Here is a 55515-nt window from a genome sequence, read left to right on the forward strand (position 1 = left end):
GCCTTGCGCGATGCGCGCGGCCTCCAGCTTCGAGATCATGCCGCCCGATCCCATGCCCGATGCCGAGCCACCATCGGCCATCGCCCGGATGCGGGCATCGACGACGCGAACCTCGGACACGAGAGTGGCGGCGGGATCGACACCGGGATTGGCGGTGTAGAGCCCGTCTATGTCGGAGAGCAGGATCACGCCCTGCGCGGCGGCCGCCTGCCCGACGCGCGCGGCGAGGCGATCATTGTCGCCGAAGCGGATTTCCTCGGTCGCGACCGAATCATTCTCGTTGATTACGGGGACGACGCCCAATGCGAGCAGCCGATCCAGCGTCGCCGAGGCGTTGAGATAGCGGCGGCGATCCTCGAGATCGTCGAGCGTCACGAGCATCTGCGCGGCGACGCAATCGGACAAATGCAGCAGTTGCGCCCAGGCCGAGGACAGGCCGATCTGCCCTGTCGCGGCGGCCGCCTGCGCATCTTCCAGGCTCGCGCGGCCGCCCTTCGCGAGGCCGAGCACGCGCGCGCCGAGCGCGATCGCACCCGAGGAGACGATTGCGACCTGCTGGCCCGCCGCGCGCCGTTCGGCGATGTCGGCGACGACGCTCGCCAGCCAATCGCGCCGGATATGACCAGCCTTGTCGACCAGCAAAGCCGAGCCGATCTTGACGACCAGCCGCGGGCAGCACGCGGGCGAGAAGACCTCCGATATCAGCGCGGATGAGCTCAGAGAGGCGACCACGGCTCCTCCGAATCCTCCGCGGGATCGGGCCCGGCCTCGTCGTCGATGATTTCCTTCGCGAGCCGTTCCAGCACGGCCTCGACCCCGTCACCGCCCGCACCCGACAGCAGCATCGGCTCGATGCCCGATGCCTTGGCGAGCTTCTTCGCGAGCTTGGTGACCTCCTTCGGCTCCAGCGCGTCGATCTTGTTGAGCGCGAGCACTTCAGGCTTGTCGATCAGGCCCGCGCCATAGGCATCGAGCTCGGTGCGGACCGTCTCCCATGCGCCGATCGGATCGTCGCCGGTGGCGTCGACCAGGTGCAGCAGCACGCGGCAGCGCTCGATATGCCCCAGGAAGCGATCGCCGATGCCGGCACCGTCGGCCGCGCCCTCGATCAGCCCCGGAATATCGGCGACGACGAACTCGCGCCCCTTCCAGCTGGCGACGCCGAGCTGCGGGCGGACGGTCGTGAACGGATAATCGCCGACCTTCGCGCCGGCATTGGTGACCGCGTTGATGAAGGTCGATTTGCCGGCATTGGGCAGGCCGACGAGGCCCGCATCGGCGAGCAGCTTGAGCCGCAGCCAGACCCACATCTCCTCGTTCGGCCAGCCCGGCCCATGCTGGCGGGGCGCGCGATTCGTCGAGGTCTTGTAGGTCGCATTGCCGCGCCCGCCATCGCCGCCGCGCAGGAAGACGCGCTTCTCGCCCGCGACCGTGAAATCGGCGAGCACGTCCTCCTTGTCCTCGGACAATATCTGCGTGCCGACGGGCACCTTGATGACGAGATCGTCGCCGCCCGCGCCCGTCCGGTTCGATCCCGCGCCGCCATTGCCACGCGGCGCGCGGAAATGCTGGGTGTAGCGAAAATCGATGAGCGTATTCAGGCCGGGGACGGCCTCGAAGATGATGTCGCCGCCCTTGCCGCCATTGCCGCCGTCGGGGCCGCCATATTCCATGAACTTCTCGCGCCGGAAGGAGACGGCGCCGGGGCCGCCCGCGCCGGAGCGGATGAAGATCTTGGCCTGATCGAGAAAATGCATGGCGAGCGCTTAGCGCCTAAGGGGCGGAACGTCCAAAACATCCTCCCCGGCACGGGGAGGGGAACCGTCCTGTCCCGAGCGACGCCGCAGGCGGCGTCGAAGGGCGAAGCACGGTGGAGGGGGCTCACCAGCCGCACACCCCCTCCGTCATCGCTCCGCGATGCCACCTCCCCGTCCCGGGGAGGATCTTCCCTCACGCCGCGAGCGGCGCCGCCTGTTCGTCGGCGACGGCCTCGCCGCGCGCGAAGCGCGGGCGGATGAGACCGCGCACGTCCATCTCGCCGCCGCGGCCCAAGCTGTGCATCCGGCCGATCTCGCCGGTCGGGCGGAAGCCGAGCTTGGCCAGGACGCGGCCCGAGGCGGGATTGTCGAGCGCGTGGGCGGCGATCAGGTGCGGCAGGCGCAGCGTCTCGTCGCAGGCAGCGATCAGCGCGCGGCCCGCCTCGGTGGCATAGCCGCGCCCCCAATGCGCGCGCGCGAGCCAATAGCCGAGCTCGGGCGTGTCGTTGACGCCGTCGCTCAGGCCGATTCCGCCGATCAGCTCGGGCGTCGCCCCTTCGCGGCGGAAGATCAGCATGTGCGGGCGATCGTGGCGCTGCGGCATCGCCAGGAAATGCTCGGCATCGCCCAGCGCATAGGGCCAGGGCGCGCGCGCAAGATTGCGGACGACGGCGTGATCGCCGATCGCGCGGCTGAGCGCGGGTGCATCCTCGATCCAGCCCGGCCGGAGCAGCAGGCGTTCTGTTATGGCGAACATGGGTTACTCTCCCTGTTTTCTGGTTATCACCCGTGCATTACGCACAGACGACAAACCCGGTTCAGGGAGACAAGAAAAAGGGAGCCGGTACGACCCGTCTCCCTATCGATCCGCCTTTGCGGATCTTCGGGTCGCCCTTGGGACGACCCGTTTTCACGTTCGTCCGATTATTCGGCGGCGAGCGCCGTAATCACGCTCACATATTTGCGGCCGAGCTTGCCCTCGTGGAACGCCACGCGGCCCTCGGAGAGCGCAAACAGGGTGTGATCCTTGCCCATGCCGACATTGACGCCGGGATAGACGCGCGTGCCGCGCTGACGGATGATGATGTTGCCGCCGATCACTTCCTGACCGCCGAACTTCTTCACGCCGAGACGACGGCCGGCCGAGTCGCGACCGTTGCGGGATGAACCGCCTGCTTTCTTATGTGCCATGAGTCGCTAGCTCCTTACGCTTCAGCAGCCGCTGGCGTTTCCGCCCGGGCCTGCTTTTCCGGCGCCTTGTGGTCGCCGATCGCGGTGATCTTCAGGATCGTGTGATACTGACGGTGGCCGTTGCGGCGGCGATAATTGTGACGGCGGCGCTTCTTGAAGACGATGATCTTCTCGCCGCGGCCCTGCGCCACGATTTCGGCCGAAACGATCAGGCCCTCGACCGACGTCAGGTCGGTGCCGTCGCCCGCGAGCAGCACATCGGAGAGCGACACGGCAGCGCCGGCCTCACCCTCGAGCTTCTCGACAACGATCTTGTCTCCAGCGGCAACGCGATATTGCTTGCCGCCCGTGCGCACGATTGCGAACATGGGCCTCATCTTTTCAAAATCTGGATCGCGCGCAGAAAGCCACGAGGGACACACCCCGCGCGAAGAGCGGCGCAGCTAGGAGATCGGCCTGATTCTGTCAACCCGAGTCCGGCGTCTTCCTTAAGGGGGGTGCGCTGATGATCGGGCGCGGCGCTCATGCTCCAGCGACCCACCCCCGGCCCCTCCCTTCCAGGGAGAGGAGGCGAACTCAGGGCGCAGTCACCGATCGCACGCGGCCATTCTCTTCCAGGAACTTCTGAAAGCAGCCGGACTGGCCGAAGCTGCCGATCGGGTTGCAGCTGTTGGGGATGCCCTGGCGGCTGACATTCTCCAGCACCTGCGCGGTGCCGGCCCAGCTGCCGTCGCGCGCGGCATTATATTCCTGCTTCCGCAGCTTGGGCGGGATCCGGTAGCGATCGCTCTCGGGCTGGCGCGCGCAGACGACGATCTCGTCGTCCGAACTGCGCGGGCACGGATCGTTGCCATAGACGACCAAGGTCGACAGCCGCGTGGCCGGCGCACCCTGCGTCACTTCGGCGCTGACGGGTGCGGTGGCGAGCGCGGACAGGAGCAGCAGGCCGGCGAGGCGAATCACCTAATTGTCGCCCTTCAGCACGGCGCGGACGCCGGTATCGCCCGTCGTCGTCGAGTCGGTCGGCGCGCGCGTCTCGGTCGCATCGGCCTTTCGCTGGTCGCGCGCCTCGTTCATCATCTTCGACCAGCAGCCGCCCCACCCGCCCGCCCCCGTGGCGGTGCAGCTGCCGGTGCCGCTCGCGCCGACCGACTGGAGGCTCTTGGCGCGATCGGCCCAGCGATCGGCGGGGCCAGGGTTGGTCGTGCGCAGATCCTCGGGGATACGATAGCGGTCGCTCTCGGGCTTGCGCGCGCAGACCACGATCTCCTCGCCGGCCTTCGTCGTCGGGCACGGATCCTTGCCATAGACGATCAGCACCTTCTCGTTCGCCTGCGCGGCGGCGGGCGCGGCGAAACCGAGCCCGGCGAAGGCGGCGGCCGTGGCAGCGGCGATCAGAAGCGGCTTGGACATGAGCGTGGGCTTTCCTGACGGGAGAGGATCGAAACGCGCGACAGCGCGGTCATATCCGCCGCGACACGGCGATGGCGGTGCGGCAGCCGAGCCGGATCACGGCCGAGAGCAAGGGATAGGCCGGCGCGCGCTCGGCCCCCGCGGCCAGAGCGGTCTCGCGATGCTCGACCTCCTCGGCCTGGAATTCGGCGATCATCTGCCCGAGCTTCGGATCGTTGGACCCCAGCGTGCGGCGCTGATCCTCATAATGGCGATCAATCTCGGTCTCGACCGCGGCGGTGCAGGCCATCGCCGCCTCGGGCGAGATCAGGGCGGTCACCGCGCCCAGCGCATGGCCGGCGACATGCCAGACGGGCGCGAGCAGGGTCGGGCGGACGCGCCGCTCGGTCATCAGCGCGTTGAAGCGATCGAGGTGATTCTTCTCCTGCGCGGCCATGCGCGCGATCGCGCGCGACGCCGGGTGGCGATCGCCGAGGATCGCGAGCTGGCCCGCATAGATGCGCGTCGCGCCATATTCGCCGGCCTGATCGACGCGGATCATCGCGTCGGTCTCGGTGCGGGAAGGCGGGATCAGCGGGCCGGGCGCGTCAGACATAAAGCCCATATGGCGATGCCGCCCGCCAACGAGAAGAGCGCGTTGAAACCGGCCATGCTGACGCCGAACAGCGTCCAGGCCGCCGTGTCGCAGCGGATCAGCGGGGCGGCGAGCAGGGCCTTCAGCGGATCGCCACCGCCGAGCGCGACGCTGGTGCAGCGCGTGAGCCCCGACCACCAATGATATTCGACCCCGGCATGGAAGATGCCGATCGCGCCCGAGGCGAGGATCGCTAGGCCGGCGAGCAGGACGAGCCCGCGCGAGAGCTGCCGACTGCCGCTTGCCAGATAGGCGAGCACCGCGGGGACGAGCGCGGCATAATGCGCCCAGCGCTGCCAGTGGCACATCTCGCACGGATAGAAGCCGCCGATCAGCTGGAAGCCCCAGGCGCCGGCGAGCAACAAGGCGGGCACCGCCAGTGCCAGCGCACGCGCCGGCGCCAGCATCCCTGCGGCGGGCGCGGCAGTCACCTCAGTCCGTTGGTGCTGAGCGTGTCGAAGCACTGTGCTTCACCTTTCGCGGCAAAAGAAAAAGGACGACCCTTCGACAAGCTCAGGGCGAACGGAAAAAAGAGCGCGCGCAAGCTATCGTTTGCGCGGCTTGGCGGCACCCGGCAGCGCCGGTGCCTCGGCCAGCGCCGTCTGGATCGCGGGCGTGCCCAAGCGGGCGATCGTCTTGACCGCATAATCGAGCTGGAAGTCGGTCACGTTCGCCTTCTTCAGCTGGTCCGCCGTCTCCTCGAAGCGCGGATCGGGCTTGCCGTCATCCTCCAGCAATTTGTCGTCGGCCTTCACCTCGTTGATCAGATGATGGCGCAGATCGGATTCGCGCATGCGCGGGCGGCCGCGCCGATCCGCATCGGTGATCTGCGGCACGATGATGTCGGGATCGATCCCGCCTTCCTGCACCGAACGGCCCGAAGGCGTATAATAACGCGCGATCGTCAGGCGTAGCGCGGTATCGTCGGTGAGCGGCATCACCGTCTGGACCGAGCCCTTGCCGAACGAGCGCTCGCCGAGGATCAAAGCGCGCTTGTGATCCTGGAGCGCACCGGCGACAATCTCGGCGGCCGAGGCCGTGCCCGGATCGACGAGCACGACGACGGGCAGGCCATGCGCATCGTCGCCCGGCCGCGCATAATAACGCTGGATATCGGTCTTCTCGCGGCCGCGCTGCGAGACGATCTCGCCATGATCGAGGAAGCTGTCCGAGACCTCGATCGCCTGATCGAGCAGGCCGCCGGGATTGGCGCGCAGATCGACGACATAGCCGAGCGGGCGATGGCCGAGCGCCTTGTCGATCGAGACGAACGCCGAGCGGACGCCGGGGCCGGTCGCCTTGGAGAAGCTGTTGATGTTGATGATGCCGACATCACCCTTCACCTCCCACTTCACCGCCTTGATCTCGATGATCTCGCGCTTCAGCGTGACGTCGAACGGCTTGTCGCGGCCGGGACGGACGATCGTCAGCCGCACGTCGGTGCCGGCCGGGCCCTTCATCTTGTCGACCGCATCGTCGAGCTGCTCGCCGTAAATCAGCTTGCCGTCGACATGGGTGATGTAGTCGCCGCTCTTGAGGCCGGCGCGGGCAGCGGGCGAATCCTCGGTCGGGGTCACCACCTTGATGACGCCGTCCTCGCCCTGAACGGTCAGGCCGACGCCGCCATAATTGCCCTCGGTCGTCGTGCGCATATTCTTGAAATCGCGCGCGTCGAGATAGGAGGAATGCGGGTCCAGGCTCGCCAGCATCCCGTCGATCGCGCCCTTGATCAGCGTCTTGTCGTCGACCTTGTCGACATATTCGGCCTTCACGCGCTCGAAGATCGACATGAACTGGTCGAGCTCCTTGTAGGTCTCGACATCGCTCGCGGCGGTGCCCGCGGTGAAGGCGGGGATCAGCGCCATCGCCGCGACGAGGCCGGCAGACTTCAGGAACAAGGATTTACGCATCACGATCCTTTTCGAACATGGCACCTTTCTAGCGGCTTTACCGAGTGCAGGAAACAAGGCTGCAGCGCGCGAGGGTCAACGCGCCAGCGCATCCGCCATCGCGACGATATCGACCGGCCGGCCATCATGGCGCAGCTCGATCAGCAGGCGGCGCCCCGATCGGCCGACGGCGGCGCCCTGCGCCAGATTGGCGCCCAATTCGGTCGTCGTCCGCGCGAGACCCGCCACCAGGCTCGTCCAGCCGCGGCCATGATCGAGGATGACGATGTCGCCATAATTGCGGAACGACCCGGCATAACGAATCCGGCCCGCGGCGGGCGCAACGACGAGCAGTCCCTGCGGCGTCGCCAGCGTCAGCCCCCGCGCCTTGACCCCATCGGCATCGCGCTCGCTTGTGCCCGCGAGCACGCGTCCGAAATCGGGTAGCCGGTACAGCGCCTTCGTCGGCCGCACAGCGCGCGGCGCAGCGGCATCGGCCGGTAATGAAGGCCCCGCCAGCCCGCCGAGCCACTGATTGAGGGCGCGATCGCGTCGCGAATCGCTGAGCGCCGAGCCCAGCGCCGCGCTTTCTTCGGCGAGACCGCGCAGTTTCTGCCCCTCGGTCTCCGCCGCGTCGGCGAGCAATATGCCCCGTTCGGCGAGATCGGCGAGCGCCGTGGCGAGCTCGCGTCGTCGCTCGGCGAGCAGGCGGCGCGAGGTTTGCACAGTCGCCAAGGCGTGCGTCGCCCGTTCGCGAAGCAAGGATCGTCGCGCGAGTTCCGCCGTGAGCACCGCATCCCGTGCGGCGATCTGCGCGCGGATGTGCCGGATCAGCAGTTGGAGGTGCGCGGCTTCGGCGACGGTCGCGCCGTTCGCCAGCGCCAGCGCGGGCGGCCGGCGCGCGATCCGCGCCAGCGCCGCCGTCATTCCCGCGAGCGGCGCGCGCGTTTCGGCGACCCGTAGCGCCTGGCGCTCCTCCGCTTTCGCAGCGCTATCGGCGGCGCGCTGCGCCCTGCCCAGCGCCGTCTCCGCCTCGCGGACCTGCCGTGTCAGCACGGCCGCGCGCCGATCGGCCGTGGCCGTGGCTGCGGCATTGCGATCCCGCTGGACGGCGAGCGCGGCGGCGCGCTGCGCGGAACGCGCCTGCGCTTCCTTCGCCCGGCTGAGCGCTACGCTCGCTTCCTCCTCGCCCGGCGGGACGGCCATCGCCGCCGTCGCCAGCAGGAGCGCGATGGGGAAGGCCTTCATCCTTCGCGGTGATAGGGATGGCCGGCGAGGATGCTCGTCGCCCGCCAGAGCTGCTCCGCCAGCATCGCGCGGGCCAGCATGTGCGGCCAGGTCAGCGCGCCGAAATTGAGCAGCAGATCGGCCCCGGCCCGCGCCGCATCGTCGAACCCGTCGGCGGCGCCGATGAGGAAGCGCGCCTCGCGCACGCCATCGTCGCGCCAGCGGCCGAGCTTTTCAGCGAACGCGACCGAGCCCAAAGCGGCGCCTTTTTCATCGAGCATGATCGTGACGGACGAGGAAGCCGGCGCGGGCACGCGCCCGCCGCTATCGGGGAGTTCGGTCACCTTCGTCGGCCAGGCGACGCGGCCGAGATAGCGTGCGACGAGATCCGCCTCGGGCCCGCGCCCGATCCGGCCGCGGGCGACGATATGGAGCAGCACGCCCGGTAACTAGATGGAGGCGTGGCGCGCGGTCAGGCGGCGCCGAAGCCCGTCTCGGCGCCGGGGACCGGCGCGTCGCCGAATGCCCACATCCGCTCGAGATTGTAGAAGCTGCGCACTTCGGGGCGGAACAGGTGGACGATGACGTCGCCCGCGTCGATCAGGACCCAATCGGCGGTCGGCATGCCCTCGACTCGCGGGCTGCGCCCGGTCAGCGCCTTGATCTTCTCGACGAGCTTCGCCGCCATCGAGCCGACCTGCCGGCTCGATCGGCCGGACGAGACGACCATATAATCGGCGATGCTGGACTTGCCGACGAGCGGGATCGACACGGTTTCGACGGCCTGATCATCATCCAGCGAAGCCAGGATCATGTTGTGAAGCAGATCGCTACTGTCTTCCGGTTCGGGCGGGGTCAGTGGTTGGGCGGCAGCGGGCAAGGAACCTCCTGGGGAAGAACGCGGCGCGTCAGACGATCGCGCGGCGTGGGGGATATGAGGGGCGAGAACCAGGCGGGCTTCATGGCGCGCGCCTGCGTCGCGGATCGTGGGTCGGGACGGAATCGCAACAGCACAAGCGCCGGCGTACTCCACTTCGTCCAATCTTTCTCCTGGCGTGCAGGGCGGACGAAGCGCCGCAGCCAGCCCATCGCAGGTGCGTTGAGGGCAGCCCTGTCATAGCCGGGACGGGCGACGACCGCAATCGGCATGGTGCGCGCGATCTTCCGCCAATCCTTCCACAGGTGGAACTGGGCGAGATTGTCCGCCCCCATGATCCAGACGAAGCGGCGGCGCGGATAGAGCCGCACGAGCCGGGTGAGCGTATCGACCGTGTAGCGGGTGTGGAGCCGCGCCTCGATCGCGGTGGGCACGATCCGCGCGCCCCGCGCCATATGCTCGGCCGAGGCGAGCCGCGCGGCGAGCGGCGCCATGTCGTCGACCGCGTCTTTCAGCGGATTTCCGGGCGAGACGAGCCACCAGACCTCATCGAGGTCGAGCGCCTGCAACGCGGCGAGCGAGATCGCGCGGTGGCCGGCATGCGCGGGATTGAACGATCCGCCCAGGATTCCCGTCGGCCGGCGGGGTGCGCTCAAGGCCGGATCTGTCCGGTCCCGCGCACGAGCCATTTGTAGGTCGTCAGCCCCTCCAGCGCGACGGGGCCGCGCGCGTGGAGCCGCCCGGTGGAGATGCCGATCTCGGCGCCAAGCCCGAATTCGCCGCCGTCGGCGAACTGGGTGGAGGCGTTCCACATCACGATCGCCGAATCGACCGCGGCGAGGAAATGCTCGGCTATGGCCTCGTCCTCGGTGACGATCGCGTCGGTATGGTGCGAGCCGTGCGCCGCGATATGCGCGGTCGCCCCGTCGACGCCGTCGACGAAGCCGACCGCGAGGATCGCCTCAAGATATTCGGTGTCCCAATCCTCGTCGCTCGCGGCGATCGCGCGCGGCTCGATCGTGCGTATCTCGGGCGTGCCGCGCAGCTCGCAGCCGGCGTCGGCGAGCGCCGCCAGGATCGGCGCGGGATCGGCGAAGGCGCGATCGATCAGCAGGGTCTCGGCCGCGCCGCAGACGCCCGTGCGGCGCAGCTTGGCATTGACCGCGAGCGCGAGCGCCTTGGCCGGATCGGCGGTAGCATCGATATAGAGGTGGTTGATCCCGTCGAGATGCGCGAGGACGGGCACGCGCGCCTCCTCCTGCACGCGCGCGACGAGCCCCTTGCCGCCGCGCGGGATGATCACGTCGATCAGCCCCTGCGCGCGCAGCATCGCGCCGACCGCGGCGCGATCGGTGACGGGCACGAGCTGGATCGCGTCGGCGGGCAGCCCGGCCGCCTCCAGCCCCGCGACCAGGCAATCGTGGATCGCGCGGTTGCTGGCGCGCGCTTCGGATCCGCCGCGCAGGATCACGGCATTGCCCGCCATCAAAGCGAGCGCGCCGGCATCGGCGGTCACGTTGGGGCGACTTTCATAGATGATGCCGACGACGCCGAGCGGTACGCGGACGCGGGCCAGACGCAGCCCGTTCGGCCGCTCGACCGCATCGATCACCGCCCCGACGGGATCGGGTAGCGCAGCAACATCCTCGAGTGCGCGGGCGACGCCTTCGATCCGGCGCTCGTCCAGCAGCAAGCGATCGAGCAGAGCCGCCGACAGCCCCGCGGCGCGGGCGCGCGCGACATCGTCGGCATTGGCGGCGAGAATCGCCGGCGCATCGGCGCGGAGCGCGCGCGCCGCCCCGATCAGCGCGGCGGCCTTCTGCGCGGTCGGCGCGCGCGCCAGCTCGGTGGTGACGGCGCGCGCGCGAACCGCCATTTCGTGGACGAGGGCAGCGGCGTCGATCGGAAGCGCGTCGGTCATGCCGGCTATTTAGCATGGTCGCGGCCCTGGACCAGCAGGCGAGACTTATCGACCTCCCGAAAATTCCGCGCGCGATTGGCGCGGCCCGCCGAAGATTGGCGCGCCTTGCGAACGCCTGCCGCCGAAAACGTCCGGCCACGCCTTCGCAAGCACTTGGCACGATCCGTGCTGATGGGGGGACATGCGATCGGACCGTCCGATCGGCTCAACCCCAGGAAGAATATTTTCATGCTCACGACCAAAGGCTTCGCCTCCGACATCGCCGTCGCCCTGCTCGGCTTCGTCGCCAGCGCGACCTATCTGCTTGCTGCCGCCGCGCCGTTCGCGGCGATCGCCTGACGCGCGGACGGGAGACGCACTCATGGCAACCCTGCCGAACCAGGCCGCCGATCCGCGCATCGCGCATCACCGGGACAATCTGCTCGGCGTCTGCGCGGCGCTCGGCGAAATCACGCGGCTCGATCCGTTGCTGTTCCGCATCGCCTTCGTCTTCGCGATGCTCGGCCTCTCGTTCGAGATGACGATCGGCGTCTATCTCATCGCCGCGCTCGCCTTCTTCGTGGCACGCCGCTGATACCGGCGTGCCACGCATCGCCCAAAACAAACGCGAATTTCCGAACAATTTGATTCGCCGTCGAATTTCCGGTAAATCTGGTTAACAACTTCGTGATGAACGTGGTTGATGCGGGTTTAAGACTTTCTTCACCGCCTGTGGACAATTTTCGCTTGGTGATCTCGCTCAGCCTTCCTCTTGCGATCGCAATCTTCGCGGCCATCGTCGTCGCGATGCTGACGGCGTGCTGGCTCGGCATCAAGCTGGCGGGACGATCGACGAAGCGGGCCAGCCTGCTGCAGAGCCAGAACGCTCCGGCCGAAGCCGCCCCCGTCACCCAGCAGCAGCAACTTGCCGACGATCTGGACGCGGCGATCGTGCGCGGCCAGCTTTTCCTGGTTCACCAGCCGAAGATGCGCGCGCGGACCGGACAGATCGAGGCAGTCGAGACGCTCGTGCGCTGGCGCCACCCCGAACATGGGCTGATCAGCCCGAGCGACTTCATCGGCATGGCCGAGCAGCGCGGCGAGATCCGCCGCATCACCGAATGGGTGCTGCGCCAGGCGATCAACGAGCAGCGCAGCTTGGGCGCATGCGGCCACATGATGCCGTTCAACGTCAACGTCTCGGCCTACCTGCTCGCCGATCGCGAATTCGCGCAGTGGATGCTGGACACGATCCGCACCGCGAGCGCGCCGATCGGCATCGAGATCACCGAGACGGCGATGATCGCCGATCCGGCGGGCGCGCTGCGCAATCTCCATCTGTTCGCCGACGCCGGAATCCGCGTCGCGATCGACGATTATGGCGCAGGGCTTTCCAGCCTCGCCTATCTGAAGCAGCTGCCGGCGCGCGAGCTGAAGATCGATCGCATGTTCATCTCCGGTCTGTCGACGAGCCACCGCGATCCCTTGCTCGTCCGCTCCACGATCGATCTTGCGCACGCGCTGGAGATGGAAGTGACGGCCGAGGGCGTCGATTCCGCCTCCACCATGGCGCTGCTGCGCGTGATGGGATGCGATCTCATGCAAGGTTACCTCATCGCCAAGCCAATGCCGCTCGGCGAACTGAGGGCGTTTCTCGATACGCGCGATGCAGCGGGGGAACCCGCAATCCCCGTCGCTTTCCCGTGGGCAAGAGCCGCGGCAGCGACAGGACAGGAGGGTGCCGGGGAGGAGGCGGTTAAAAAACAGGCTTAAGCCCTGCTTAACTTTTTTGCTTTACCATACCGGCCGCCTCAGCTACACGCTGAGTCGAAGGCGCTGTCGTGCCTTCGACAGGAGGCCTCGATGTACAACCCGTTCTGATATCAGACCATCGCGTCAGAGTTTCTCGGCAACTATGTCGAGTGTCTTCAGCATCTTACCCCCGACGACCGATCTAGCATCGGATCGAAGCGCGGCTTGAGAGAGCGGCCTTTTGCAGGCCGCCTTCCTGCCCACTAGTCGGGATCGACCAATTAACTGGTTGCCGGCTAGGCTCTGTTAACCCGACCCGTTCATGGGGCAGGATAGAGACAGAGATGAGAGCCGTTTTTCGAACGATTTGGATCTTTCTTGCTCTTGCGGGGGCAGGGATCGGTGTGTCCAAAGCCGCTATTCCCGCGGATGTGCAGGCGCACCTCACGCACGGGCGTGCGGTCCTTATGCAGCAGCCCGAGCAGGCGCTCGGCGAAGGTGAGATGGCCCGACGGCTGAGCCGTACCATCCCTTTTCGCCGCGATCAGGCGGTTGCGCTCGCCGCGTCCGATTGGTTGCGGATTGCCGCGCTGCTCAACCTCAATCGGCTCGCCGAAGCTGCACGCACGACCGACGAAGCACTGCGCGGCCCTATCGCGCGGATTGCACCTGATTCGGTCGAGTTCGCCGACCTTCTGGTCATGCGATCCATCTCTGCGCGGAGCAGCGGAAATCTTGAACGCGCGCTCGCCGATTCGCTGCGGGCTTACCAGATCTTTTCGACGACCGGTCAGAAGCGCAGCCAGTCGATCGCATTGTCGAGCATTGGTTCGATCTATCTCGTCGCCCGCGACTATCCCAACGCGCTCCGTTATTATGCTCAGGCCGCGGATGCCTATCGCGCAGATGCAGCCCTCCTGGTCGCCGCATATGGCAATCGCGGTGTGGCGCTTAAGGAGATGGGTCGTTTTCCTGCCGCCGAGCAGGAGTTCGAACGCGGCTTTGCCGTCGCCCAACGGCAAGGCAGCCCAATGCTTCAGGCCCGCATTCTCGGCGACTTGGCCGTTACCCAGGTCCGCGCCGGCCGCCTCGACGCTGCCGACGCTTCGGTCCGAAGAGGTATGGCGATCCTCGGGAAGGTCCCCGATCAGGATTTCACCCCGTTCCTCCTCGGCGCCGCCGCGCAGCTTGCCGAACGCCGCGGAGATTATGACGAGGCGGCGCACCTGATCGACCGGATCTTTCTGAAAACCAGACTTGCAGACACGCCGGCCGAGCTCCGAGAGTTTCTCGAGACGGGTTACCGCATCTTCAAGGCGCGGGGCGACGATCCGCGCGCGCTCCAATATCTCGAGGCCTATAAGCTCGTCGACGATCGTGCCCGTTCGCTGGCGGCCTCGGCCAATGCGGCGCTGATGTCGGCGCGCTTCGATTTCGCCAATCAGCAATCTCGCATCGCCCAGCTGCGCGCCAACGAGGTGCGCCAGGAGGCGACGATCGAGCAGGCGCGCGCGCGCACGCGCGCGATCATCCTCGGCGGCCTGCTCGTCGCCACCGGGATCGTCTCGTCGCTCCTGCTGTTCGGGTTCGTCTCGATCCGCCGCAGCCGCGATCGCGAGCGCGAGGCGAACGAGGAGCTCAGCACATCCAATATCGAGCTGGAGAAGGCGCTCGCCGCCCGCACCGAATTTCTCGCCACGACCAGCCACGAGATCCGCACGCCGCTGAACGGCATCCTCGGCATGACGCAGGTGCTACTCGCCGATCGCGCGATCGATCCGCCCGTCCGCGAGAAGATCCAGCTCGTCCATGGCGCCGGGCAGACGATGAAGGCGCTCGTCGACGATATCCTCGACGTGGCGAAGATGACGAGCGGCGAGATCCGGATCGACAAGGCGCCGATGAACCTGCGCGCGCTGCTCCAGGATGCGGTGCGCGTCTGGGAGGGCCAGGCGGTGACCAAGGGCATCACGATCGCGCTCTTCGCCGACGACGTGCCGGACGAGATCGTCGAGGACGAGGTGCGGCTGCGCCAGATCGTGTTCAACCTGATGTCCAATGCGGTGAAGTTCACCGATCGCGGCGAGGTGCGGCTTTCGGCGACCACGACAAGCGCCGGAGAGCCGGGCGGCGGATTGGAGCCTGCCCAGCGGCTCCGCATCGCCGTCGGCGACACCGGCATCGGCATCCCCGCCGACCGGCTGGACGACGTCTTCGAATCCTTTCGCCAGATCGACGGCGGGACGACGCGTCGCCACGGCGGCACCGGCCTCGGCCTGTCGATCTGCCGCAATCTGGCGCGTGCGATGGGCGGCGACGTCACGGTCACGAGCATTCTCGGCGCCGGCGCGACCTTCACGCTGGATCTGCCCTACGCGCCCGTCGCCAAACGCACGCGCCCCGCTCTGCCCGATGGCGAGCCGAAGCGGCTTTCCGCGACGCGCCTGCTGCTCGTCGAGGCCAATCCGCTGAGCCAGAGCGTGATGCGCGCCGTCCTGACTCCGCATGTCGCGACACTCGCGGCGCGATCGGGCGCGGACGAGGCGATCGGCGCGATCGAGGCGGGGGAAGTGGACCTCGTCCTGATCGATGCCGCGACGATCGGATCGGACATGATCGAAGCCGGCAAACTCGTTTCGGCCGGATTTCCCTACGGAACCCGCCTTGCGCTCTTGTGGCCCTCGCCCGAAAGGGCGATTGAGGAGGCCGCCGCCGCTCACGGAGTCGCCCTGTTGATCGCCAAGCCTATCAATGCCGCCGAGCTCGTCGCGAGGCTCAACGGCCTCATGACAGGAGACATCTCGCCCGCCGGCATGGCGGCGTGATCGACGCAGGTTCAGTCAAGTGAATATCCTATTCGTCGAAGACGACGCGATGAATCGGCGCGTGGTGCGCGATATGCTCACCGTGGCCGGCGCTAACATGGATGAGGCGCCCGATGCCGAAACCGGGCTGCGCATGATCGACGAGCGCGATTACGATATCGTGCTCATGGATCTGCGCATGCCGGGCATGGATGGCCTGACCGCGATCCGCCATCTGCGCGCGCGCACCGACGCGAAAGCCAACGTGCCCGTCATCGTCGTGACCGCCGATACCGCGATCGACATCTGCCAGAATTGCGTGGACCAGGGCGCCGACGAGGTGATCCTGAAGCCTGTGGCGATGAGCAAATTGTTCGATGCGATCGGCCGGCTGATCGCGCGCGGCAACCAGTCGATCATGCTCGCCTGACCGGCGGGCGGCGCGTTCAGTCGCGTCGCGTGGCGAAGAAGGCGCGGAGCTGGCCGGCCGCCTCGGCGGCGCCGATGCCCGCATAGATTTCGGGACGATGGTGGCAGGTCGGCTGGCCGAACAGGCGCGGGCCATGCGCGACCGCGCCGCCCTTCGGATCCTCGGCCGCATAATAAAGCCGCGCGATCCGCGCGAGCGCGATCGCGCCCGCGCACATCGCGCACGGCTCCAGCGTGACCCATAGATCGCAATCGTCGAGCCGCGACGTGCCGAGCGCAGCCGCGGCGCGGCGGATCGCGACGATCTCGGCATGCGCGGTGGGATCGCTATCGGTGCGCATCGCATTGGCCGATGTCGCGACGACCCCGCCAGAGCGCGCGATCACCGCGCCGACGGGCACCTCGCCGGCATCGCTCGCGGCGGCGGCGAGATCTAGCGCGAGACGCATTGGCGGGGGAAGCGGGAAGGCCATGGCCCCCTATAGCAGCGGCGTTCGGAAATGCGCTTATGGGCGAGCGACCGCCGGTCCGGTCGCAGCGGGGGAGGCGCGCTCGGTTTCCGACGTCAGCGCAAAGCCAAGATGGGCGCCGAAATCATCGGAGCATGGACGGCAACTTCGCCGATTGGGTTGGGGGCGGGCACCTGGCCGATACCGTTTTCCATTGCTGCGCTCCCGACCGGCATTCAATCTCTCGCGTCGCGTATCGCTTCCAATTCGGCCAACCGCACCGGATCGTCGGCCGCCAGTGCTTCTTCGAGATAGAAACGGTAGGGGATGTTGCGCACCACCTCTTTCACCTTACCGCTATCTTCCTCGGCGACGATCGCGAACGCGTCGATCAGTTCTCGAAGAAACCCTTTGTCCAGCGTCTCAAGCTCAGCCGCCAGCTCTTCCATCATTTTGGCGACGGCATCAGGATCGACAACATCGTCGTCGGCAAGTTCGAAGAATACGACAAAGCTGGCGATAATGCTGGCGACTTGTATGGCTATCATGGTTTCATCACTCCGACTCCAGATCGACGGGCAGAAAATGATAAATCTCATGAAACGAAAGTGGTCGCCGCGCTCATAGAAGGATTTTAGCTACAATGATAGGTACAGCCGGCATCTGACCGAGGCGCGGTTTCATTCCGCCGCCTCATTCCCCCTTACGTTTAGTCCTTGGCCTCGCGAATGGCGTCCAGTTCGGCTAGCCTCACCGGATCGTCTGCCGCCAGTTCTTCTTCGAGATAGAAACTGTAGGGGATGTTGCGTATTACCTCTTGCACCTCACCGCTATTTTCCTCGGCGATGACCGCGAACGCGTCGACCAGTTCGCGAAGAAAGCCCTTGTCCAGCGTATCGAGGCCACTCCCCAGATCTTCCATCATTTTGACGGCGGTATCGGGATCAACAATGTCGTCGTCGGCCAGTTCGAAGAATACGACAAAGTTCGCGATGATGCGCGCGACTTGCATGGCTATCATGGCTTCACCACCCTGACCTTGATGTTGGTGACGTTCATTTTTTTAAACAGCATGAGCGCTTTCATTCGCTGCTTCTGATCGGGAACCTCCCACGTTCCGATGACATTATGTCGCCTCAAGACCTCCGATTGTCGCAACAGTTGAGCCCGAGCGTGCGGAGCGTCCACAATCTTCCACTTCCGGTCGATCACGTAATCGCCCTGTACGCCATCGAACTTTACCGCTCGTTCCAAGCCATTGGGCAATTTACGCTTCAATGTCGGCGCTTGCCCTGCCTGTGCCCCTGGCGCTGCATCATTATACGCTGCCCAAGGCTTGTCGCGGTCAAGTGTCTCCTTCGCCCAGCCGATCTCCGGCGGGTCGTAGGTCGGCCGCAGCCTTGCCTTGCGAAGGCCGCGCAGCGCGGAAACCTTGGAGAGCGCCGCCCCTGGTGCGAGCGTCAGTGCGGCGTTGCCCACAACATATGCGCCAGCACGACCGATATCGCGCGCCGAGGCGTTGGCAAGCGCGTCTGCCGCACGCGAGATCTGAACCCGAGCCGGCACATCGTCAGCGGCGATCCCGGCATCGATCATGCCTGCAATACCGAGAGCCGCATTGCGGACGGTCGTGACCGGGTTCGTCGTCAGCGCGGAACGTACACCCGTCACCGTTTCGTTAGCGAGATCGCGAAGCTCTCGACCGGCACCGCCGACGAACTCGGTGACGGGGTTCGACTGATTGACGAGTCGCAGTCCCGGAACAACCTTAAGCGGCACTATGGCCGGTCGCCGATCGATGACCCCCGCGTCATTTCCCACCCGTTGCTGGGCGCGTGGCGCTTGCACCTTTGGCGTTGCCGGGATCCGCGGCCGGTTGCGATCGCCGATGCTCGGCCGGCCGAAAATGCCCGACGCGCGACCGCTGATTTGGTCGGCCGGATCGGCCCCGCCTGTGCCAAACCGACGTCCCGTGCCCGCGAAGGTGAACCTGCCGTCGTCCGGATCATGCCAAGGATTGAACTTCAGTTCGACCCTGTCGATCCGCCCCGCCGGCGACCGGCCCGTCCGCAACCAGCCGACGAAAGCGCGCCGGCCCATCTGCCCCTGAATCTCGTCCATGTGCCCCCCGCTTCACCGTAGCGGTCAGAACATTTGAGGAACGATTTCCAACAAGTCAATAAGCTCCGCGCGCGCTGCGATTGGGTCGGTTCCATATCGGATGAGGTTCACGAAAGTGGTACCAGAGGACTTCACGGTCCCACGTCTCGTCTCGATGTTATCGGATAGAAGCGCCTGGGTCGTGCCGCAATCCGGAGGCTTACCGGCTCCCGAGTTCGCGCCCGAAAAATTGCGGCCCGTCAGTGTCAGATTGGCTGTCTCGCATCATCCATACGCGGATCCTCTGATGGCAACGCGTCCATAAATCTGGCCGCTCCAACCCGATCACTTCGCCGTTCAGCCAGCTTTCTATTTTCGCCGGCTGGCCGATCCCGGCAGGCGCGGAGACCTGTGCTAGTCAAAGCAGACATATTCCGCCCCCCGGCGCGCTCCCCGGACATGCGACCCTACCTCGTCTCGTCGGAAAAGCCGAACGGGGCGCGGCGGCGATGATAATCGTCGGGCAGGATCTGCCGTCCGATGGGTGGCACCGCGCGCGCTCGGCATTGGTCGCGCTGACACAGTGCGCAGGTGATGCCGATCGGCGTGAAGTCCGCCGCCAGAGGCGCCGGTCGCCCGCGCGTATAGATCAGCCGATGGGCATCGTCCGCCGCGCAACCAAGCGCGATCGCGCGTTGAATTCGCGGCGCGAGATGGCCGCCGCCACCCGATGTGACCAGGCGCGCGATCGAGAAGAAGCGCTGGCCGTCCGGCAGTTCCAGCCATTGGGTCACGATCTCGCCGTGCGTGCGGAAGACGTCGTGGACAGACCAGAGCGCGCAGCCGCCGCCATGGCCTGCAAAAGGAAAGCCGGCACCGTCCAGACGCTTCGAGACATTGCCGGCGCTGTCCACGCGCAGGAAGAAGAAGGGCATATGCGCCTGCCCCGGGCGCTGGAGCGTGGTCAGCCTGTGCGCCGTCTGCTCGAAGCTGGTGCCAAACTGCCGGGCGAGCGCCTCGATGTCATATTTCTTGTCCTCGGCCGCCTTCGCGAACGCCGTTTCCGGCATCAGGATTGCCGCCGCCGCATAATTCGCCAGCGCCCGCCGGCCGAGCCGACGCCCATTCTCCGTCGTGAGGACCGCGCCCTCCAGCGCCGCGTCCAGCACCGGGCCGAGCTCGAGATAGGCAATCTGAAGCGCGAGCTGGAAGGCGCGGCTGTCGCGGTCCAGCGCCTCGTCGATATGGATCGCCCGATTATGCGGATCATGGCGCCGCACCGTCCCCATCATCACCGCGGTCGGCAGATAGCGCACGCGCAAGCCATGGCGCGCGACGATATAGGCAGCGATGCCGTCATGCCCTGCCAGCGCGGCTGCGATCCTTTCGGCCGCATCGTCGAGCGTCGGGAAATTGTTGCGCTTCGCCGAAAGGAAGCGGCGAACCTCCGCCACCGCATCCCCTTCCGCAATCTCTCTGCTCACCGACCGATCGGCCAGTGCGCGCTGCTCTTCGCGATACGCGGCATGAAGACGTAGAAAGGCCTCGGCGATGCCGGGATAATTGGTCGCCACATCGGCTCCCTGCAGCGGCGGCAGGTCCAGGTCCGCGAACAGCGGATCCTTGAACACCGCCTGCAATCGAGCGGTGGATTCCTCGCCTCCGTCACCGGCGAAATCCGCCATGTCGATCCGATAGGTGCGCGCAAGCCGCAACAGCGTGTCCGCCGTGAGCGGCCGCTGATTGCTCTCGATCAACGAGACATATGACACCGACACGCCGAGGTCCGCGGCCATACCCTGTTGAGTGAGCCCCAGATCGCGCCGCAGACGCCTCAGCCTCGGCCCCATATAGGCGGCCCGGTCCCCAGCCATTCACCCTCGCCTTTGTAAAATCGCGACCGTTTTACAAGATCTGGCTGTAAACATCCACAAGTCTACATCGGACGCTCTGATCCTGCAGCGGGCGGGGCGCTAAGCACGGCTATCGATCACCGCGAAAGCCGACCGCCATGACATATCACAGCCGCCTTTCCGAAGCCGCCGCTACCATCGCGCAGGCCGGCTCTCCCTGGGCCGGCATCGATGCCGACGCCGTCGCGCGGATGCAGCTCCAGAACCGCTTTACCACCGGCCTCGATATCGCCCGCTACACATCGAAGATCCTGCGCGCCGACATGGCCGCTTATGACGCGGACCCGGCCAATTACACGCAGTCGCTCGGCTGCTGGCATGGCTTTATCGGCCAACAGAAGCTGATCGCCATCAAGAAGCATTTCGGAACCACGAAGGGCCGCTACCTCTATCTTTCGGGCTGGATGATCGCAGCGCTGCGCTCCGAATTCGGACCTTTGCCCGATCAGTCGATGCACGAAAAGACGAGTGTCCCGGCGCTGATCGAGGAACTCTACACCTTCCTTCGCCAGGCGGATGCGCGCGAGCTGGGCACGATGTTCCATGATCTCGATGCGGCGCGCGATGCCGGCGACGCCGCCGCCGAGGCGGCCCTCGTCGCGGCGATCGACAGCTACGAAACGCACGTCGTTCCGATCATCGCGGACATCGACGCCGGCTTCGGCAATGCCGAGGCGACCTATCTCCTCGCCAAGAAGATGATCCAGGCCGGAGCCTGTGCGCTGCAGATCGAAAATCAGGTTTCCGACGAGAAGCAGTGCGGGCATCAGGACGGAAAGGTCACCGTTCCGCACGAGGACTTCCTCGCGAAGATCCGGGCCTGCCGCTACGCTTTTCTCGAGCTGGGGGTCGAGGACGGCATCATCGTCGCGCGTACCGACTCGCTGGGAGCGGGCCTGACCAAGCAGATCGCCTTCAGCAAGGAAGCCGGCGATATCGGCGACCAATATAATGCCTTCCTCGACTGCGAGGAGGTGACCGATATCACCACGCTGCGCGGCGACGTCGTCATCGAACGTGACGGCCGGCTCATGCGGCCCAAGCGCCTGGCCTCGAACCTGTTTCAGTTCAAGAGCGGGACCGGCGCGGACCGCTGCGTGCTCGACTGCATCACCTCGCTGCAGAATGGCGCCGACCTGCTCTGGATCGAAACCGAGAAGCCGCACATCGAGCAGATCGCTTCGATGGTGGACCGCATTCGCGCGGTCGTGCCCGACGCGAAGCTCGTCTACAACAATTCGCCGAGCTTCAACTGGACGTTGAACTTCCGGCAGCAGGTCTATGATGCCTGGATCGACGCCGGAAAGGACGTCTCCGACTATGAGCGCGCCGCGCTGATGAGCGTGATCTACGACACCACGCCGCTCGCGGCCGAGGCCGACGAGAAGATCCGCACCTTCCAGAAGGATGCGGCGAAGCGCGCCGGCATCTTCCATCACCTGATCACGCTGCCGACCTATCACACGACGGCGCTGAGCATCGACAATCTCGCGCGGGAATATTTCGGCGAGGCCGGCATGCTCGGTTACGTCGCCGGCGTGCAGCGCAAGGAGATCCGCGAGGGCATCGCCTGCGTCCGTCACCAGAACATGTCGGGTTCCGATATCGGCGACGATCACAAGGAATATTTCGCGGGCGAGGCGGCGCTGAAGGCCGGCGGCGTCCACAACACCATGAACCAGTTTGCCTGAACCAGCCCCAAGCAAAGGATGACGACCATGACGATGCAGACCATGTCTCCCGAGCCCGCCCGCGCCCGCCCGGTCTTCTCCACCGAAGATGCCGAGCTGCTGAAGACCGCCGTCCTCGCTTACCTGAAGGCCAATGAGGACAGTCCCGTCTCGGTCAAATACAGCAATCTCTATCACCGCCTCGGGCGATTGGGCTGATTGAGACGACGCGGGACGATGTCGATCGGGCCGGCCGCGCGTCGCACGCCGCCTGAGCGATTCGTCGGGATCCGTATCTTGCCCGGCACAGGTTTCAAGCCGCCGGCTTTCTGGAGCGGCATGGGTGGGGACCTTGACCCCGCTTACCGGACGCCGCTCGCAAAGCGTGACGCACCGCTCGAATGGCGGCGCGTCCTGGTGAGATCGGTTGCCGGTCCGCACGATGCCAAGTTCGTCGCGACCCTTTCGAATGCCAACTTTGCGGCAGAGCATCGCCGCTCGCCACCGGCCCTGCCCCGGTCGCGTCAGCGCTCGGTTTCGAGCAGCTTGTCGATCGCGATCGGAAGCGATCGAACCCGCTTGCCCGCCGCGTGATGGATTGCGCTGGCGGCGGCGGTGCCGACGATGCCGATCTTGCCGAGGCCCTTCAAGCGGAGCGGCGTCGCGTCCGCGAAGGCCTCCTCAGGAACGCCATGCCCATGACTGCGCCACCGAGTAGCTGGCTGCGCGCGGTCTTCGGGTTCATGATCCGTCTCTTCGTCGCTTGCGACGACAATCACCCTTGGACCAAAAGGTGAATGGTGCCCAGAAGAGGACTCGAACCTCCACGACCTTGCGATCGCCAGCACCTGAAGCTGGTGCGTCTACCATTCCGCCATCTGGGCACGGGGTAGGGGGCGCCTTTAGGAGGCCCGTCGACGGCTTGTCAACCGAAGCGCATCGCAGCCCGCGGCGCACTTGCATGCCGAAGGCGGCGGGGGCATTGCGGGCGCGACGGCCGCTGCGGTGCGGCAACGGGATCGGGAAGCGACAGATGGTGCCCTTGGTGACGCTGTTCGGCGGTGGCGGCTTTCTTGGCCGCTATGTCGCGCAGGAGCTGTTGAAGACGGGCGCGCGCGTCCGGATCGCGGAGCGCGATCCCTCGCATGCGCATTTCCTGAAGCCGCAGGCGGGCCTCGGGCAGACGCAGTTCGTCTCGGCGAGCATCACCGATCCGGCCTCGACGCGCCGCGCGGTCGAGGGCGCCGACGCGGTGATCAATCTCGTCGGCGTGCTCGCCGGCGATTTCCAGGCATTGCATGTCGAGGGCGCGCGCATCGCTGCCGAGGCTGCGAAGGCAGCCGGCGCGAAGGCGTTCGTGCAGATCTCGGCGATCGGCGCGAACGCGAGTTCGGATTCGGCCTATGGGCGCAGCAAGGCCGAAGGCGAAACCGCGGTCGCGCAGGCTTTCCCGGGCGCGACGATCATCCGGCCCTCGATCCTGTTCGGGCCCGAGGATGCGTTCGTGAACAAGTTTGCGGGGATGGCCTCGCGGCTGCCGATATTGCCGGTGATCCGCGGGACGGTGCGCTTCCAGCCGGCGTGGGTCGCCGATGTCGCGCAGGCGATAGCGCTCGCCGCGCTTTATCCCGAGACGCATGCCGGCCAGACCTACGAACTCGGCGGTCCGCGCGCGATCTCGATGAGCGAGCTCAATGCGTGGGTGTCGGCCGCGATCGGCCGCAAGCCCACGCTGGTGCCGGTGCCCGATGCGGTGGCCGCGGCGATGGCGCGGTTCGGCGGCTGGCTGCCCGGCGCGCCGATCACGACGGACCAGTGGGCGATGCTGCAAACGGACAATGTCGTCGCGCCCGGCGCTTCCGGCTTTGCGGCATTCGGGATCGAGCCCAAGCCGCTCGAGGCGGTCGCGCCGTCTTGGCTGGTCCGCTATCGCCGGCAGGGCCGGTTCAGTTTGAACGCCCCCGCCTGATCCGACGCCCCCTCCCCGACCGGAGTTTTCGATGAGCGTGACCGAACCGATCCTCCTCGGCATCGTCGAGGGGCTCACCGAATTCCTGCCCGTCTCGTCCACCGGCCATCTGATCCTCGCCAGCGCCCTGCTCGGCTATGACGAGGAAAAATGGGCCTTGTTCAATGTCGTCATCCAGCTCGGCGCGATCCTCGCGGTGATCGTGCTTTACTGGCGGACCTTCTGGGCGGTCGCGGTCGGCCTGATCAAGCGGGAGCCCGTGTCGTGGCGGTTCTTGCGCAACCTGTTGCTCGCCTTCCTGCCGGCGGCCGTCGTCGGGCTCGCATTCCACAAGCAGATCGAGGCGTTGCTGGGCCGGCCCGACGTCGTCTGCGTGGCGCTGATCGCAGGCGGCATCGCGATCCTCGCGATCGAGCGGCTCGCTAAGCGACAGGATATCGTCGGCGTGTCCGAGCTGCCGGTGCGCACGAGCCTCGGTATCGGCTTCATCCAGTGCATCTCGATGATACCGGGCGTTAGCCGCTCGGGTGCGACGATCCTCGGCGCGCTGTCGCTCGGCGTCGAGCGGCGGACCGCGGCCGAATTCAGCTTCTTCCTCGCCGTGCCGACGATGCTCGGCGCGACGGTGCTGGAGCTCGCCAAGAACGGCCATGCGATCGGCGCGCCCGGCCAGGTCGGCCTGGGAACGATCGCGATCGGCTTCTTCGTTGCGTTCGTCGTCGCGCTGGCGGTGATCCGCGGCTTCGTGACCTTCGTCTCTCGCCACGGATTCGGGCCGTTCGCCTGGTATCGAATCGTCGCCGGTGCGGTCGGGCTCCTCTGGCTCAAGGGATTGGTATAACCGTTCCGGCCCCTTTTGGCCGCTAGCTTGTGTCCTGCTAGCGTAAAAAGCGCATCGCCAGCCCGATAATAGGTAAGCATAGTTTACCTAACCCTTTGACTCCCGGCGTGCATTTTATATGTCGGCTCCTGCGAGGGAGCGACGTCGATGGCCATGCTGCAATTTCCGAAGATCGGGCAGGTTTACCCGGAAAAGCGCACGGCGGACGAGCGCGCGCACGATTTCGACGAGATCTCGCGAGTCTACGCGCTGGCCAAGGCCGAGGAACAGTCGTCGCGCTGCTCGCAATGCGGCGTGCCGTATTGCACGACGCACTGCCCGCTTCACAATCACATCCCGGACTGGCTGCGCCTGACCGCCGAGGGGCGGCTGCGCGAGGCCTATGAACTGTCCAACGCGACCTCGACCATGCCCGAAATCTGCGGCCGCATCTGCCCGCAGGATCGGCTGTGCGAGGGCAATTGCGTCATCGAATTTTCGGGGCACGGCGCGGTCACGATCGGATCGGTCGAGAAGTTCATCACCGACACGGCCTGGGAAGAAGGCTGGGTCGAGCCGCTGACGCCGGGGCCGGCGCGCGGCCAATCGATCGGCATCATCGGCGCGGGGCCTGCCGGCCTCACCGTCGCCGATCTGATGCGCGCGCGCGGCTATGAGGTGCATGTCTATGACCGTCACGATCGCGCGGGCGGGCTGCTGACCTACGGCATTCCCGGCTTCAAGCTGGAGAAGCCGATCGTGATGCGCCGCGTCGACCGGCTCGCCGCCGGCGGCGTCGTCTTCCACCAGGATTTCGAGGTCGGCCGCGATGCGAGCCTCGCCGAACTGCGGGCGAAGCATGACGCGGTCGTCATCGCGACCGGGGTCTATAAGGCGCGCGCGATCAAGGCGCCGGGCGTCGGCGCGGACGGCGTCGTCGAGGCGCTCGATTATCTGACCGCGTCGAACCGCAAGGGCTTCGGCGACGCCGTCCCCGCCTTCGACGCGGGCGCGCTCGATGCGGCGGGCAAGAACGTCGTCGTCATCGGCGGCGGCGACACCGCGATGGATTGCGTGCGGACCGCGATCCGCCAGGGCGCGTCCTCGGTCCGCTGCCTGTATCGGCGCGATCGCGCGAACATGCCGGGCAGCCAGCGCGAAGTGAAGAATGCCGAGGAAGAGGGCGTCGAGTTCGTCTGGCTTGCCGGCCCGGAAGCGTTCCACGACACGGACGGCACGGTCTCCGGCGTGCAGGTCGCCAAGATGCGCCTCGGCCAGCCCGATGCGAGCGGGCGCCGCGCACCCGAGGCCGATCCCGGCGCCGAATATCGGATCGAGGCCGATCTCGTGATCAAGGCGCTCGGCTTCGATCCCGAGGAACTGCCGCGGCTGTTCGGCGCGCAGGAGCTGGCGGTCACGCGCTGGGGCACGATCCGGATCGATCACAAGACGATGATGACGAGCGTGGACGGCGTGTTCGCCGCGGGCGACATTGTGCGCGGCGCGAGCCTCGTCGTCTGGGCAGTGCGCGACGGTCGTGACCTGGCCGATCGGATGCATGCGTGGCTCAAGGAGAGGGCGCCGGCCGTGCCGGCGGGAGCGCTGGTGTCGGCATGAGGAGGCTCGCCGTCTTCCTGCTCGCGGCCCTGCCGCTGCCCGTCGTCGCGCAGGCGCCGGCCGCGCCCGCCTCCGCCGCGCCGGTCGATCCGGCGGCGCTGGCGGCCGCGCGCGAGTTGTTCGAGGCGAGCAACATCCGTGCGACGATGCGCGACAGCAACGAGAAGACGATCGCGCAGATGCGCTCGGGCCAGGCGCTGAGCGTCTATGTCGACCAGAATCCGCAGATGCGGATGAAGCGCGCGACCAATCCGCAGGCCTGGGACGCGGCGCTCGCGCGGCTCGGCACCAAGCAGGCCGCGATCATGGAAAAGCTGCTCGCCGAGCTGCAGCCCGAAGTGGAGGAGCGCACCGTGCGGCTCTACGCGCAGACCTTCTCGACCGCGGATCTGAAGGCAATCACCGCTTTCTACCGGACGCCGCTCGGCCATCGCATGATCGAGAAGATGCCGATCGTGCTCAGCCAGACGATGAGCTGGGTGCAGAGCGAGATTCCCAAGCGGATCGGACCATCGATGGCCGCGCTGCAGCCCGAGATCCAGCGCGAGCTGACGCCCCTCATGTCCACGCCGAATTGACGAAGGACGGACGATGACGACGACCTCGATCCATGATGTGCCCCTGCCCTCCGCCGACGAACGCGCGCGGATCGCGAACGAAGGCATGTACCGCCCCGAGTTCGAGGGCGATGCCTGCGGCGTCGGCCTCGTCGCCGCGACCGACGGCAAGGCCTCGCGCCGCGTCGTCACCGCCGCGATCGATGCGCTGAAGGCGGTCTGGCATCGCGGCGCGGTCGATGCCGACGGCAAGACCGGCGACGGCGCGGGCATCCATCTCGACATCCCCGCCGCTTTCTTCGACGATGCGATCGAGAGCGCCGGGCAGCGCCCGCGCGCCAACCGCCTCGCCGTCGGCATGATCTTCCTGCCGCGCACCGATCTGGGCGCGCAGGAAGCCTGCCGCACGATCATCGAGAGCGAGATCATCGATTTCGGCTACACCATCTATGGCTGGCGCCAGGTGCCCGTCGACATTTCGGTGATCGGCGACAAGGCGATGCTGACGCGCCCCGAGATCGAGCAGATCATGATCGCCGGCCCCCTCCCCGACGAGGAGAGCGAGGCCGAGTTCGAGAAGAAGCTGTATCTCGTCCGCCGCCGGATCGAGAAGAAGCTGATCGAGGCGCAAGTCCAGGGCTGCTACATCTGCAGCCTCTCGAACCGCTCGGTCATCTACAAGGGCCTGTTCCTCGCCGAGGAGCTGTCGGTCTTCTATCCCGATCTGCGCGACGATCGCTTCACGAGCCGGGTCGCGATCTTCCACCAGCGTTATTCCACCAACACCTTCCCGCAATGGTGGCTGGCGCAGCCGTTCCGTTGCCTCGCGCACAATGGCGAGATCAACACGATCCGCGGCAACAAGAACTGGATGAAGAGCCACGAGATCAAGATGGCCAGCCTCGCGTTCGGCCAGCATTCGGAAGAGATCAAGCCGCTGATTCCGGCGGGCGCCTCCGATACGGCGGCGCTGGACGCAGTGTTCGAGGCGATCTGCCGCTCGGGGCGCGACGCGCCGACCGCCAAGCTGATGCTCGTCCCCGAAGCCTCGGCCGGCGCGGACCTGCCCGACGACGTCGCCTCGATGTACTCCTATTTCGCGAGCGTGATGGAGCCGTGGGACGGCCCCGCCGCGCTGGCGATGACCGACGGCCGCTGGGTCGTGGCGGGCGTCGATCGCAATGCGCTGCGTCCGCTCCGCACGCTGCGGACGGCGGACAATCTGCTCATCGTCGGCTCGGAGGCCGGGATGGTCGTCGTGCCCGAAAGTTCGGCGATCGCGAAGGGGCGGATGGGCCCCGGCCAGATGATCGCGATCGATCTGCTCGAAGGCCGCTTCTACGAGGATGCCGAGATCAAGGCGCGCATCGCCGGCGAGGCGCCCTATGGCGAATGGGTCCAGGGCTTCCGCACGCTCGCCGATCTCGCGGTGCCCGCGGGCGATCACCTGCCCACGTGGACGCGCGCCGAGCTCGTCCGCCGCCAGGTCGCGGCGGGGCAGAGCATCGAGGATATGGAGCTGATCCTCGCGCCGCAGGTCGAGACCGCCAAGGAGGCGATCGGATCGATGGGCGACGATACGCCGCTCGCGGTTATTTCGGACAAGCCGCGGCTGATCAGCCACTTCTTCCGCCAGAATTTCAGCCAGGTGACCAACCCGCCGATCGATTCGTTGCGCGAGACCCGCGTGATGAGCCTCAAGACGCGCTTCGGGAATCTCGCCAACATCCTCGATACCGAAGCGCAGCAATCGGGCGTGCTCGTGCTGGATTCACCGGTCCTGACGAGCACCGACTGGGCGACGCTCAAGGCGCATTTCGGGCATAGCCATGCCGAGATCGACTGTACCTATGCCGCGAACGGCGGCCCGGATTCGCTGCGCCATGCGATCGCGCGCGTCCGCGCCGAGGCCGAGCAGGCGGTGCGCGAGGGCAAGAGCGAGCTGTTCCTGACCGACGAGGGCGTTTCGCCCGAGCGCGTCTCGATCGCGATGGTGCTGGCGGCCGCCGGCGTGCACACGCACCTCGTCCGCAAGGGGCTGCGCTCCTATGCGTCGATCAACGTCCGCTCGGCCGAATGCCTCGACACGCATTATTATGCGGTGCTGATCGGCGTCGGCGCGACGACCGTGAACGCCTATCTCGCCGAGGCCGCGGTCGCGGACCGGCATGCGCGCGGCCTGTTCGGCGATCTCGGCCTCGCCGAATGCTTCAAGCGCTGGCGCAAGGCGATCGACGAGGGCCTGCTCAAGATCATGTCGAAGATGGGGATCGCGGTGATCTCCTCGTATCGTGGCGGCTATAATTTCGAGGCGGTCGGCTTGAGCCGCGCGCTCGTCAACGATCTCTTCCCCGGCATGCCGACCAAGATTTCTGGCGAGGGTTATGCCTCGCTCCAGCTCTCGGCGAAGCTGCGCCACGATCCCGCGTTCGACAGCGACGTGACGACGCTGCCGATCGGCGGCTTCTATCGCCAGCGCGCCGGCGGCGAGGCGCATGCCTATTCGGCGCAGCTGATGCACCTGCTGCAGACCTCGGTGACGAACGACAGCTACAGCCAGTATCTGCAATTCTCGCGCGGCGTGCGCGATCTGCCGCCCATCTATCTGCGCGATCTGCTGGAGTTCAACTGGGCCAAGGAGCCCATCACGATCGACAGCGTCGAGGCGATCACCGAGATCCGCAAGCGCTTCGTCACGCCCGGCATGAGCCTCGGCGCGCTGTCTCCCGAGGCGCACGAGACGCTGGCGATCGCGATGAACCGGATCGGCGCGAAGGCCGTCTCGGGCGAGGGCGGCGAGGACAAGAAGCGCTACAAGCCCTATGACAACGGCGACAACGCCAATTCGGTGATCAAGCAGATCGCGAGCGGCCGGTTCGGCGTCACCGCCGAATATCTGGGCTCGGCCGAAGAGCTCGAGATCAAGGTCGCGCAGGGCGCCAAGCCCGGCGAAGGCGGGCAGCTGCCCGGCTTCAAGGTGACCGAGATGATCGCCAAGCTGCGCCATTCGACGCCGGGGGTGACGCTCATCTCGCCGCCGCCGCACCACGACATCTATTCGATCGAGGATCTTGCGCAGCTCATCTACGATCTGAAGCAGATCAACCCGCGTGCGCGCGTGTGCGTGAAGCTCGTCTCGTCCGCGGGCATCGGCACGGTCGCGGCGGGCGTCGCCAAGGCGCATGCCGACGCGATCCTCGTCGCCGGCAATGTCGGCGGCACGGGCGCGAGCCCACAGACGAGCGTCAAGTTCGCGGGCACGCCGTGGGAGATGGGCCTGTCCGAGGTCAATCAGGTGCTCACGCTCAACGGCCTGCGCCACCGCGTGAAGCTGCGCACCGACGGCGGGCTCAAGACCGGCCGCGACATCGTCATCGCCGCGATCCTCGGCGCCGAGGAATTCGGCGTCGGCACGCTGAGCCTCGTCGCGATGGGCTGCATCATGGTGCGCCAGTGCCATTCGAACACCTGCCCCGTCGGCGTCTGCACCCAGGACGAGGCGCTTCGCCAAAAATTCGTCGGCACGCCGGAGAAGGTCATCAATCTGATGACCTTCATGGCCGAGGAGGTGCGCGAGATCCTGGCGCGTCTCGGCGTCGCCAGCCTCGACGAGATCATCGGCCGCACCGAATTGCTCCGCCAGGTCAGCCGCGGCGCCGAGCATCTCGACGATCTCGATCTCAACCCGATCCTCGCCAAGGTCGACGCGCCCGATCATCATCGCCGCTTCCAGCTGAGCACGTTCCGCAACGACGTGCCCGACAGCCTCGACGCGCAGATGATCAACGATGCCAAAGCGGTGTTCGAACGGCGCGAGAAGATGCAGCTGACCTATACGGTGCGCAACACGCACCGCGCGGTCGGCACGCGCTTCTCGGCCGAGATCACGTCGAAATACGGGATGGACACGCTTGCCGAGGGTCATGTCCATGTGAAGCTGCGCGGCTCGGCCGGCCAGTCGCTGGGCGCCTTCGCGGTGAAGGGCCTGACGCTGGAGGTGATGGGCGAGGCCAATGACTATGTCGGCAAGGGCCTGTCCGGCGGCACGATCATCGTCCGCCCGACCGTCTCGTCGCCGCTGGAGAGCCGCGCCAACACGATCATCGGCAACACCGTCCTCTACGGCGCGACCTCGGGCAAATTGTTCGCGGCGGGCCAGGCGGGCGAGCGTTTCGCGGTCCGCAATTCGGGCGCGACCGTCGTCGTCGAAGGCTGCGGCGCCAATGGCTGCGAATATATGACCGGCGGCACCGCCGTCATTCTCGGCCGCGTGGGCGAGAATTTCGGCGCGGGCATGACCGGCGGCATGGCCTTCGTGCTCGACGAGGAGGGGACGTTCCCGACGCACGCCAATCCGGAAAGCATCCAGTGGCAGCGTCTGGCTTCGACCTATTGGGAGCAGCGCCTGCGTTCGCTGATCGCGGCGCATGCGATCACGACCGACAGCAAATGGTCCAACACGATCCTCGACGATTGGGATCGCTGGCGGGATCGCTTCTGGCAGGTGGTGCCGAAGGAGATGGTCACGCGGCTCGATCAGCCGCTCGACGATCAGGAGGCTGCGGCAATGGTGGCGGCGGAGTAATCCGCCGCTGCCACCTGCTTCTGTGACCGTCATCCTGAACTTGTTTCAGAGTGACAGCACTATACGGGGTTGCTCTGGCCTAACGAGACCCAGCTTGCGCCGGGATGACGTCGCTGGGGCGCCTAAGCTTATTCCTTCCAGCCCCAATAGAGCTGGGCCGGCGGGATGTTGATCGGCTCGAAGGCGTGATCGATGCGGTCGAACGCCAGCGCCATGAAATCGCGGCACTTCGGATTGAACTGATAGACGAGGAAGGCGCCGCCGACGCGGAGCGCGGCATGCGTTTCGTGCGCGATCTTGGGGCCCACGCCCGGCGGCAGCGTCGAGAAAGGCAGGCCCGAGAGGATGTAATCGGCGGACTCATGACCATTGTCGGCGATGATCTGGCGGACGTCGGTGGCCGATCCCAGGACGGGTACGAAGCGCGGATCGTGGAAGCGATCGCCGAGATAATCGATGAACTCGGCATTCGTATCGATCGCGATATAGGTGCCGTCCGGCCCGAGCCGATCGAGGATCGCCTGGCTGAACGTCCCGACGCCCGGCCCGTATTCGACGAACAGCTTGGTGTTCGCCCAATCGGTGCGCGACAGCATGTTGGCAATGAGCTTGTTCGACGACGGAATGATCGATCCGACCATCACCGGGTGTCGCAGGAACTCCCGGAAGAACATGCCCATCGGCCCGAGCTTGGCCGTGCTGCGGCGCTCCGCACCGCGCTTGAGCACCTGCTCCCCCGAAGGTGACGTCATTGCGTAGTCCCTTTTACATTATCGCCTTGGACCCGTCGCAAAAGCGCAACGCAAACGCAAGCGGGCCTTGATCGGCTCAACGCACCGCCCCCGCAGAGAGTTCACGAAAGAGACGAAGCGTTCCGGGATAGCGATGGTCTTCCCCCTGCTTCCCTGAGCGGCAGTACGAGGCAGGCCTCAGAAAAGCGCCCGCTCACGGCCGGCCCCACGAGGCGACCACGCGCGTTCCTGCTCGCACCAAGGAGGACATCATGGCCGATCCCAGGAATGACGCAGACAAGACGACCGGCGGACCGGTCGTCCATATCGAGACCCCCACCCCCGACGAGACGCCGGGCGTGCCGGTTGCCCCATCGGAAGACGAGGACATGATCCGCGACACCGCCGTGCAGGGCGACGACGAAGACTGAGGCTGGAGCCCCGGCTAGGTCCGGGGCTTCAGCATTCCGGGCGAGACGAAGCCGATCGGCTGCAGCGAGAGCGAATCCTGCTTCAGCCGCGACTGGATCTGCTCATATTCCTGCTCGATCTCGGGCGTAACCGATGCGCGCGTATCCTCCAGCGCCAGCGCGAAATGCGCGGCGGTGACGATCTTGCTGGCGAGCGATTCGCGCAGCGCATGGAGTCCGGCGCGGCGGACGAGATCCTCGAGATCCGCGCCGGAGAAGCGCTCGGTGCGGCGCGCGAGGAAATCCAGATCGACATCGTCGGCGAGCGGCATCCTGCCCGTGTGGATGCCGAGGATGCGGCGGCGCCCGCTCTCGTCCGGCACCGACACGTAGATCAGCTCGTCGAAGCGGCCCGGGCGCAGCAAGGCCGGGTCGATCAGGTTCGGGCGATTGGTCGCGCCGATCACCACCACCGACTGCAACTCCTCAAGCCCATCCATCTCGGCGAGGATCGTATTGACGACGCGCTCGGTCACCGCCGGCTCGCCCAGACCACCGCCGCGGGCTGGAACGAGGCTGTCGAGTTCGTCGATGAAGATCACGCAGGGCGCGACCTGTCGGGCGCGCGAAAACAGTCGCGCAATCTGCTGCTCGCTCTCGCCATACCATTTGGAGAGCAGGTCGCTCGATTTGGTGGCGATGAAATTGGCCTGCGCCTCGCGCGCGACCGCCTTGGCGAGCAGGGTCTTGCCCGTCCCCGGCGGGCCGTAGAGCAGGAAGCCCTTGGCCGGACGGATGCCGAGCCGGCGGAACGCGTCCGGATCCTTCAGCGGCAGTTCGACGCCTTCGCGCAGCCTCTCGCGCGCCTCGTCGAGCCCGCCGACATCGTCCCAGCCGACATTCGGCGCCTGCACCATCACCTCGCGCATCGCCGACGGCTGGACGCGCTTGATCGCCTCCTGAAAGTCCTCGCGCGTCACCGACAGCGTATCCAGCACCTCGGGCGGGATCACCTTCTCCTCGAGGTTCAGCTTGGGCATGATCCGCCGGATCGCCTCGATCGCCGCCTCGCGCGCCAGTGCGGCGAGGTCGGCGCCGACGAAGCCATAAGTCTGGCGCGCCAGCTCATCGAGATCGACTTGATCGCCCAGCGGCATGCCGCGCGCATGGATGCCGAGGATCTCGCGCCGGCCGCGCTCGTCGGGCACGCCGATGACGATCTCGCGATCGAAGCGGCCGGGGCGGCGCAGCGCCTCGTCCAGCGCCTCGGGGCGGTTGGTCGCGGCGATGATGACGAGGTTCGCGCGCGGCTCCAGCCCGTCCATCAGCGTCAGCAATTGCGCGACGAGCCTTTTCTCGGCCTCGCCCGTCGTCTGCCCCCGCTTGGGCGCGATCGAATCGATCTCGTCGATGAAGATGATCGAGGGCGCATTCTTGGTCGCCTCCTCGAAGATCTCGCGCAGGCGCTTTTCGGACTCGCCATAAGCCGAGCCCATGATCTCGGGACCGTTGATCAAGAAGAAGTGCGCGTGGCTCTCATTGGCGACCGCGCGCGCGAGGCGAGTCTTGCCGGTACCGGGCGGGCCGTAAAGCAGCACGCCCTTGGGCGGATCGACGCCGAGCCGCTGGAACAGCTCGGGATAGCGCAGCGGCAGCTCGACCATCTCGCGCACCTGATCGACGGTCGCGCCGAGCCCGCCGATATCGTCATAGGTGACGTCGGCGCGGCGGCCGCCATCCTCGCGGACCGGCGCATATTCGGTGCGCAGCTCGACGTCTGTGTTCTCGTCAATATGGACGATGCCCTTCGGCGTCGTCGAAATCACGGTCAGTCGGATCTCCTGCAGCGAGAAGGCCGGCGCGTTGAGCATCGTGCGCAGCGCGGACGGCATATTGTCCTGCTCGAGGCGCTGCTGGCCCGTCGTGGCGACGACATCGCCCGCGGTGATCGGCCGCATCCCGAAACTCCGCTTCAGCGCCTCGCCCGAGCCCTGCAGACGCAGATTCTGCTGCGCCGGCGCGAACACGACGCGCTGCGCGGGCGTGCTCGCCGCCTTGCGCACCTCGACGAAATCGCCCGAACCGACGCCGGCATTGGCACGCTGCAGGCCATCCAGGCGCAAGATGTCGAGGCCTTCATCCTCGGAATAAGGCAGCACCGCGCGCGCGGGCGTGCCCCGGCGGCCGACGATCTCGACGACGTCGCCTTCGGTCAGCCCGAGCGCGCCCATCGTCGCGCGCGAAAGGCGCGCGAGGCCGCGGCCGGAATCGTCCGGGCGGGCATTCGCCACCTGCAATTTGCGTGCTTCGCTATCGGCCATCCTGCGCTCTCCTCTCGCGGAAAATGCAGATAGGAAGGCGGCGCCGCATTGCGAGCGCCGGCCGCGCGGATCGCATGTGCACAAAAAAAGGGCCGGCCCCGGAGGACCAGCCCTTAAGTCTAGGAGAGGATGCCTGAAAGGCCTGTTCCTTATGTTGGCGGGTTGATTATGTTGCAAGTGCGAACGGCGTGTATGCGGTTGCGGAATACGCAATTTGCATTCATGCCTCTATCTTGCTTGGTGCAACCGACACGGACGAGGCGGTTTTCATGCGCAGGCTCCCCCCGCTCACAGCGGTTGAGGCATTTGTTCAGGTGGCGCGGCTTGGCTCGGTAAAAGCCGCCGCAGAGGAGCTTGCGCTCTCGTCCCCTGCGCTGAGCCGACGGATCCAGGCGCTGGAGCGTTTTCTCGGCCGCCCTCTGTTCGCGCGCCGGCATCAGGCGATGGTACTCAACAGCGACGGCCAGCTACTGCTCGCCCGGATCGCGCCCGCATTGGACGCGCTCGCGGTTGCGATTGACGCAACCACCGGCGAGACGGAGCTGCTCCGGCTCCGGCTCAGTTGTCCGCAGCTTTTCGCGTCGCAGCGATTGTTGCCGGGGCTCGCGAAGCTCAAGCAGGACTATCCCGAACTCCATATCGACATCGACACGCAGCCGCATGCGCTGACGCGGCTGGGCGAAGGGATCGACGCCGCGATCGTGCTCGCGCGCGAGATCGAGCCTGCCTTTTACAGCCGCCGGATCGCCTACAGCAACATCGCCGTGATCGGGCAGAGAGCAGCGCTCAGCCATATGTCGGGTCGCGCCGCCACCGACATCGCGCAGGCGACCGTGCTGATCCACCGCGACCTGCCCGAACTGTACAACGAGTGGCGCGATGCGATCGGCGAGCCGGAACTGGAGCCCGCGGCCTTCGATCGGTTCGATTCGGGGGCGTTGATCCTGGAGGCGGCAGCTCAAGGGCTGGGCGTCGCCTTCATGCTCGAGGAGCATGTCGAGCTCGCGCATGACGAGCGTCTCGCCAATCTCGTCCAGACCGAGGTCCAGTCGAGCTACGGCTACTGGTTCGCCTCGCGGCGGACGGCGCTATCGAACCGCGCCGTCCGCATCTTCCACGATTGGCTGTTCAGCGAATTCCTGAAGGACCGTTGAGCGATCCTTCAGGACGGTCCGTCGTCAGGCGACCGTCGCGGTGACGATCTTGCCCGGCGTGCGCGGCGGCTCGCCCTTCGGCAGCGCGTCGACAAATTCCATGCCCGACGTCACTTCGCCCCAGACGGTGTACTGGTTGTCGAGGAAGGTCGCGTCGTCGAAGACGATGAAGAACTGGCTGTTGGCGCTGTTCGGATTGCTGGAGCGCGCCATCGAGCAGATACCGCGGACGTGCGGCTCGGCCGAGAATTCCGCCTTGATGTCGGGCTTCTTCGATCCGCCCATGCCGGTGCCGGTGGGATCGCCGCCCTGCGCCATGAAGCCGGGAATCACGCGATGGAAGACGACGCCGTCGTAAAAACCTTCCTTGGCGAGCTCGACGATGCGCGCGACATGGCCGGGAGCCAGATCGGGCCGCAGCTTGATGACGACATCGCCACCGGAGTCGAGCGCCAGCGTCAGCGTTTCGTCAGCCATAAGAATCTCCTCAAATTCAATTGGCGCGGCGATTAGCAGGACTTGGGCCGGTCGCCACCCTTATCCGAGCCGATTGCGCATTTCGCGGCAAGCGGGGCTGACAGCGACACGAGCCCAGCCTAAGCGAGCCGCTGTTTCGATGCACGGCCGGGAGATGGTGCGATGAGCGAGAGCGAGATCGAGACCATTGCGATGCGGCCCGCGCCATTGCCCCTGGATACGGCCCATGATTCGGAGGCCCGGCTGACACCGGAATTCGTCGCCGCGGTCATCGAGAAGGTCGAGGACGGCGACACCGAGGGCGCCCGTGCGCTCGTCGAGCCGCTCCATCCGGCCGACGTCGCCGACCTGTTCGAACTGGCGCCGCGCGAACAGCGCCAGGCGCTGGCCACCGTCCTCGGCATCGACGATCTGCTCGACGCGGACGTGCTGGCCGAGATGAACGATTGGGTGCGCGAGCAGCTGATCGAGGTGCTCACGCCGAGTCAGGTCGCCGAGCTCGCCACCCAGCTCGATACCGATGATGCCGTCGCGATCATCGAGGACATGGAGGAGGAAGACCAGCGCGCCGTCCTTCGCGCGATGGAGCCCGACGATCGCGCCGCGATCGAGGAGGCTCTGTCCTACCCCGAGGAGAGCGCGGGCCGCCTGATGCAGCGCGATCTGATCGCGGTGCCCGAGCATTGGAAGGTGGCGGACGTCATCGCCTATCTGCGCTCGAACGACGATCTCACCACCGATTTCTGGGAAGTGTTCGTCGTCGATATCGCGCACAAGCCGGTCGGCACCTGCAAGGTCAGCTGGGTGATCCGCGCGCCCGACGATGCGCCGATCGCCGACGTGATGGCGCGCGAACAGACGCTGATCCCCGCCGAGATGGATCAGGAAGACGTCGCGCTCCGCTTCCAGAAATATGCGCTCGTCTCCGCCGCCGTGGTCGACCGGGCAGGCCGGCTGGTCGGCATGATCACGGTCGATGACGTCGTCCACATCATCCAGGAGGAAGCCGGCGAGGATACTCTGCTGCTGTCCGGCGCGGGCGACGGCGACATCAACGAGCCGATCCGCTTCACCGTCCGCACCCGGCTTACCTGGCTGATCGTCAATCTCGGCACGGCGATGGTCGCCGCCTCGGTCGTCGGCCTGTTCCAGGGCGAGATTGCGCGCTTCGCGCTGCTGGCGGTGCTGATGCCGATCGTCTCGGGCATGGGCGGCAATGCCGGCACGCAGACGCTCGCGGTGATCGTGCGCGCGCTGGCGACCAACCAGCTGACCAGTTCGAACACCGCGCGGATGATCGGCCGCGAATTCCGCGTCGCGCTCGCCAATGGCGCGGCGCTCGGCACGCTCGTCGGGCTGGGGACCTATGTCTTCTACGGCAATCGCGATCTGGCCTTGGTGATCGCGATGGCCATGATCATCAACAATCTCGTCGCGGGGCTCGCGGGCGTACTGATCCCGATCGGGCTGGAGCGCGCGCGCGTCGATCCCGCCGTCTCCTCGGCGGTGTTCGTGACGATGGCGACAGACGTGATGGGCTTCTTCTCATTCCTCGGCCTCGCCACTCTGTGGGGCCTCGGCGGCTAGCGGCAACCGGGATGGCGCCCCATATCGCCGCCGTGCCTGCCCTTCATCTTACCAAGGTTGCCGTCGGCTGTTCCGAACTGAGCCTGCTCGAGGCTCGCCTCTCGGGCCGGGCCGAAGGCAGCGAGACGCATATCGTGACGCGCTACCGGCCGACGCGCCACGCCGAGCTGATCGGCGGATCGCTCTACTGGATCATCAAGCACCATCTCGTTGCGCGCCAGACGATCCTCGGCTTCGCGGAGGAGGAGAATGGCCATTGCCGGATCCGGCTCGGGACCGATCTCGTCGCGATCCGCCACCGCCCGAAGCGCGCGCACCAGGGCTGGCGCTATCTCGTCGAGAGCGACGCCCCCACCGATCTGGCGGGCGGGGAGGATGGCAGCGATGCGCTGCCGCCCGAGCTCGCCGGCCGCCTCGCGACACTCGGGCTGATCTAGAGCCTGATCAGCTCCCGCAGCGGACGCTGCCCGGCCCCATCTTGGAAACCTGGCAGCGCGGGTGGCCGCCGATGCGCACGTCGCCCGGCCCCATCAGCTTCACGGTCGCCGTCCTGAGCGCGGTGACCGCGACATCGCCCGGCCCCATCAGATCGACCGAGACGTCGTTGACCGTCCACTGCGCGCCGCGCACGTCGCCGGGGCCCCGGCCGATGATGCGCGCGCTCCCGCTCTTGCCCGCGAGCTGGATATCGCCCGGGCCCGACAGGTTCACCTCGGCGCGGCCTGCCTCGACCTGATCGATCGAGAGATTGCCCGGCCCGGCCAGCGCGATCGTGATCGCCGGCGCGCGGACCGCATTGACATGCATGTCGCCCGGCCCAGCCAGCGCGACGCCCGAGAGACGTGGCGTGGCGACGTTGATCGTAACGCGATCCTCCTTGCGCAGCGTGAAGGTCTGGAACCAGCGGCCGCGCTCGGCATCGATGACGAGCTCGCCGTTGCGGACAGAGACGCGCAGCCGTGCGAGCAGATCGTCCTTGCCGATCGCATGGACGCCCAGCGGTGCGCCGCTGCGGACGACGACGTCGAACGGCACGTTGCTGCGGACGCGATCGAACCCGCCGACGGGAAAGGTCCGCGTCGCGGCAGCCGCGGGGCCGCTCGCGGCGGCAAGAAGCAGGCCGACGCCCAGAATGATCCGCATATCGATCTCCACTGTGTTAGGCCGACAATACAGACTCGCGATCGTTTCGCAAGCGATCGCACTTGGGTTCGCACACGCAATATGCTTCCTTGCGCGCCGGGAGAGGCCACAAACTTCGGAGAAAAGCCTCATGGATCGTCGTTCGTTCATCGGCAATGCCGCCGCGCTCGGCGCGCTCGGCCTCGCCGCGCGCCCGCAGCGGCTGCTCGCGCAGGCCGTCGCGCCTTTGCCGTTCGGGAGCGCGCCGATCCTGCCGGTGCAGGCGAGCCCCGATCGAATCTTCCGGACGACCGTCTGCCTGCGTCCGTTCCGCGCCAAGGGACCGCGGCTGGAGGTGGAGAAGATCGCGGGCAAGCGCGTCGTCCACCATTATGGCCATGGCGGCAGCGGCTGGTCGCTGTCCTGGGGATCGGCGCTCGATCTGCTGCCGCTGGCGATGGCGGATGCGCCGAAGGAGATCGCCGTCGTCGGCGCGGGCGCGATCGGGCTGACCACCGCGATCACGCTCCAGCGCGCGGGTGCCAAGGTCACGATCTATGCGGCGAGCCGCTTCCCCGACGTCCGCTCCGCGCGCGCGACGGGCACTTGGTCGCCCGATTCGCGCGTGGCGATGGCCGACGCGGTCGCGCCCGACTTCGCGGACCGATGGGAGCGCACCGCGCGCGCCTCCTTCGCGCGCCACCAGAGCTATCTGGGCCTGCCCGGCGATCCGGTCGACTGGACCGATCGCTATAATCTGTTCGATGCGCCACCGCCGGCTGCCGGCAATCGCCCGCATGTGGAAGGGGCGCTCCAGTTCGTCGAGCTGCAGGCGCGCACGCGCGATCTCCAGCCGATCACGCGGACGCTGGCGCCGGGCACGCATCCGTTCCGCGTGCCCTTCGTGCGCCAGACGACCTCGATGATGTTCAACGTCGCCGATCTCGCGCACACGCTGGAGACCGATTTCCTGCTCGCGGGCGGTCGCTTCGTGCCGATGGAGCTGCATGCGCCGTCCGATTTCGCGAAGATTCGCGAGAAGGTGATCGTCAACTGCACCGGCTATGGCGCGCGCGCGCTGATGCGCGACGAGAGCATCATTCCCGTGCGCGGCCAGATCGCCTGGCTGATTCCGCAGGCGGGCGTGCGCTACGGGCTCTTCTATCGCGACGTCAGCGTGCTCTCGCGGCGCGACGGCATCGTCGTCCAGGGCGTCGGCATGGACGATTCGTTCGGTTATAACGACGCCAACGAGAGCCCGGATCGCGCCGCCGCCGAGCAGTCGGTTAACGTCATCGCCAGCCTGTTCGTGCCACCGACGACTGCCTGACTTTCACGCATCCCTCCGGATCCACTCATCCTGAGGAGCCCCTTCGACTGCCTGCCAAGGCAGGCGCTCAGGACAGCATTGAGCTTGTCGAAATGGCGTCTCGAAGGACATGCGCGACGGTGCGCGTCCTTCGAGACGGGCCTTCCCCTGAGCTCAGTCCCTCCTCAGGATGAGCGGCTCTGCGCAAGGCAAAGAAAAAGGCGCGGCACCGAAGCGCCGCGCCCTCTCTCTCAACGAAACGGCCGAAGCCGCGCCGCCTTACTTGTTGTGGATCGCCGCGGCTGCGCGGAGGATGTCGAGGATCTTGACCTGCGCCGCCGGCTCGTCGACCGCTTCCATCGCCGCCAGCTCACGCGCGAGACGGCTCGTGGCCGCCTCGAAGATCTGCCGCTCGGAATAGCTCTGCTCGGGCTGGTCCTCGGCGCGGAACAGATCGCGGACCACTTCGGCGATCGAAACGAGATCGCCCGAATTGATCTTGGCCTCATATTCCTGCGCGCGGCGCGACCACATGGTGCGCTTCACCTTCGGCTTGCCCTTGAGCGTCGCCAGCGCATCGGCCATTTGCGCGTTGGACGAGAGCTTGCGCATGCCCACGCTCTCGGCCTTGTTGGTCGGCACGCGGAGCGTCATCCGCTCTTTTTCGAAGCGGAGCACGTACAGCTCCAGCTTGGCACCGGCGATTTCCTGGCTTTGCAGCTCGACGACACGGCCCACACCATGCTTGGGGTAAACGACATAATCGCCGACGACGAAGCTCAGCGCCTTTGCTGCCATGTAGGAAGACCTTTCTGAACGGTCTGCCGGTTCCGCGGCATCCCCGCAGGGAACGGGGACGCGAGACTGCGGAACGGGATTAGCGACCTGTTAACGACTCGTGATCGACGATGGCTTTGGAAAACATCGCCTTCGGCCTGGCTTATAGCGCAAAATCCGTCGGATTGCCAGCTTTGCACGTGCAGCATGGCAAAGCGGCGCTCACGGCCGATCGTTACGCCTTAGTCGCCCTGGCCGGGCTCCGGCGAGAAATGCTCGTCCAGCTTGTTCTTCACGTCCTTCCACTCGTCCGCGTCGGCCGGCGCTTCGCGCTTGCGCGTGATGTTCGGCCACTGCGCGGAGAAGGTCGTGTTGAGCTCGAGCCACTTCTCCAGCCCGTTCTCGGTATCGGGCAGGATCGCCTCGGCCGGGCACTCCGGCTCGCACACGCCGCAGTCGATGCATTCGGAAGGATTGATGACGAGCATATTGTCGCCCTCATAGAAGCAGTCGACCGGACAGACCTCGACGCAGTCCATATATTTGCAACGGATGCAGGCGTCGGTGACGACGTAGGTCATTCTAAGCTCCCGGGGACGGCTGCGCGCATATGGCGCGGTCCGGCCCCAAGTCAACCGGAGGCGGGCGCTCCGGCGGTCTGCGGGGCGAGATCCGTATAGCAGGCCCGGGCTTCCTCGGCCGGTCCGCGCCGTACCGGCAGCGCCTCGATTCGCAGCACGCGGACGCGATCGCCCAGCGGAAAACCCAGCACCATGCCCGGGCGGACGGCCACGTGGCTGCGATCGATGACCCGCCCGTCGATGCGCAGACGCCCCTGTTCGATCAGCGCCTGCGCGATCGTCCGCGACTTGGTCAGCCGCGCGAACCAGAGATATTTGTCGAGCCGCACCTAGACCGGGCGCCCGTCCACAGAGGGAGAGAGCCGCACTAAAGCCGCAGCCCCGCCAGCGCGCCGAAGGCGTTGCCGGGCCGCGGCTGCACGGGCTGCGGCTTGGGGCGCGCCTGTGCGGGCTTGCCGCGCCACAGCCAGCCCTCATCCGCACGCCGGAAGCCCAGCGCCAGCATCAGCTGCTGGAAGCTCGCCGAGCCGAGCCCGAGGCTGACCGGCAGGCCGGGATCGGGCGCGAAGGGCAGCCGCCCGCCTTTACCGTCCGGGCGCGCATCATGCGCGTTGCGCGCGAGCCGCTCGACCTGATCGACGCGCAGCATCTGCGCGCCGAGCGGGCGGAAGCCGGCGATCATGAAGGCCGTGCAGGTCGCGGCGTCCGCCGGGGTCGCGACCGAGACCGCGCCCGAGGGCGGCAGCACGGTCATCGTCCCGCCGTCCTGCGCGGCGGCGAGCGCCAGCCGCCAGCGTGCCGATTCGGGCTTGATCAAGGCGGGCACGAAGATGTCGAGCGTGCCGATGCGGATGCCGAGCCGCGCGATCGTCGGCCGCAGCGTCTTGTCGAGCGCCTCCAGCACGGACTCGAGCCCCCGCCGCGCCAGCACGCCCGAGGCTTCGGCCAGCGGCGCAAGCAGAGCGCGTACCGCCGCCGGCTGCTCGCGATCGCGCGCGGCGGCGGTCAGCGCGACGAGCGGCGCGAGGTGGCGGCCGATCCCCTGGTCCAGCCAGCGCGCCAGCCGCTCGCACACCGCGCTTCGCTCGGCGGCCGGCAGCGCCTCGACCGCGCGATGGAGCTCGATCCGCGGGTGGAGCAGGTCCTTGCCGCGCGTCAGCCGCGCGACGACGTCGCCCTGCCAGAAGAGCGCGACCGGGCGCCCCGGATCGGTCGCGAGGCTGAAGGCGGCATCCTCGTCGGCGGCGAGCGCGCGCGCGCGGCGGACAAGCTCTTCGCCCAGGCGGCGCTCCGCCGCCGCCATCAGTCGCTTCATGTCGATATGGCGTGCCTGCGGATCGGCCTTGAAGCGGAAGCCGATCAGCGCGCCGATCGCCTCGCCGTCGACCGAGACGGTGCCGTCCTCGGCGACCTTCATCGGCAGGATGTCCGATCCGCGCGCGCCGAGATCGCGCATCAGCACGGACGTGCGCCGATCGACGAAGCGCTGCGTCAGCCTCTGGTGGAGCGCGTCGGAGAGCTTCTCCTCGATCGCGCGCGTCCGCTCGACCCACTTGGCCGGATCGGCCATCCAGTCGCGGCGATGCGCGATATAGGCCCAGGTGCGCACACCCGCGAGCCGATCGGACAGCGTCTCGACGTCGCCCTGCACGCTTTCCAGCCGCACCAGTTCCTCGGCGAACCACGGCACGGGCAACGTCCCGTCGCCTTCGCTGCGATGGCGGAAGATGCGCGCGACGAGGCGCGAATGCGGCTCCGCGCCGGTCTTGCGGAAGTCGGGCAGCCCGCATGCGTCCCACAGGCGCGACACCATCTTCGTGCCCCTTGCCCGCTCGCGCACCCACGGCTCCTCGGCGAGCCGCTTGAGCACGGAGAGATCGATCGCCTCGGGCGCGGGACGCAGCACCGGATGGACCGGCCGCCGCTCCAGATCGCGGATCAGATCGTCGACGCTGGCGAGGCTCGGCGCGCCCTCGCGCCAGTAGAGATGGTCGAGCGGCGGCATGCGATGCTCTTCGATCGCGTGGACCTCCTCATCGTCGAACTGCGCCGATCCGCCCTCGAACGAGAGGGTCCCGAACGTGCCGTCGCGCTGGTGCCGCCCAGCCCGCCCGGCGATCTGCGCCATTTCCGAAATGCCGAGCCTGCGGACCTTGCGCCCGTCGAACTTGCGCAGCGAGGCGAAGGCGACATGCGCCACGTCCATGTTGAGCCCCATGCCGATCGCATCGGTCGCGACGAGATAATCGACCTCGCCCGCCTGGAACATCGCGACCTGCGCGTTGCGCGTGCGCGGGGACAAAGCGCCCATCACCACCGCCGCGCCGCCGCGCAGCCGCCGGAGCATCTCGGCGACCGCATAGACCTCCTCGGCCGAGAAGGCGACGACGACCGAGCGTTTGGGCAGGCGCGACAGCTTGGTCGTGCCCGCATAAGAGAGCGTCGAGAAGCGCGGCCGGGTGATGACCTCCGCCTCGGGCACCAGCGCCCTCAGCATCGGCCGGAGCGCCTCTGATCCCAGCAGCATCGTCTCCTCGCGTCCGCGCGCGCGCAGCAGCCGATCGGTGAAGATATGGCCGCGCTCGCGATCGGCGGCGAGCTGCGCCTCGTCCAGCGCGACGAACGCGAAATCGCGCTCGAATCCGCCCTCTCGCCCGCCCGAGACAGGCATCGATTCGGCGGTTGTCAAAAACCATTGCGCGTTGGGCGGGACGATCTTCTCCTCGCCCGTGATCAAGGCGACCGATTTCTCGCCTTTGATCGCCACGACGCGATCATAGACCTCGCGCGCCAGCAGCCGCAGCGGGAAGCCGATCAGGCCCGAGGAGTGCGCGCACATCCGCTCGACGGCCAGATGCGTCTTGCCGGTATTGGTCGGCCCGAGAACCGCGACGAGCGGCTGGTCGGCAAAGCGCGTCATCTCGGGACGGAAGATGGCCGATCCGACCGCAAAAGCAAGCGCTGCCGGCATCGGCCTGCGATGAGCCGAAGTTCCCACGCTTCGTCGCCGATATGATTCACTTCGTCGCAGCTTCAACCGGCAAATAGGTGGATTAGTTTGACTTTAACCTTCTTGATTCACAGTCATGCCGCCAGCGTCCGCATGGCAGAGACGCATGTGACAGGGATGGACTGGGGTTGATGTACCGGCAGGGGAGCGAAGGGCTGACGGGCGGGGGCGCTGGCGCCGTCGCGTTGCGCAGCCGTGGCTTCATGCGTTTCGACGCCTCGGTGGTCCGGCGTGGGATCGATCGGACGCGCGATCTGGATCTCGTCGTCGATCTCGGCGCGCGCATCGGCAGCGGCGAATGGTGGCGCGGCCTCGCCACCTGCACAGCTCTCTGCGCCTCGGCCTTCGCGCTCGCCCCGAGCTGGCATCCGATCGCCGGCCCGACCGCGCCGGCGTTAGGCGAAGCGCAGCAGCAGGAGATGCGCGCGCAGGCGATCGCGCCCGCCGCATATGGCGCCGACAGCGGCCGCGCCGCCGCCCCGACCAAATTCGTCGAAGCGCTCACCGACACGCCCGAGCGCCCCCAGATCGAGATCGCCGCGACATTGGGCACCGGCGACGGCTTCGCCCGCGTCCTGACCCGCGCCGGCGTCGGCGAGGACGAGGCCAAGCGCACCGCCGATCTCGTCGCGAGCGCGGTCTCGCTCGGCGAGATCAAGCCGGGCACCAAGCTTGACATGACGCTCGGCCGCCGCCCCAACCGGAAGGTCGCGCGCCCGCTCGACAAGCTCGCCTTCCGCGCCAAGTTCGAACTCGCGCTGGAGGTCAACCGCAACGCCGGCCAGCTCCAGCTGCTCCAGAAGCCGATCGCGGTCGACGAGACGCCGCTGCGCATCCAGGGCCGCGTCGGCTCGGGGCTCTTCTCGGCCGCGCGCGCCGCCGGCGCGCCGCCCAAGGCAATCGAAACCTATCTGCGCGCGCTCGGCCAGCATCTCTCGGTCGGCAGCATCCGTTCCAACGACCGCTTCGACCTTATCGTCGAGCATCGCCGCGCCGCCACCGGCGAGACCGAGACGGGCGGGCTCCTGTATGGCGGGCTCGATTCCGGCAAGAAGGTGCTCCGCCTGCTAAAATGGACCGACGGCGGCAAGGAACAATGGTTCGACGCGGCCGGCGTCGGCAATACCAAGACCGGCGGCATGAAGATGCCCGTCCAGGGCCATCTGACGTCGGGCTTCGGCGCGCGCTTCCACCCGATCCTCGGCTATAGCCGGATGCATCAGGGCGTGGATTATGGCGCGCCGATGGGCTCGCCGATCATCGCCGCGACCGACGGCACGGTCCGCTTCGCCGGCTGGCACGGCGGCCATGGCAATTATGTCCAGCTCGCGCACAGCGGCAACATGCAGACCGGCTATGCGCATATGAGCCGGATCATCGCCAAGGTCGGCCAGAGCGTCCGTGCCGGCCAGCTGATCGGCTATGTCGGCTCCACCGGCCTCTCGACCGGCCCGCATCTCCATTTCGAGGTGTTCCAGAATGGGCGGGCGATGAACCCGATGGCCGTCAAATTCTCGCAAGCCGCCCAGCTTGCGGGCGCACAGCTGACCCGCTTCAAGGCGACGCTGTCGCGCTTGCTGTCGGTGCGCGTCGGCGGCTGACACGATCCCGGGGTCATTGGCGCTGAAACGAATCGCTGAAGCATAGCGGCTTTCGGCCCGGGCGCCCTGCCGCTACAGGCTCGCTCCATGCCCACCCCCGATCCCGCCCTCCGCGAAGCCGCGCTCGTCTCCAAGGCCTGGCCGTATGAAGAGGCGCGCAAGCTGCTCGCCCGCTACCGCGAAGGCCCCGCCAAAAGCGAGATCGTGTTCGAGACGGGCTACGGCCCCTCGGGCCTGCCGCATATCGGCACGTTTAACGAAGTGCTGCGCACGACGATGGTCCGCCGGGCCTATCAGGCGCTGTCCGACGTGCCGACCCGCCTTATCGCCTTCTCGGACGACATGGATGGGCTGCGCAAGGTGCCCGACAATGTCCCCAACAAGGAGATGCTGGCGGCCTATCTCGGCAAGCCGCTGACCGCGATCCCCGATCCGTTCGGCACGCACGAAAGCTTCGCGCATCATAACAATGCGATGCTCCGCGATTTCCTTGATCGCTTCGGCTTCGATTACGAGTTCGTCTCCTCGACCGAGCGCTATCGCGCGGGCGCGTTCGACGAGGCGCTCAAGGGCATATTACGCCACTATGACGCGATCATGGGCGTGATGCTGCCGACGCTCCGCAAGGAACGCCAGGCAACCTATTCGCCTGTGCTCCCGATCAGCCCCAGGAGCGGGATCGTCCTCCAGGTACCCGTCACCGTCGTCGATGCCGAGGCCGGCCTCGTCCGGTTCGACGATGAAGGCGAGACGATCGAGCAATCGATCCTCGCCGGCGGCGCGAAGCTTCAGTGGAAGGTCGATTGGGCGATGCGCTGGGTCGCGCTGGGCGTCGATTACGAGATGGCGGGCAAGGATCTGATCGACAGCGTCCAGCAATCGTCGAAGATCGCGCGCGTCCTCGGCGCCCGCCCGCCCGGGGGCTTCAATTACGAGATGTTCCTCGACGAAAATGGCGAGAAGATCTCGAAGTCCAAGGGCAATGGCCTGAGCCTCGAACAATGGCTGAGCTACGGCCCGCAGGAAAGCCTGTCCTACTTCGCCTATCGCGAGCCGAAGCGCGCCAAGCAGCTCCACATGGGCGTGATCCCGCGCGCGATCGACGATTATTGGAAGTCGGCGACCGATTATGCCGGCCAGACGATCGACCAGCGCCTGAGCAACCCCGTCCACCACATCCATGACGGCGCGCCGCCGCTCGCAGCACCCCCCGTCAGCTTCGGGCTGCTGCTCAATCTCGTCGGCGTGCTCGGCGCCGAGGCGACGCCCGATCAGGTCTGGGCCTATCTTAGCCGCTACGCGCCGGGCGTAACGCCCGAGACCGCACCGTCGCTCGCCGCGCTGATCGGCCACGCGATCGCCTATCACCGCGACGTCGTCGTCGCCGGCCTCGCCCGCCGCGCGCCCAACGACAAGGAAAAGGCCGCGCTCGCCGATCTCGACGCGCGCCTGGCCGCGATGCAAGACGGCGATGCCGAGGCCTTCCAAAACGAGGTCTACGAAGTCGGCAAGGCGCATTACGGCAAGGAGGCGCTGCGCGACTGGTTCAAGGCGCTCTACGAGACGTTGCTGGGCTCATCCCAAGGCCCCCGCATGGGCAGCTTCATCGCGCTCTACGGGCTGGAGAACAGTCGCAAACTGATCGCGAGCGCGCTGGCGGGCTGAGCGACGAGCGGCGGCTTCTGGTAAAGGCGGTCATTTGGCTCCCCTCCCTCTAAGAGCATCAGGTGAACAGCGCCCCCGCGCTGTTCAGGTCATGCTGGGAGCATGACCGACCTGATGCTGGGTTGGGGGTGGGTCGCTATTCAGCGATGCGCCCGGCCGGACAGCAACCCACCCCTCAATCCCCTCCCTTTCAGGGAGGGGAGGTAACGGCGGCAAATGGGGCGAGAGCGGACGGGCGCATGCCGACGTCCTGATCACCGCGCATCCGCCGATAATTTGCCGATAATCGCCGCCACGCCCGCCCGGATGCCCGCGCCGAGCCGTCCCTGCCTGAACGCGGGGATGACCTTGGTAGCGAGAACCGTCTGGCAATAGCGATTGGTCAGGCGCCGCTCCAGCCCGCGGCCGACCTCGATGCGGACCTTGCGCTCGTGCGGGGCGACGAGCAGCAAGACACCGTCATTCGCGCCCCTGCGTCCAACACCCCAGCGGTTCGCCAGCCGGCGGGTGAAGATGGCGATATCCTCCCCATCCAGTCGCGAGACCGTGACGACCGCGAGCTGGTGCGCGGTTCGCTGCTGGAATCGATCGAGTTCGTTCGTCAGCAGCGCGCGTTCGTTCGCGCTGAGCAGATGCGCCTCGTCCACGACGAAGCCGGTGAAGGCGAGGCTCGACGACAGGGATCGAGGCACCGCCGATGCCGATCGCGCGATCGACGGATTGGCCCATGACGCGAGCGTCAGGACGGCAAGAAGGCAGTTTCGGACCATTGCGCCCCTCCGCCGGTCAATCTCGCGCAGACAAGCAGAGCGCCGGCTCCTCGGCAAATCCCCCGGGCTAAAGACGGCGGCAATCCGGTTCGAAACGGTTATTGCCTCGCCCTTCCTTCCCGGAAGCGCCCAAGCCTGACGAAAGATTTGGAACGCCGCCGTAACCTTCCACGTTGAGCGCGCATGGCCACATCAGACACGCGCACGCTCCGCCTCGGCAACCGCATCGCGCCGCCGCGCTTCCTCCTTTTCATCGCGCTCGTCGCGATCGGGGTGCCGATCGGCGTGTCGCTCGCGGGCTGGCGGCTCGGCGGGATGGCCGCATTCGATGTCGCGGCTCTGATTTTCCTCGCCAGCTGCACGCCTTTGCTCGGCAAGGAAGCCGACGACATGCGCCAGCTCTCCAAGCGCAACGACGCCAATCGCTTCGGGCTGCTTGTGGTCACCGGCATCGTCTCGATCGCGGTGCTCGTCGCGGTCGCGGCCGAGCTTAACCAGAAGGGCACGCCCAAGCCGATCGAGGTCGCGTGCGTCATCGCCACGCTCGCCATCGCCTGGGTGTTCAGCAACACCGTCTACGCGCTCCATTATGCGCACCTCTTCTACACCGAGAATGCGAAGGAGCGCGGCAAGGACAGCGGCGGGGTCAGCTTCCCCGATACGGACGAGCCTGATTATTGGGACTTCGTCTATTTCGCCTTCTGCCTCGGCATGACCTTCCAGACCTCCGACGTCGAGATCAACAACGGCACGTTCCGCAAGACCGTGACCGCGCACTGTCTCGCCGCGTTCGTCTTCAATCTCGGGGTGATCGCCTTCACGATCAACGTCCTCGGCGGATCGAGCTAGGCGCCGGTTCGCGAAGGCTGGACAGCCGCGCGTCACCGGAGCAACAGGCGCTCCATGATCCCTCCGCTTCGCGCTCTGCGCCTCGCCGCCCTCGCCGGCGCCGCTCTCTGCCCCGCCATCGTCGCGGCGCAGGTCGATCCCGCCGCTACCGGCACATCCAAGCCGCAGCCCGTCCCGATCATCGACACGATCGCGCCGCCGCGCGACGTCGCGTATCCGGGGACGATCACGCTGAAGGTCGATGCGACCGACGTCGTCCACGGCGTGTTCCGCGTGACCGAGACGATCCCGGTGGCCTCCGGCCCGCTGACCTTGCTCTTCCCCAAATGGCTCCCCGGCGATCATGCGCCGCAGGGGACGATCGACAAGCTCGGCGGGCTCGTCATCACCGCCGACGGCAAGACGATCCCCTGGACGCGCGATCTTGTCGACGTCTTCGCCTTCCATCTCGACGTGCCCGCCGGGACCACCGCCATCACGGCCGCGTTCCAATATCTCTCGCCCACCGCCGAGAATCAGGGCCGCGTCGTGATGACGCCCGAAATGCTCAATCTGCAGTGGGACTCGGTCGCGCTCTATCCGGCCGGTTTTTACACGCGCGGCATCACCTTCAAGCCGAGCGCCGTCTATCCGGAGGGCTGGACCTCGGCGACGGCATTGCGCCCGTCCGGCCCCTCCACCGCCAAGGGCGGGCTGATCGATTATGCCCCGGTCGCGTTCGACACGCTCGTCGATTCGCCCGTCTTCGCCGGCAAATATGCGCGCACCGAGACCTTGTCGCCGCGCGTCACGCTCAACGTCTTCGCCGACAAGCCGGGCAGCCTCGCGATCACGCCGGACGAGCTGAAGATCCACCGCGCGCTCGTCGATCAGGCGACCAAGCTCTACGGCGCGCAGCATTACGACCATTATGATTTCCTGCTCGCGCTGACCGATCGGCTCGGCGACATCGGGCTCGAACATCATCGCTCGTCCGAGAACGGGCACGATCCGGATTACTTCACCAAGTGGAAGGACAATCCGGCCGGCCGAGATCTGCTCGCGCACGAATATACCCATAGCTGGGACGGCAAGTTCCGGCGCGGCGCGGACCTGTGGACCCCCGATTTCCGCACGCCGATGCGCAACACCTATTTGTGGATGTACGAGGGCCAGACCCAGTTCTGGGGCAAGGTGCTGTCCGCCCGATCGGGCCTGATGAGCCAGGAGGAGGCGCTCGACGCGCTCGCCGTCACCGCCGCCACCTACGAATATCTGCCCGGCCGCGCCTGGCGGCCGCTGATCGACACGGTCAACGACGAGATCATCAATCCGCGCCGGCCGATGGCCTATCGCAATTATTCGCGGTTCGAGGATTATTACGAGGAAGGCCAGCTGATCTGGCTGGAGGCGGACAGCATCATCCGCGAGCGATCGAAGGGGCGCAAATCGCTCGACGACTTCGCGCGCGCCTTCTTCGGCGTGAAGGACGGCGACTGGGGCGAGCAGACCTACGATTTCGACGAGATCGTGAAGACGCTCAACGCGGTCCAGCCTTATGACTGGGCGACCTTCCTGAAGGAGCGCGTCTTCGACGTCCGCCCGCATGCGCCGCTCGAGGGCATCACGCGCGGCGGCTACAAGCTGGTCTTCACCGACAAGCCGGGCGTCTACCAGACATCGGCCGCGGAGAAGAGCAAAACGGCGAGCTTCACCTATTCGCTCGGGCTGTCCGTGGGCAAGGAAGGCGCGGTCACGAACGTCGTTTGGGACGGTCCGGCGTTCAACGCGGGCATCACGATCGGCACCAAGATCCTCGCCATCGCCAGCCAGGCCTATTCGGACGACGATCTGAAGGAGGCGATCACCGCCGCCAAGGGCAAGACCACGCCGATCCCGCTGCTGATCAAGCAGGGCGACGGCTATCGCACGGTCGACGTGACGTGGAATGGCGGGCTGCGTTACCCGCATCTGGAACGGACGACGAAGGGGCCGAGCAGCTTGGACGCGCTGTACGCCCCGAAAAAGTAGTATCTCGTCTCCCGTTCGTGCTGAGCCTGTCGAAGCACCGTCCTTCTTCCGAGTAAGGGAGAAAGACAGCCCTTCGACAAGCTCAGGGCGAACGGATCGCGCGCAGCAACGTTAGGAGCCTGAATGGGAACGCCGGCCAACACCCTTTTGCTGTTCGGCGTCACGGGCGATCTTTCGCGCCGGATGCTGCTGCCGTCTCTGTTCAATCTCGATGCCGACGGGCTGCTGCCCGAAGGCCTGCGCATCTTCGGCACCGCGCGTCAGCCGATCGGCGACGAGGGCCTGCGCGAGACCGCGCGCGCCGCGCTGGAGCCGATCATCGCCGAGCGCGGGCTCGATCGCGCGATCCTCGATCGCTTCGTCGGGCGCCTTTCCTATGTCGCGGCGGACGCCTCCGATCCGCAGAGCTTCGGCGCGCTGGGCGATGCGATCCGCGATCGCGCGAGCGGCGGCATCGCCATCTTCCTCTCGACCGCGCCCAGCCTGTTCGAGCAGACGATCGCCGGTCTCGAACTGGCCGGCCTCGCCGGTCCCGAGACGCGGCTCGCGCTGGAAAAGCCGCTCGGCCAGGATCTGGCGTCGAGCCAGGAGATCAACGACGCCGTCGCGCGCGTCTTCCCCGAGGACCGCACCTTCCGGATCGATCATTATCTGGGCAAGGAGACCGTCCAGAATCTGATCGCGCTGCGCTTCGGCAATGTCCTGTTCGAGCCGTTATGGAACGCACAGGGCATCGATCACGTCCAGATCACCGTCTCCGAGACGGTCGGCCTCGAAGGCCGCACCGGCTATTTCGACGGCATGGGCAGCCTGCGCGACATGGTGCAGAACCACATGCTCCAGCTGCTCGCGCTCGTGGCGATGGAGGCCCCCACCGAATTCGCCGCCAATGCGGTGCGCGACGAGAAGGTGAAGGTTCTGCGCTCGCTCCGCCCGATCGACGCCTCGCTCGTGGCGAAAGAGACGGTCGTCGGCCAATATGTCGAGGGCGCGGTCGGCGGGAAGCCCGTGCCCGGCTATGCCGACGAGCTGGGCGCCCCATCCGAGACCGAGACGTTCGTCGCGATCAAGGCGCATGTCGATAATTGGCGCTGGCACGGCGTGCCCTTCTACCTGCGCACCGGCAAGCGCCTGCCGACCCGGAAATCCGAGATCGTCATCCAGTTCCGCGCGGTGCCGCATTCGATTTTCGCGGGCCGCAGCGCGGCGCTCCAGCCCAACCGGCTCATCATCTCGATTCAGCCGGACGAGAATATCAGCCTGACGATGATGGCGAAGCAGCCCGGCCTCGATCGCGGCGGCATCCGCCTGCGCGAGGTGCCGCTCGACATCCGCAGCCTCAACGCCTTCGCAGACGTCCGCAAGCGCATCGCCTATGAGCGGCTGTGGATCGATCTGATCGAGGGACTGCCGACGCTCTTCGTCCGCCGCGACGAGGTGGAGGCGCAATGGCAATGGATCGACGCGATTCGCGAGGGCTGGGCCGTCAACGGCATGGCGCCGAAGCCTTATGCCGCAGGCACATGGGGCCCGGCCGCGGCGATCGCCCTAACCGAACGAGATGGAGTGAGCTGGCATGATTGAGGCTGAATGGTGGGACTATGAGTCGCACGACGAATGGGTCGATGCCGTCGCCGGCGACATCGGCTTCATCATCGAGAGCGCCCTCGACGCGCGCAAGGATTGCCTGCTCGCGCTCTCGGGCGGCAAGACGCCGATCGCCGCTTACCAGAAGCTTGCGACTCAGAAGCTCGACTGGAAGAAGGTCACGATCATTCCCGTCGACGATCGACTGGTGAAGGTCGACGATCCCGCCTCGAACGTCGGCATGCTGGCCAAGATCTTCCTGCCCAGAGGTGCGCGCGTCGTGCCGCTCGGCGCCGACAACAAGGATTACAAGCAGGCCGGCGCCGCCGCCGATGCGCGCCTACAGGATCTGCCCTGGCCGCCCGATCTCGTGCTGCTCGGCATGGGCGAGGACGGACACACCGCCTCGATCTTCCCCGGTCCCGATTTCGAGTCCGCGCTGGATGCGCCCAAGGCGCGCCGTGCAATCGGCGTGATGCCTGATCCGCTGCCCAAGGATGCGCCGTTCCCGCGCGTGACGATGACGCGCGCGGCGATCCTTTCATCGCGTGCGCTGATGATCGCGCTGACCGGCGCCAAGAAGCGCGACGTGCTGGAGCGCGCGATCGAGGACGGTGCCGGCTCGAAGCTGCCGATCGGCCGCGTGCTGGCCGAGGCCGAGCAGGCGATCGATATTCACTGGTCTGCGGAATAGGAACCGGCGGATTGTGTCGATCGCGGACGTTTCCCGATCGACACAATCCGGCAACATGAGAAACTCAGGCGAGCGGCCCCGAATAGAACCAGCGCCGCGTCGCCTGCGTGCGCACCAGCAGGCAGCCGCAATCGCGGCACGTCGTCTGGATCGTCGCGCTCGTGATGTTGCGGACGGGAACCCGCTTGGGCCGATGATAGCCATCGGCGCAGATCTGCGCCTCGATCTTATATGCCGTCGCCATCGTCCGTGCCTCCGTTTGTCCGGAGGTGGGCCGCGAACGTCACGGCCGCATGTCGCGAATATTTCGGCGCTGTAGGAAAAAGGCCCGGCTCGGGGGAACGAGCCGGGCCCACATCGTCGGCGATCGGGGATCTCGCCGAACCGGGCCGCACGCACCAGGGAGTCACGGCGGGCGGACCGTGAGGGCAAGATAGGCGCTGCGCCCTTCCGGTCGAGAAGCTTCTGCTTTGGTCGCCCAAAGATTCTCGCGGTCAGCCCGCGCTGGTTCCTTCCTGGCCGGGCAAGCCATCCATCTCGTCCGGCGAGTTCGGGTCCGGACCCGTCGGCCGGGGCGCCAAAGGCGGCAGCGGCTCGCGCCGGGGAATATAGCGCGGACCCCGTCGGGGCGGCAGAGGGGGTCGCGGGCGCGGCACGGGGAGATCCGCGGGCGGCTCCTCGCTTGCTACGGGCGCATCGCCGCGCTCAGGCACGCCGACGCCACCGATCTCGATCGGGGCGGTCACCGACCGGCGTCCCCTCCAGGCGCGCGCTTCGTCCGTTTCGCTCATCCCGATGGCATAGCCCGCCTGCGGCCGGGAGCAACGTCGTTTCGGGCGACGGCGGCGATCACCGCTTTTGCGTCCCGGCGGGCGCGAGCCTATCCTCTGCGGGATGACCGATCCTCGCCAGCCTGACGCCCTGTTCGCCGAAGCGCGGAGCCAGCTCGACCGGCTCATCGCCTTCGACACCACCTCGCGCCTCTCCAATCTGGCGCTGATCGAGCATGTCGAGGCCGAACTCGCCACGATCGGCGTGACCGGCATGCGCGTCGCCAATGCCGACGGCGGCAAGGCCAATTTCTACGCGACGATCGGCCCGATGCTGCCCGGCGGCATCGTCCTGTCCGGTCACACCGACGTCGTCCCCGTCGATGGCCAGCCCTGGTCGAGCGATCCGTTCGTGCCGACCGAGCGCGACGGCCGGCTCTACGGGCGCGGCACCTGCGACATGAAGGGCTTCCTCGCGCTCGCCCTCGCCGCGGCGAAGGCCGCCGGCACCGGCGCCCCGCTGTCCCGGCCGATTCA

Annotated in this window: 56 protein-coding genes and 1 tRNA gene (2 of these 57 only partly in view); 23 read left to right on the top strand and 34 right to left on the bottom strand. The window is 66.9% G+C overall.

The genetic code is table 11. The features are described 5' to 3' along the window. The 15 genes from proB to Q4F19_RS06300 all read right to left on the bottom strand — a co-directional run. Positions 1-732: the 5' portion of a glutamate 5-kinase gene (gene proB, locus Q4F19_RS06230; RefSeq protein ID WP_303540773.1), read on the bottom strand. The gene continues 420 nt to the left of window position 1, outside the view; the window shows 732 of its 1152 coding nt (coding positions 1-732); the start codon lies at positions 730-732; the stop codon falls past the left edge of the window. Continuing rightward, positions 717-1757 (bottom strand): GTPase ObgE, encoded by a 1041-nt coding sequence (gene obgE / locus Q4F19_RS06235; RefSeq protein ID WP_303540774.1) that lies wholly within the window; start codon positions 1755-1757, stop codon positions 717-719. The genes proB and obgE overlap by 16 nt, the downstream gene beginning before the upstream one ends. A gap of 193 nt (positions 1758-1950) precedes the next feature. After that, positions 1951-2514: a GNAT family N-acetyltransferase gene (locus Q4F19_RS06240; protein WP_303540775.1), complete on the bottom strand. Its 564-nt coding sequence runs from the start codon at positions 2512-2514 to the stop codon at positions 1951-1953. A 167-nt stretch (positions 2515-2681) separates the two neighbouring features. Continuing rightward, entirely contained in the window at positions 2682-2948 is a 267-nt protein-coding gene (gene rpmA / locus Q4F19_RS06245) for a 50S ribosomal protein L27 (RefSeq protein ID WP_303540776.1), read from the bottom strand. A gap of 14 nt (positions 2949-2962) precedes the next feature. Next, positions 2963-3316, bottom strand: a complete 354-nt coding sequence (rplU, locus tag Q4F19_RS06250; protein WP_303541030.1) for a 50S ribosomal protein L21 — start codon at positions 3314-3316, stop codon at positions 2963-2965. Between the two features lie 208 nt (positions 3317-3524). Continuing rightward, positions 3525-3911 (bottom strand): hypothetical protein, encoded by a 387-nt coding sequence (locus tag Q4F19_RS06255; RefSeq protein ID WP_303540777.1) that lies wholly within the window; start codon positions 3909-3911, stop codon positions 3525-3527. After that, positions 3912-4361, bottom strand: coding sequence for a hypothetical protein (locus Q4F19_RS06260; RefSeq protein ID WP_303540778.1), 450 nt, complete (start codon positions 4359-4361; stop codon positions 3912-3914). 49 nt (positions 4362-4410) lie between these two features. Further along, the gene (locus Q4F19_RS06265; protein ID WP_431312370.1) at positions 4411-4965 is read right to left on the bottom strand and encodes a demethoxyubiquinone hydroxylase family protein; all 555 of its coding nucleotides are present in this window, start codon (positions 4963-4965) and stop codon (positions 4411-4413) included. Further along, on the bottom strand, positions 4932-5426 hold the full coding sequence (locus Q4F19_RS06270; protein ID WP_341850161.1) for a disulfide bond formation protein B: 495 nt from the start codon (positions 5424-5426) through the stop codon (positions 4932-4934). Before Q4F19_RS06270 ends, Q4F19_RS06265 begins: the two co-directional genes overlap by 34 nt. A 114-nt stretch (positions 5427-5540) precedes the next feature. Further along, complete coding sequence (locus Q4F19_RS06275; RefSeq protein WP_303540782.1) at positions 5541-6905, bottom strand: S41 family peptidase; 1365 nt, start codon at positions 6903-6905, stop codon at positions 5541-5543. Positions 6906-6980: 75 nt separating this feature from the next. Beyond that, complete coding sequence (locus Q4F19_RS06280) at positions 6981-8132, bottom strand: murein hydrolase activator EnvC family protein (RefSeq protein WP_303540783.1); 1152 nt, start codon at positions 8130-8132, stop codon at positions 6981-6983. Further along, positions 8129-8551: a 23S rRNA (pseudouridine(1915)-N(3))-methyltransferase RlmH gene (locus Q4F19_RS06285; protein ID WP_303540785.1), complete on the bottom strand. Its 423-nt coding sequence runs from the start codon at positions 8549-8551 to the stop codon at positions 8129-8131. The genes Q4F19_RS06280 and Q4F19_RS06285 overlap by 4 nt, the downstream gene beginning before the upstream one ends. A gap of 32 nt (positions 8552-8583) precedes the next feature. Next, a complete protein-coding gene (rsfS, locus tag Q4F19_RS06290; protein WP_303541033.1) occupies positions 8584-8925 on the bottom strand; it encodes a ribosome silencing factor in 342 nt (113 codons plus the stop codon). Between the two features lie 41 nt (positions 8926-8966). Next, positions 8967-9677: a nicotinate-nucleotide adenylyltransferase gene (locus Q4F19_RS06295; protein WP_303540787.1), complete on the bottom strand. Its 711-nt coding sequence runs from the start codon at positions 9675-9677 to the stop codon at positions 8967-8969. Then, entirely contained in the window at positions 9641-10909 is a 1269-nt protein-coding gene (locus tag Q4F19_RS06300; RefSeq protein WP_303540788.1) for a glutamate-5-semialdehyde dehydrogenase, read from the bottom strand. Before Q4F19_RS06300 ends, Q4F19_RS06295 begins: the two co-directional genes overlap by 37 nt. Before the next feature lie 361 nt (positions 10910-11270). Here Q4F19_RS06300 and Q4F19_RS06305 point away from each other — a divergent pair, with 361 nt between their 5' ends. Continuing rightward, entirely contained in the window at positions 11271-11483 is a 213-nt protein-coding gene (locus tag Q4F19_RS06305; protein ID WP_303540790.1) for a PspC domain-containing protein, read from the top strand. A 155-nt stretch (positions 11484-11638) separates the two neighbouring features. Further along, on the top strand, positions 11639-12661 hold the full coding sequence (locus Q4F19_RS06310) for an EAL domain-containing protein (protein ID WP_303541034.1): 1023 nt from the start codon (positions 11639-11641) through the stop codon (positions 12659-12661). Positions 12662-12960: 299 nt separating this feature from the next. On the opposite strand, the gene Q4F19_RS06315 is transcribed toward Q4F19_RS06310, so the two are convergent. After that, a complete protein-coding gene (locus Q4F19_RS06315; RefSeq protein WP_303540792.1) occupies positions 12961-13866 on the bottom strand; it encodes a hypothetical protein in 906 nt (301 codons plus the stop codon). Here Q4F19_RS06315 and Q4F19_RS06320 point away from each other — a divergent pair. Then, on the top strand, positions 13762-15465 hold the full coding sequence (locus Q4F19_RS06320; RefSeq protein WP_303540795.1) for an ATP-binding response regulator: 1704 nt from the start codon (positions 13762-13764) through the stop codon (positions 15463-15465). The two genes, Q4F19_RS06315 and Q4F19_RS06320, sit on opposite strands and share 105 nt — an antisense overlap. A 19-nt stretch (positions 15466-15484) precedes the next feature. Then, on the top strand, positions 15485-15874 hold the full coding sequence (locus Q4F19_RS06325; protein ID WP_303540796.1) for a response regulator: 390 nt from the start codon (positions 15485-15487) through the stop codon (positions 15872-15874). A gap of 16 nt (positions 15875-15890) precedes the next feature. Here Q4F19_RS06325 and Q4F19_RS06330 read toward each other — a convergent pair whose 3' ends face one another. The 5 genes from Q4F19_RS06330 to Q4F19_RS06350 all read right to left on the bottom strand — a co-directional run bounded on the left by Q4F19_RS06330 (position 15891) and on the right by Q4F19_RS06350 (position 20296). Next, entirely contained in the window at positions 15891-16322 is a 432-nt protein-coding gene (locus Q4F19_RS06330) for a nucleoside deaminase (RefSeq protein WP_303540798.1), read from the bottom strand. A gap of 236 nt (positions 16323-16558) precedes the next feature. After that, the gene (locus tag Q4F19_RS06335) at positions 16559-16921 is read right to left on the bottom strand and encodes a hypothetical protein (protein WP_303540800.1); all 363 of its coding nucleotides are present in this window, start codon (positions 16919-16921) and stop codon (positions 16559-16561) included. Positions 16922-17031: 110 nt separating this feature from the next. Beyond that, the gene (locus tag Q4F19_RS06340; RefSeq protein ID WP_303540801.1) at positions 17032-17343 is read right to left on the bottom strand and encodes a hypothetical protein; all 312 of its coding nucleotides are present in this window, start codon (positions 17341-17343) and stop codon (positions 17032-17034) included. Next, complete coding sequence (locus tag Q4F19_RS06345; RefSeq protein ID WP_303540802.1) at positions 17340-18443, bottom strand: hypothetical protein; 1104 nt, start codon at positions 18441-18443, stop codon at positions 17340-17342. The genes Q4F19_RS06340 and Q4F19_RS06345 overlap by 4 nt, the downstream gene beginning before the upstream one ends. A 446-nt stretch (positions 18444-18889) precedes the next feature. Next, positions 18890-20296 (bottom strand): helix-turn-helix domain-containing protein, encoded by a 1407-nt coding sequence (locus Q4F19_RS06350; protein ID WP_303540803.1) that lies wholly within the window; start codon positions 20294-20296, stop codon positions 18890-18892. Positions 20297-20433: 137 nt separating this feature from the next. On the opposite strand from Q4F19_RS06350, the gene Q4F19_RS06355 reads away from it, so the two are divergent. Both Q4F19_RS06355 and Q4F19_RS06360 read left to right on the top strand, forming a co-directional pair. After that, positions 20434-22026: an isocitrate lyase gene (locus Q4F19_RS06355; protein WP_303540805.1), complete on the top strand. Its 1593-nt coding sequence runs from the start codon at positions 20434-20436 to the stop codon at positions 22024-22026. 18 nt (positions 22027-22044) lie between these two features. Further along, the gene (locus Q4F19_RS06360; RefSeq protein ID WP_303540806.1) at positions 22045-22224 is read left to right on the top strand and encodes a hypothetical protein; all 180 of its coding nucleotides are present in this window, start codon (positions 22045-22047) and stop codon (positions 22222-22224) included. A 305-nt stretch (positions 22225-22529) separates the two neighbouring features. On the opposite strand, the gene Q4F19_RS06365 is transcribed toward Q4F19_RS06360, so the two are convergent. Together Q4F19_RS06365 and Q4F19_RS06370 are read right to left on the bottom strand one after the other, a co-directional pair. Further along, positions 22530-22655, bottom strand: a complete 126-nt coding sequence (locus tag Q4F19_RS06365) for a hypothetical protein (protein WP_303540807.1) — start codon at positions 22653-22655, stop codon at positions 22530-22532. 148 nt (positions 22656-22803) lie between these two features. After that, a tRNA-Leu gene (locus Q4F19_RS06370) sits at positions 22804-22889 on the bottom strand. A gap of 149 nt (positions 22890-23038) precedes the next feature. Between Q4F19_RS06370 and Q4F19_RS06375 the strand changes: the two genes are divergently transcribed. The 5 genes from Q4F19_RS06375 to gltB all read left to right on the top strand — a co-directional run bounded on the left by Q4F19_RS06375 (position 23039) and on the right by gltB (position 31553). Continuing rightward, positions 23039-23974, top strand: a complete 936-nt coding sequence (locus Q4F19_RS06375) for a complex I NDUFA9 subunit family protein (protein WP_303540808.1) — start codon at positions 23039-23041, stop codon at positions 23972-23974. A 31-nt stretch (positions 23975-24005) separates the two neighbouring features. After that, positions 24006-24815 (top strand): undecaprenyl-diphosphate phosphatase, encoded by an 810-nt coding sequence (locus tag Q4F19_RS06380; protein WP_303540810.1) that lies wholly within the window; start codon positions 24006-24008, stop codon positions 24813-24815. 153 nt (positions 24816-24968) lie between these two features. Further along, positions 24969-26411, top strand: coding sequence for an NAD(P)-dependent oxidoreductase (locus Q4F19_RS06385; RefSeq protein WP_303541035.1), 1443 nt, complete (start codon positions 24969-24971; stop codon positions 26409-26411). Further along, complete coding sequence (locus Q4F19_RS06390; protein WP_303540812.1) at positions 26408-26989, top strand: DUF2059 domain-containing protein; 582 nt, start codon at positions 26408-26410, stop codon at positions 26987-26989. Before Q4F19_RS06385 ends, Q4F19_RS06390 begins: the two co-directional genes overlap by 4 nt. Positions 26990-27002: 13 nt before the next feature. After that, positions 27003-31553, top strand: a complete 4551-nt coding sequence (gene gltB, locus Q4F19_RS06395; RefSeq protein ID WP_303540814.1) for a glutamate synthase large subunit — start codon at positions 27003-27005, stop codon at positions 31551-31553. Between the two features lie 128 nt (positions 31554-31681). Here the strand turns inward: gltB and Q4F19_RS06400 are convergent, their stop codons facing one another. Continuing rightward, positions 31682-32305, bottom strand: a complete 624-nt coding sequence (locus tag Q4F19_RS06400; RefSeq protein WP_303540816.1) for a class I SAM-dependent methyltransferase — start codon at positions 32303-32305, stop codon at positions 31682-31684. Between the two features lie 251 nt (positions 32306-32556). Between Q4F19_RS06400 and Q4F19_RS06405 the strand changes: the two genes are divergently transcribed. Next, positions 32557-32715 (top strand): hypothetical protein, encoded by a 159-nt coding sequence (locus Q4F19_RS06405; protein ID WP_303540818.1) that lies wholly within the window; start codon positions 32557-32559, stop codon positions 32713-32715. A gap of 14 nt (positions 32716-32729) precedes the next feature. Here Q4F19_RS06405 and Q4F19_RS06410 read toward each other — a convergent pair whose 3' ends face one another. Beyond that, on the bottom strand, positions 32730-35015 hold the full coding sequence (locus Q4F19_RS06410) for a CDC48 family AAA ATPase (protein WP_303540820.1): 2286 nt from the start codon (positions 35013-35015) through the stop codon (positions 32730-32732). Positions 35016-35284: 269 nt separating this feature from the next. Between Q4F19_RS06410 and Q4F19_RS06415 the strand changes: the two genes are divergently transcribed. Then, positions 35285-36169: a LysR substrate-binding domain-containing protein gene (locus tag Q4F19_RS06415; RefSeq protein WP_303540821.1), complete on the top strand. Its 885-nt coding sequence runs from the start codon at positions 35285-35287 to the stop codon at positions 36167-36169. A gap of 24 nt (positions 36170-36193) precedes the next feature. Here Q4F19_RS06415 and Q4F19_RS06420 read toward each other — a convergent pair whose 3' ends face one another. Beyond that, the gene (locus Q4F19_RS06420) at positions 36194-36646 is read right to left on the bottom strand and encodes a peptidylprolyl isomerase (protein WP_303540823.1); all 453 of its coding nucleotides are present in this window, start codon (positions 36644-36646) and stop codon (positions 36194-36196) included. A 162-nt stretch (positions 36647-36808) separates the two neighbouring features. Here Q4F19_RS06420 and mgtE point away from each other — a divergent pair, with 162 nt between their 5' ends. Both mgtE and Q4F19_RS06430 read left to right on the top strand, forming a co-directional pair. Then, positions 36809-38233, top strand: a complete 1425-nt coding sequence (gene mgtE, locus Q4F19_RS06425; protein WP_303540825.1) for a magnesium transporter — start codon at positions 36809-36811, stop codon at positions 38231-38233. Positions 38234-38244: 11 nt separating this feature from the next. Then, the gene (locus Q4F19_RS06430) at positions 38245-38670 is read left to right on the top strand and encodes a DUF1489 family protein (protein ID WP_303540827.1); all 426 of its coding nucleotides are present in this window, start codon (positions 38245-38247) and stop codon (positions 38668-38670) included. 7 nt (positions 38671-38677) lie between these two features. Here Q4F19_RS06430 and Q4F19_RS06435 read toward each other — a convergent pair whose 3' ends face one another. Further along, entirely contained in the window at positions 38678-39376 is a 699-nt protein-coding gene (locus Q4F19_RS06435) for a head GIN domain-containing protein (protein ID WP_303540829.1), read from the bottom strand. 130 nt (positions 39377-39506) lie between these two features. Here Q4F19_RS06435 and Q4F19_RS06440 point away from each other — a divergent pair, with 130 nt between their 5' ends. Continuing rightward, positions 39507-40685 (top strand): FAD-dependent oxidoreductase, encoded by a 1179-nt coding sequence (locus tag Q4F19_RS06440; RefSeq protein WP_303540832.1) that lies wholly within the window; start codon positions 39507-39509, stop codon positions 40683-40685. A gap of 258 nt (positions 40686-40943) precedes the next feature. On the opposite strand, the gene Q4F19_RS06445 is transcribed toward Q4F19_RS06440, so the two are convergent. The 4 genes from Q4F19_RS06445 to Q4F19_RS06460 all read right to left on the bottom strand — a co-directional run bounded on the left by Q4F19_RS06445 (position 40944) and on the right by Q4F19_RS06460 (position 44942). After that, positions 40944-41462, bottom strand: coding sequence for a CarD family transcriptional regulator (locus Q4F19_RS06445; RefSeq protein ID WP_303540834.1), 519 nt, complete (start codon positions 41460-41462; stop codon positions 40944-40946). A gap of 221 nt (positions 41463-41683) precedes the next feature. Then, positions 41684-42022 (bottom strand): ferredoxin FdxA, encoded by a 339-nt coding sequence (gene fdxA / locus Q4F19_RS06450; RefSeq protein WP_171743322.1) that lies wholly within the window; start codon positions 42020-42022, stop codon positions 41684-41686. A 50-nt stretch (positions 42023-42072) separates the two neighbouring features. Beyond that, positions 42073-42351 carry an RNA-binding S4 domain-containing protein gene (locus tag Q4F19_RS06455; RefSeq protein WP_303540837.1) on the bottom strand — a complete coding sequence of 93 codons (279 nt, stop codon included), beginning with the start codon at positions 42349-42351 and terminating at the stop codon, positions 42073-42075. 38 nt (positions 42352-42389) lie between these two features. Beyond that, positions 42390-44942: a helicase-related protein gene (locus tag Q4F19_RS06460; RefSeq protein WP_303541037.1), complete on the bottom strand. Its 2553-nt coding sequence runs from the start codon at positions 44940-44942 to the stop codon at positions 42390-42392. Positions 44943-45163: 221 nt separating this feature from the next. Between Q4F19_RS06460 and Q4F19_RS06465 the strand changes: the two genes are divergently transcribed. Together Q4F19_RS06465 and Q4F19_RS06470 are read left to right on the top strand one after the other, a co-directional pair. Beyond that, complete coding sequence (locus tag Q4F19_RS06465) at positions 45164-46633, top strand: M23 family metallopeptidase (RefSeq protein WP_303540839.1); 1470 nt, start codon at positions 45164-45166, stop codon at positions 46631-46633. An 87-nt stretch (positions 46634-46720) separates the two neighbouring features. Further along, positions 46721-48298 carry a lysine--tRNA ligase gene (locus Q4F19_RS06470; protein WP_303540840.1) on the top strand — a complete coding sequence of 526 codons (1578 nt, stop codon included), beginning with the start codon at positions 46721-46723 and terminating at the stop codon, positions 48296-48298. A 254-nt stretch (positions 48299-48552) separates the two neighbouring features. Here Q4F19_RS06470 and Q4F19_RS06475 read toward each other — a convergent pair whose 3' ends face one another. Then, positions 48553-49068: a TPM domain-containing protein gene (locus Q4F19_RS06475; protein ID WP_303540841.1), complete on the bottom strand. Its 516-nt coding sequence runs from the start codon at positions 49066-49068 to the stop codon at positions 48553-48555. Between the two features lie 183 nt (positions 49069-49251). Between Q4F19_RS06475 and Q4F19_RS06480 the strand changes: the two genes are divergently transcribed. From Q4F19_RS06480 to pgl, 4 genes are all read left to right on the top strand, one after another. After that, on the top strand, positions 49252-49917 hold the full coding sequence (locus tag Q4F19_RS06480) for a DUF1345 domain-containing protein (RefSeq protein ID WP_303540843.1): 666 nt from the start codon (positions 49252-49254) through the stop codon (positions 49915-49917). Positions 49918-49971: 54 nt separating this feature from the next. Beyond that, positions 49972-51927: a M61 family metallopeptidase gene (locus Q4F19_RS06485; protein WP_303540845.1), complete on the top strand. Its 1956-nt coding sequence runs from the start codon at positions 49972-49974 to the stop codon at positions 51925-51927. A 123-nt stretch (positions 51928-52050) separates the two neighbouring features. Further along, positions 52051-53511, top strand: a complete 1461-nt coding sequence (gene zwf / locus Q4F19_RS06490) for a glucose-6-phosphate dehydrogenase (RefSeq protein WP_303540847.1) — start codon at positions 52051-52053, stop codon at positions 53509-53511. Next, entirely contained in the window at positions 53504-54208 is a 705-nt protein-coding gene (pgl, locus tag Q4F19_RS06495) for a 6-phosphogluconolactonase (protein WP_303540849.1), read from the top strand. The genes zwf and pgl overlap by 8 nt, the downstream gene beginning before the upstream one ends. Positions 54209-54272: 64 nt before the next feature. Here pgl and Q4F19_RS06500 read toward each other — a convergent pair whose 3' ends face one another. Beyond that, positions 54273-54452, bottom strand: coding sequence for a hypothetical protein (locus tag Q4F19_RS06500; RefSeq protein ID WP_303540851.1), 180 nt, complete (start codon positions 54450-54452; stop codon positions 54273-54275). Between the two features lie 250 nt (positions 54453-54702). Further along, entirely contained in the window at positions 54703-54999 is a 297-nt protein-coding gene (locus Q4F19_RS06505) for a hypothetical protein (protein ID WP_303540853.1), read from the bottom strand. A 103-nt stretch (positions 55000-55102) separates the two neighbouring features. On the opposite strand from Q4F19_RS06505, the gene argE reads away from it, so the two are divergent. Beyond that, positions 55103-55515: the beginning of an acetylornithine deacetylase gene (gene argE / locus Q4F19_RS06510; RefSeq protein ID WP_303540855.1), read on the top strand. The gene runs 772 nt beyond the window's last position; 413 of the gene's 1185 nt are visible here — the first part of the coding sequence; the start codon lies at positions 55103-55105; its stop codon lies off the right edge, out of view.

The sequence above is a fragment of the Sphingomonas natans genome (genome assembly GCF_030546695.1).
Classification (GTDB): domain Bacteria; phylum Pseudomonadota; class Alphaproteobacteria; order Sphingomonadales; family Sphingomonadaceae; genus Sphingomonas_I; species Sphingomonas_I natans.

Coding starts and splice junctions, on each gene's coding strand:
- Q4F19_RS06335 (WP_303540800.1), bottom strand. CDS start 16,921: ATGAGATTTATCATTTTCTGCCCGTCGATCTGGAGTCGGAGTGATGAA.
- Q4F19_RS06340 (WP_303540801.1), bottom strand. CDS start 17,343: ATGATAGCCATGCAAGTCGCGCGCATCATCGCGAACTTTGTCGTATTC.
- Q4F19_RS06470 (WP_303540840.1), top strand. CDS start 46,721: ATGCCCACCCCCGATCCCGCCCTCCGCGAAGCCGCGCTCGTCTCCAAG.
- Q4F19_RS06460 (WP_303541037.1), bottom strand. CDS start 44,942: ATGACGCGCTTTGCCGACCAGCCGCTCGTCGCGGTTCTCGGGCCGACC.
- Q4F19_RS06465 (WP_303540839.1), top strand. CDS start 45,164: ATGTACCGGCAGGGGAGCGAAGGGCTGACGGGCGGGGGCGCTGGCGCC.
- Q4F19_RS06260 (WP_303540778.1), bottom strand. CDS start 4,361: ATGTCCAAGCCGCTTCTGATCGCCGCTGCCACGGCCGCCGCCTTCGCC.
- Q4F19_RS06320 (WP_303540795.1), top strand. CDS start 13,762: ATGGCGATCCTCGGGAAGGTCCCCGATCAGGATTTCACCCCGTTCCTC.
- Q4F19_RS06505 (WP_303540853.1), bottom strand. CDS start 54,999: ATGAGCGAAACGGACGAAGCGCGCGCCTGGAGGGGACGCCGGTCGGTG.
- Q4F19_RS06435 (WP_303540829.1), bottom strand. CDS start 39,376: ATGCGGATCATTCTGGGCGTCGGCCTGCTTCTTGCCGCCGCGAGCGGC.
- rsfS (WP_303541033.1), bottom strand. CDS start 8,925: ATGATCCTGGCTTCGCTGGATGATGATCAGGCCGTCGAAACCGTGTCG.
- Q4F19_RS06485 (WP_303540845.1), top strand. CDS start 49,972: ATGATCCCTCCGCTTCGCGCTCTGCGCCTCGCCGCCCTCGCCGGCGCC.
- Q4F19_RS06360 (WP_303540806.1), top strand. CDS start 22,045: ATGACGACCATGACGATGCAGACCATGTCTCCCGAGCCCGCCCGCGCC.
- rplU (WP_303541030.1), bottom strand. CDS start 3,316: ATGTTCGCAATCGTGCGCACGGGCGGCAAGCAATATCGCGTTGCCGCT.
- pgl (WP_303540849.1), top strand. CDS start 53,504: ATGATTGAGGCTGAATGGTGGGACTATGAGTCGCACGACGAATGGGTC.
- Q4F19_RS06345 (WP_303540802.1), bottom strand. CDS start 18,443: ATGGACGAGATTCAGGGGCAGATGGGCCGGCGCGCTTTCGTCGGCTGG.
- Q4F19_RS06275 (WP_303540782.1), bottom strand. CDS start 6,905: ATGCGTAAATCCTTGTTCCTGAAGTCTGCCGGCCTCGTCGCGGCGATG.
- Q4F19_RS06350 (WP_303540803.1), bottom strand. CDS start 20,296: ATGGCTGGGGACCGGGCCGCCTATATGGGGCCGAGGCTGAGGCGTCTG.
- Q4F19_RS06265 (WP_431312370.1), bottom strand. CDS start 4,965: ATGGGCTTTATGTCTGACGCGCCCGGCCCGCTGATCCCGCCTTCCCGC.
- Q4F19_RS06420 (WP_303540823.1), bottom strand. CDS start 36,646: ATGGCTGACGAAACGCTGACGCTGGCGCTCGACTCCGGTGGCGATGTC.
- Q4F19_RS06385 (WP_303541035.1), top strand. CDS start 24,969: ATGCTGCAATTTCCGAAGATCGGGCAGGTTTACCCGGAAAAGCGCACG.
- Q4F19_RS06410 (WP_303540820.1), bottom strand. CDS start 35,015: ATGGCCGATAGCGAAGCACGCAAATTGCAGGTGGCGAATGCCCGCCCG.
- fdxA (WP_171743322.1), bottom strand. CDS start 42,022: ATGACCTACGTCGTCACCGACGCCTGCATCCGTTGCAAATATATGGAC.
- Q4F19_RS06440 (WP_303540832.1), top strand. CDS start 39,507: ATGGATCGTCGTTCGTTCATCGGCAATGCCGCCGCGCTCGGCGCGCTC.
- Q4F19_RS06430 (WP_303540827.1), top strand. CDS start 38,245: ATGGCGCCCCATATCGCCGCCGTGCCTGCCCTTCATCTTACCAAGGTT.
- Q4F19_RS06500 (WP_303540851.1), bottom strand. CDS start 54,452: ATGGCGACGGCATATAAGATCGAGGCGCAGATCTGCGCCGATGGCTAT.
- Q4F19_RS06240 (WP_303540775.1), bottom strand. CDS start 2,514: ATGTTCGCCATAACAGAACGCCTGCTGCTCCGGCCGGGCTGGATCGAG.
- mgtE (WP_303540825.1), top strand. CDS start 36,809: ATGAGCGAGAGCGAGATCGAGACCATTGCGATGCGGCCCGCGCCATTG.
- Q4F19_RS06480 (WP_303540843.1), top strand. CDS start 49,252: ATGGCCACATCAGACACGCGCACGCTCCGCCTCGGCAACCGCATCGCG.
- Q4F19_RS06415 (WP_303540821.1), top strand. CDS start 35,285: ATGCGCAGGCTCCCCCCGCTCACAGCGGTTGAGGCATTTGTTCAGGTG.
- obgE (WP_303540774.1), bottom strand. CDS start 1,757: ATGCATTTTCTCGATCAGGCCAAGATCTTCATCCGCTCCGGCGCGGGC.
- Q4F19_RS06295 (WP_303540787.1), bottom strand. CDS start 9,677: ATGGCTCGTGCGCGGGACCGGACAGATCCGGCCTTGAGCGCACCCCGC.
- Q4F19_RS06355 (WP_303540805.1), top strand. CDS start 20,434: ATGACATATCACAGCCGCCTTTCCGAAGCCGCCGCTACCATCGCGCAG.
- Q4F19_RS06475 (WP_303540841.1), bottom strand. CDS start 49,068: ATGGTCCGAAACTGCCTTCTTGCCGTCCTGACGCTCGCGTCATGGGCC.
- Q4F19_RS06305 (WP_303540790.1), top strand. CDS start 11,271: ATGGCAACCCTGCCGAACCAGGCCGCCGATCCGCGCATCGCGCATCAC.
- rpmA (WP_303540776.1), bottom strand. CDS start 2,948: ATGGCACATAAGAAAGCAGGCGGTTCATCCCGCAACGGTCGCGACTCG.
- Q4F19_RS06380 (WP_303540810.1), top strand. CDS start 24,006: ATGAGCGTGACCGAACCGATCCTCCTCGGCATCGTCGAGGGGCTCACC.
- Q4F19_RS06280 (WP_303540783.1), bottom strand. CDS start 8,132: ATGAAGGCCTTCCCCATCGCGCTCCTGCTGGCGACGGCGGCGATGGCC.
- gltB (WP_303540814.1), top strand. CDS start 27,003: ATGACGACGACCTCGATCCATGATGTGCCCCTGCCCTCCGCCGACGAA.
- Q4F19_RS06405 (WP_303540818.1), top strand. CDS start 32,557: ATGGCCGATCCCAGGAATGACGCAGACAAGACGACCGGCGGACCGGTC.
- zwf (WP_303540847.1), top strand. CDS start 52,051: ATGGGAACGCCGGCCAACACCCTTTTGCTGTTCGGCGTCACGGGCGAT.
- Q4F19_RS06445 (WP_303540834.1), bottom strand. CDS start 41,462: ATGGCAGCAAAGGCGCTGAGCTTCGTCGTCGGCGATTATGTCGTTTAC.
- Q4F19_RS06375 (WP_303540808.1), top strand. CDS start 23,039: ATGGTGCCCTTGGTGACGCTGTTCGGCGGTGGCGGCTTTCTTGGCCGC.
- Q4F19_RS06330 (WP_303540798.1), bottom strand. CDS start 16,322: ATGCGTCTCGCGCTAGATCTCGCCGCCGCCGCGAGCGATGCCGGCGAG.
- Q4F19_RS06400 (WP_303540816.1), bottom strand. CDS start 32,305: ATGACGTCACCTTCGGGGGAGCAGGTGCTCAAGCGCGGTGCGGAGCGC.
- Q4F19_RS06300 (WP_303540788.1), bottom strand. CDS start 10,909: ATGACCGACGCGCTTCCGATCGACGCCGCTGCCCTCGTCCACGAAATG.
- Q4F19_RS06390 (WP_303540812.1), top strand. CDS start 26,408: ATGAGGAGGCTCGCCGTCTTCCTGCTCGCGGCCCTGCCGCTGCCCGTC.